Origin of the sequence: Moorena bouillonii PNG (genome assembly GCF_001942495.1) — a bacterium.
GTDB lineage: Bacteria > Cyanobacteriota > Cyanobacteriia > Cyanobacteriales > Coleofasciculaceae > Moorena > Moorena bouillonii.
Map to the genome: position 1 here is coordinate 53,189 of NZ_MKZS01000001.1, position 53,973 is coordinate 107,161.

The following is a 53,973-nucleotide window of genomic DNA, read 5'->3' on the forward strand; positions in this document are numbered from 1 at the left end:
ATTCCCGATTCCCGATTCCCGATTCCCGATTCCCGATTCCCGATTCCCAATTCCCGATTCCCGATTCCCGATTCCCGATTCCCTTTTCCCGATTCTCTAATTATGACATTCATATTAAATTCTCATAATGTTTTTGACTATCTAGCTGATCGTGGTTTATGCAATCCCTCCGAGCAAGCTCTCAGTAAAATTGAGCCACTGGAAGCCAAGAACTTTAACTTATTGCTGACCTTTCCAGATGGTAATAAGCTGCTCGTAAAGCAGGAGCGACATAACCAAGAAGGGAAAGCCGCTGGTGAGTTTTTGAATGAATGGCGAATTCAAGAATTCTTACAGAAATTTCCAGAACTTGCTAACCTCCGCTCTTTGATACCAGAGGTGTTGCATTTTGATGGTGAGAATTCCATTATGGTTTTCCGCTATCTCGATGACTATCGGGATTTAATGGATTTCTACGCCAAAGAAAATATCTTTCCTACAGAGGTTGCTGCCACCATCGGCACCCTCTTAGGAAAAATCCATCATCATACATTTAATCGTAAAGACTATCAAGATTTCTTCTGTACCGAAACCGATAATCAAACCACTGAGCAAGTGCCTAGATTAGTTAACAGTTTAGAACGAATTGGTCCGGAAATCTTTGGTTCGGTACCTGCTGACGGGCTGAAATTCTTTGCCCTTTATCAACGATACGATAGTTTAGGGCAAGCGATCGCACAACTAGGGAATGGTTTTGCCCCCTGCTGTCTGACCCACAATGACCTAAAGCTAAATAATATCCTTCTGCACCAAGATTGGGAGCATGAAAGTACCAGCATGGTCAGGCTAATTGATTGGGAGCGCTGTAGTTGGGGAGACCCGGCGTTTGATTTAGGAACACTGATCAGCAGCTATGTCCAAATCTGGCTGAGTAGCCTAGTTATCAGTAAATCTTTAAGTATTGAAGAATCCCTAGGTTTAGCCATGACCCCCTTGGAACAGCTCCAGCCTTCCATTGCTGCCCTAACCAAAGGGTATTTTGAAACCTTTCCAGAAATTTTAGAACACCGACCTGATTTCTTGCGGACAGTAGTGCAATTTACCGGTTTTGGTTTGATTCAACGAATTCGGGCGATGATTGAGTACCAAAAATCCTTTGGTAATGCCGGGATTGCCATGCTCCAGGTTGCCAAGACCTTGTTGTGTCGTCCAGAAAAATCCATGCCCACGATTTTTGGCCCTGCTATTGCTGAATTAATCCAACTCCGTCCTTCCGCTGTTTAAGACATAGCAATTCTCTATCCCATGAGCTACAAAGAGATCCCCCATTATCCCCCTTAATAAGGGGGACTTTGAGGTTGATAATCGTACCTCATAAATGCAATAAACGCTATAGCATTTCCAAATAGGTCATGAACAATCTTGCTGATTTCTCATAACATCAAAAACTCTTCATATCATGTCCGGATCATTAGTTATAAAAAACTTTATCCCTTCAAACCTTACTCCTTTACTTCTGCCTTCTGCCTTCTGCCTTCTGCCTTGCTTTTGCGCTTAGTATAACTATTCAACCGGACATGATATCAAAGGTCTTTCCTACTACTCCCTACTCCCTACTCCCTACTCCCTACTCCCGACTCCCTACTCCCTACTCCCTACTCCCTACTCCCTACTCCCTACCAAACCATGATCCAACTACTTGATTCTACAGCAATTCAACCATCCCCCATCACCAATCAGCAATTACTAGACGTTCTAGACGATATTGTTAACAAAGTAAAAATCCAATCAGACTTCTCGATTCACCATTCAGATTACAAACCGTTGGAAATTCCAGCCGAAGCTGTGGAACGTTTTCAACGGATGCCCGAGGATATGCAGCAAAAATATATCAGTCTGCAACTGCGGAGTTTTCTATATGGTATTTATTACAATGGCTCAATGCGAGATACTCTCGCACCGGAAGCAGATACTGAAGCTGCGCCAGTAGACCTGGAGAACAATACCATCCTGGGAGTAGATGTGGGATTTTATCAGCGACTGCACGACAGCAATAGTGGCAAAGGCTACTTTGACCCTGGTTGGTCTGTTCTCAGAGAAGAAAGTGATGGCACTTTGGCTGTGACTAAAGGAGGATTGAGGCTGCATATTGAACGGGAGCAGCATCTGCCAGCATCCCAGCAATCTGCCACGGTCGGGGATTCAGTAGCAATCCGTATGCCTAAGAATTTGGTGCAAAATGGCTTTTATATGGCCGTTGGCAATCTAGAAGCACATCGTCCGCAAACAGACCAGTCAGTGACTGTGCGAATTTACTTCAACTTGACTCCTGACGGTGCAGTTGCCGTAATGGGTAGCTTAACCCAACAGCTGAACGAAATCGAAATTCCGTTCCACTTTAAAGTTTTGTACAATCCCAAAGACTACGAACGGCACGATTCTGGGGTACTCTACTTTGATAAGTGTCACTATGACGCTGTTGAGGGAGTTTTAAAGACTGTTTATACAGAGCACCAATCCCATTTTCAGCCAGACGTGCCCCTATTTACCATGGAGCTAGCACCAGGTTTGGGGTTAGCAGAAGAACCAGACCAAAAATTTGCTGAACAGGAAAGCTTTGGCATGAATCGCTGTCAGATTGTGGCCAATGGGTTGTTAGACGCTTGGCATCAAGGGGATGATTCCACTGAAGCAAGGATGAAGGCTATCCTTGGGCAATTTTCTAGGCTAGGGATTGACTTGGAGCGTGTTTATCTCAATGCCAATTCTGAAGATATTTATCAGTGTTTAGATATCTAGCAATTATCATTACGAGTTAGGTACACATATTTTTTTCCACTCCCTGCTCCATGCTCCCTAAAAACTAGGACGAAAGTACCTTATCCAATTGAGAACTGGTAGAAAATAATTTTAGTCTTTTAGTCCAAGAAGAGTCTTGGGCTATTTTTTATGGTTTTTCTCAGAGGTTGTCTGAGAAGTCCCATTTGCTACATCCAAGCCCCCTAAATCCCCCAATTTTGGGGGACTTTTAGAAGCAAATTGACTCTTGTTCCCCCCAAAGTTGGGGGGCTAGGGGGGCAAAATTCAGTATCAAAAAACTTTTCAGATATCCTCTTAGGCAGCCAATCTATCTGTAGGCTGTCTAAGTCCTGTTCAAATCGGAAAGATTAATCAGGAAACTTGTCTTTCAAACCTTGATCAAACCCTTTATCAAACGTTTGTATATTAGATCTAAAGAAGCCAAAATCCAAAACTATTCTCCAAAATCCTTTCCTGTTGCCTGTTGCCTGTTGCCTGTTTGCTATTTCTCCAAAACTTTTACTTCTAGACAGAGGAGCTACAATCCGTAACACTTTCTCCAATAGCGAAGGAAAGAAACGCTGACACCATATAGCTAAATGACTTTGCCATCCCACTAAAATTTCCGATGAGTTCTTCTCCAGTTTGGCGACTAGTACCTTAGCGACTTTTTGGGGAGTCATCGGCAAGACCCAGCGAAACAAGTGTAATCCTCGCGCCATATCAGTATCTGTTAAGGATGGCAGTAAAGCCATTACCCGGATATTTTCTCGCGCTAACTCTCCCCGTAACGCTTGAGTAAAACCAACAATCCCAAATTTGGTAGCGGAATAGCTTGCCATCGTCGGTGCTGCCACCTTACCCATCAAACTAGAAACATTCACAATAGTGCCTTCTCGTCGTGCTGCCATGCGTCGCCCAATTAAACGAGTCATTGTGTACATACCCATTAAATTCGTGGCGATTTCTTCCTGCAAATTTTGCAGTTTGGATTCTAGAAAAGGAGCTTGATGAGCAACGCCAGCACAGTTAACTAACAAATCAATTGGTCCGTAACTTCGCCAAGCTCGTGCGATCGCAATATTGACTCCTACTATTTGGGTTAGATCTAAGACAAGCGTCACAACTAGTACCCCTTGTCGTTCAATCTCAGCCGCCACTTCTATTAAACGTTGGCGATTTCGCGCCACCAACAGTAAGCGTCTTATTCCTTGTTGGGCTAATTCCAGAGCGATCGCTCTGCCAATACCACGAGAGGCTCCGGTAACCAGAGCCGTTTTTCCCTGAATCTTCATGTGCTACAATACCTATAGTTGAAAACAAACAAGCATCGGATGCGTCGCTAAACCCACTCAGACTCAAATTAGTCGCAGTGAAGTTAGTGACACTGAAGCTATTGACAGTGAAATCTTGCTCCCACGCAAGGGTTATCCGTAGGCAGTTCAAAATTGGTAAAGACTACCTACAAATAATTGATGGCAACAGCCTTATCCCCGACCCTAGCTATCGGACTATTGGCTAAGGGAGTCAAAGCAGCGGCAATTTGCCATTCAATCTGGTGGATAACTGGTTAAGATATTTCTCCCCGGTTTGTTGCGGAAACTTGGTAAGAATCGGTGGTCGAAATATCCTTCAAATCATTTTGGCATCACTTAATTAATCCGTAGCCAGAATCGGTGTTGATGTAGAGCATGGTTGGTACCCTCCTTGAAATGAGTATTTACCAGTAACTAAGCCATAAGCCTACACTAACAACACTAACTCTCAACTGCAACATATATTAACATAAACCTATTGTTTTTTACATTTATATACGAAAAATTCATACATCAATTAGGATGAAGCATTTAGTCAATATTGTTTGAACCCCTTACCAAATCTAGGATTGAGTCGTTTACTTCCTAAATTTTGTTTTTTTGTTCAACAATAAAAAATATGAGAAAATTAACAAAGTGTTCAGGTAGATTGAAAAATTCCGCTCATCCTAGACCTGGCTAGTCGTGGCATGAGCGGGTGATTTTGTTCAAGTAGATTAAAAATTTCCGCTCATCCTAGACCTGGCTAGTCGTGGGATGAGCGGTTCATTTTTAAATGAGTATCAAATAACTAGTAAGTACACAAGTACAACAATTACACACAACTGTGAATGCTGATAGAGGGAAGAGTTGCCAAAATGAACTCACCCCCCACCGAGAATAGCATGACACAGTAACATGACACAGTAGCATTACACAGTAGCATTACACAGTCATGATGTCTTTTTCTTTAGCCGCGAACACTTCATCAACTTTTTTTGTGTATTTATTCGTCAACTTCTGAATCTCGTCCTGCAAATCCCGTGACTCATCCTCAGAGATTTCCTTATTTTTTTCCTCTTTTCGGACAGAGTCAACGGCATCACGACGGATATTGCGAATCGATACTCGACCTTCCTCCGCAAACTTACTTGCCATTTTGACAAATTCTTTACGGCGCTCGCTAGTCAGTGGAGGAATATTTAACCGCACTACTTCACCATTGTTGTTCGGAGGCAAATCCAGATCCGAAAGAGTAATGGCTTTCTCGATCTGGTTCAGCATACTTTTGTCGTAAGGTTGGATGGTGATTGTACTAGCGTCTGGCGTGTTGATATTAGCCAAAGATTTCAGGGGGGTTGGGGTACCATAGTACTCAACCATCACCCGATCCAATAGACTAGTACTGGCGCGACCAGTCCTAATGGTATTGAACGCCCGTTGAGTGGCCTCAACAGCTTTATGCATACTGGTTTCGACATCAGCTAATTGCACAGGAACCTCCCACTATTGTTCCAACAGTTTCTCCCATAACAGCGCGGTGAATATTACCCCGCACCCTTAGATCAAATACCATAATTGGGAGGTTATTCTCTTTACATAATGCGATCGCAGTACTATCCATCACCCGCAAATCCTGACTTAGGACATGGCTGTAAGTCAGGCTCTGATACCGTCGGGCCTTAGGATTCAGGTTAGGATCACAATCATAAATACCATCAACTTTAGTTGCCTTAAATATTACCTCAGCATCGATTTCTGCCGCTCGTAAAGCAGCGGTGGTGTCAGTGGTAAAGAAGGGATTACCACTACCTGCCCCAAAAATAACCACTCGTCCCTTTTCCAGGTGGCGAATGGCACGACGCCTGATATAGGGTTCTGCCACTTCCTGCATTTCGATTGCAGTTTGCACCCGTGTCGGGATATCGTTTCGTTCTAGAGCATCTTGCAAAGTCAAGGCATTCATCACTGTGGCAATCATACCGATATAATCAGCAGTTGCCCGATCCATCCCCCCCGCTGCAGCTTTGAGTCCGCGAAAGATATTGCCACCACCGACAACGATTGCCATTTGAACACCTTCATTCAAAACGGCAGCCACTTCAGCTGCGATTTCCTGAACCACTTCCGGTGAGATGCCGTAGCCCAAATTGCCCATCAAGGCTTCACCGCTCAATTTTAGTAAAACCCTTCGGTATTTTATCCCCATGCCACGACTCTTTGTTATGAAATTGTTATCCACATCAAGATAACAGTCAAATTTGTCATTCGTCATAGGTCATAGCTGATCCCTCATCGCTGATCGCTCATTTTTAATCCCAGCTTAAGGATTATCGCCACTGAATAGGACTACCAGTTACCTTAGTTGATTGTGGTGAAATCTCTTGCCCTGTTAAAAGAGACGCGATCGCACTGTTCAAGTAATGGGCTTGTACTGCGTCACCATCTTGGGGATTATCATCAATTGACCCATTATAGCATACAATTCCCTTATGGTCAATTAAAAATGCCTCAGTGGTTTTCTGGGCACCAAAGCTGTGAGCTACGTCTTGAGTTGGATCCCAAAGGTAAGGAAAGTTCAATTGCTGAGTTTGGCAGAACTGCTTCATTTCCTCAAAACTCTCTGCGGGGTACTGATAAACATCATTGGCATTAATGCCCACTAGGGTAAAACCTTGATGTTCAAACTGGTCTTGAATCTGTTTGAGTCTTGGGATGTAGCAATTGACATAGGGGCAGTTGTTGCCTAAGAAAATAACTCCCACTCCTGAGAAACGTTCTAAGTAACGGCAGAGATGGTGAACCTGCTCATCAGTTCCCGGCAATTCAAAATCCGGAGCATAACTGCCAATGGTGATGATGATGTTTTCTATAGTCATGGGTGATGGGTGATAGGTGATGGGTGATGGGTCAACCCCCTTTAGCATGGAAGCTTTGCTTAAGGGGAGATGATGCGATCGCTAATTAGCTCATAGACGAATTTAGCATCAAGGGGAAATTTCCCGACCCAATTCTAAATCAAGGGTATTCGACCTGCTCAGATGCTAAAAGAGCTTCTGGAGCATTTTGGCAACCTTCACCATAGGTTGTCGTGGCTGAATAGGCAATCCGTAAAATCACCACTCTTGCAGCTGACTATTTACCATAGTTACTAGGTTTTGTTACACAATGTAAAGGTAAATATGGCATAACTTGGGATTTTTTGAGCATGTCCTCCTCTTTCACAGCCCCAATCAGGGATCAGATTGAAACAAAAACCTGGATGTGGCAGGGCTTTTCGATTGGGTATAAAGCTTACGGTAATTCTGGACCAGCTGTGGTGATGGTGCATGGCTTTGGGGCATCTTCCGGACATTGGCGCAAGACCTTGCCAGTGTTGGGGGAAAACTGCCGATGTTATGCCATTGATTTGATTGGCTTTGGGGCTTCAGCTAAACCGACTCCTGGTATAGAGATAGACTATACCTTTGAAACCTGGGGGCAACAAATTGCGGATTTCTGTCAGGAGGTGGTTGGTGGTCCGGCATTTTTAGTCGGAAACTCTATTGGTTGTATTGCCCTAATGCAAACCGCTGTAGATAATCCAGAGCTAGCCAAAGGAGTCGCCCTGCTCAACTTTTCTCTACGACTACTCCATGAGCGTAAACGGGCTGAACTCCCTTGGTATCAGCGTCTTGGCGCACCAGTACTTCAACGATTCTTAAAAATTAAGTGGGTTGGCCAGTATTTTTTTAGTCAGCTGGCTAAGCCTAAAGTAGTGCGTAATATTCTGTTGCAAGCCTACTGCCGTCCAGAAGCCGTCACTGATGAACTGGTTGATCTGATCATGGCACCAGCGGCTGATCCCGGTGCAGCTGATGTGTTTATTGCCTTTACTAGCTATTCTCAAGGACCACTACCAGAAGACCTGATCCCAATTTTGCCTTGCCCTGCCATCATACTATGGGGCACCGAAGACCCCTGGGAACCCATTGACTTAGGACGAGAATTAGCGAAATTCCCGACGGTAGAAAAGTTTATTCCTTTAGAAGGTTTGGGCCATTGTCCCCAAGATGAAGCACCAGAGATAGTCAACCCGATTTTGCTCAATTGGATTGGGGAAAATCGGGTTTAAGGTTATTAAAGGGTTGAAGGTTAGTGGGTTGAAGGTTGAAGGTTAGTGGGTTGAAGGTTGAAGGTTAGTGGGTTGAAGGTTGAAGGTTAGTGGGTTGAAGGTTGAAAGTTTAAGGTTTAAGGTTGAAGGTTAGTGGGTTGAAGGTTGAAAGTTTAAGGTTTAAGGTTGAAGGTTAGTGGGTTGAAGGTTGAAAGTTTAAGGTTGAAGGTTAGTGGGTTGAAGGTTGAAAGTTTAAGGTTGAAGGTTTAAGGTTGAAGGTTTAAGGTTTAAGGTTTAAGGTTTAAGGTTTAAGGTTTAAGGTTACCCAGTTACAATCGCGATCGCAAATCCCCCAACACCTTCCCAACGCCACTAGTACTCTTAACCCAACACCTAACCCCTAAAACCATTACCGTAACATTCAACGGTCAACCCTTTAACAACCTTGGCCTTTGGCCACGCTACGCGAACAAACGTCAACCCTTTAACAACCTTGGCCTTTGGCCACGCTACGCGAACAACCGGTTAACCTTCAAGGGGTTAACCTTGGCCAAAAGGCCACGCTACGCGAACAACTTTCAACCTTGGCCAAAAGGCCACGCTACGCGAACAACTTTCAACCTTCAACCTGTTAACCTTCAACCCTTTAACAACCTTCAACCTGTTAACCTTCAACCGTCCTTGACTGCTACTAGCTCTAATCTATAGCGATAGAGAGCCACAGGTTTTTCCAAGGCTTTAAAGTAATCGGGGTCTTGTGGTGACAGATAAACTGCTGTGACTTGGTCAGCCTTAATAATCGGACTAGGTGATTTATGGAACTGATATGCTGTTGTGGTTTCTACTTCGTTGAAAAAAGGTCGGCGAGTACCGCGAAAAACTTGGTTGACAACTTCTGTGGCAATAAACTGATCGGGAGCTGGTATTTCAGAAGCGCGACCAGTAATCACTGAAACTAGTTGGCTCCCGGTGCGCAGAAGGGTAATCTGACGATTAGGGGTATTGGGGTCTACTTTGACAGCTCTAATTATGCGATCGCCTAGGTAAGCCCTAGCAATATTCAACCCATTGAACCCTCGGTCAGCAACCACGTCTTCAGCAACCACCTCTGAGGTAGGTTTTAATACTGATAGATTTTTTCTAGAACGTCTAGTTCTAAAGGGAATAAACCAATCCCCAAGTCCTGAGCTTGATTTCCCAACTTGTTGAAACCGCACCAGAAAACTAATGGGCTCCTTGAGATGACTGCGATTACCTTCAAATCCTGGTGTCACTATTTCTGGTGCTAGAGGTGCTATCTGCTCGATCAGGGTGCTGGTAACTTTCCAAGTCCCCTTGATCCAAGTGGGATATAGCAAATCCCCGGTCGCCGCTGTGACTGGCGGTTTGCTTTTCCAATCGGGAAACTGACCTAAACGCTGAGCTAACTCTCCTGCCTGAGCCTCACCACCAACCAGGAGCAAGGTTAACACCAGACATAATCCCAAAATTCTTCTCAAACCAAAATTCCTCTCACCTTAGACTGGTCAGCGATCTTGCCGGTAAGGCAGATCCCCCCATCTAATCAAGAATCAAAGCAACAGGGGAGTGCTGACCTTTACCATTTTAACTTTGGGTGTCTGCAGTATCGGTGTTTCCACTGAGATATCCTTTTAGATATCCTTTAGCCTAATCCAGCGCTAACTCTCAAGTAGAGTTCACTCTCGCGAGAACTGTCCAAAATCTCTAGAGTTCTTGATAATCGATGATTTCACTTAATTTTAATTTGCCTTAAACTATCTGGCTATATCACAAAGATTTCGTGAAGTTAATATAAATTAACGGGAACAAAGTTAATCAGTAATGTTCATATTGAACCTCCCCATCCGTCGCAGGAATTGGGATTCCCAGGTACAATCGTGCGCGACTGTTATCTCCGTGGGCGTAACTTTCCCTGGCCGTAGGCCACGCTACGCGAACGAACCGAAGGTAGCTGGGAGGGGTTAATCCCCAGTTTTTTGAGACCCCTGTTTTTGATGTTTACTGCACCATTGACATCAGCATCATCGTGATAGCCGCATTCAGTGCAGACAAACTTTTCTCCAGATCGATTTTCTGCACTGGTGTGATGGCATTTTGGACATTCTTGGGATGTATGCCTAGGGCTTACCTTGATTACTGGAATGCCTGACTTTGCAGCCACGACTTCGATTTTCTTGATCAATTCCCCCCAGGCAGCATCAGAGATTGAGCGGTTAAGTCCTCTTTTGGCTGATTGTCCATTACGTTCGCGAAGCGTCGGCTTTGCCGAATCGTATCCGCCATTTTCGTTGGGCTTGGGCTTACAGCGAGATTTCATGCCCTTAATGTTCAAATCTTCAAACACCAGGGCATCTGCACCATCAACTAATTTTTTGGCAGTTTCCCAGTGGTATACCGAGCGCCCATTTTCAATCCGTTCATGCAATGAACCCACTTTTTTGAATGACTTTTTACGATTTTTTGAGCCTTTTCGCTTACGACTTGCAGCTCTCTGTCTCAGTTTTAAACGTCTTGATTGGCGATTAAATTTACTGCTTTTGGCTGGATTTGCAATGATTTGACCATCAGAAATACTGACAAGCTTCCTGATCCCAAGATCACACCCTTTGACACGTCCTGGATCTATTTCGTCCCTAGTCTTGACAGGAGGCAATGGGACTGATTTATCTTCGATTTGAATGCTGACAAACCAGCCTCGTGACTTTCGACGGACAGTAACCGATTTCATCGTAAAACCATCCGGAATAGGACGGGAATTATAAAAGCCCATCCAGCCAATCCCAGGCAAGTAAATTCGATTACCGTCTAGTTTTACCTGACCTGGAGAGTATTTAAAACTCCGATAGCGAGAGCGTCTTTTAGGTTTTGGATACCTAGCCTCTCCTTTGAAAAACTTTGTAAAAGCAGTATCCAATTGCCTTAGCATTTGTTGTAAGACAGTTGAATGAATCTGCTTGTACCAGGGGCGCTGTTTTTTTAGCACAGGAAGAGTTTAACTTTGAATCTCGTACGCACTACGCCTAGGGTTTTTGGTATTTTTCCATGGATACCCAACAGAACTTGATTTGCTTACCGAACAAGTAAGTGGACACGCCTCTCCATGACTTCTTAGATCACAATAATTCCCCAGCTTTGGAGATTTGACTTGTTCATAGGAATCACTTCTATCTCTCAACAAGTAATTATATTGACTCAACAGCATGTCTAGCCATTTAATCATGATAGCTTCTTGCTGAGGACTAGGTTTGAGTTTATAGACGTATCCTAATTGCATGGTATCGACCTTTTTCCTGTGCTATCGCGGATTAAGCTTACAGAAATATACTTGACAAGTAGGTAACAGGATTAACGTATGAAAAAATCAGGAAGACCTTGTATTCATCATGAGCCAAAGTCAGCTCATACAGTTAGAACCACCAATGCCGCTTGGGACGGGTTAAAGCAAATGGCAGCTAAAGCGGGATTGAGTCTGTCAGAATATCTGGAAGCCTTCGGAAAAACTGGTGTACTACCTTAGCAATTTTGAGGGGAAAATTCATCCCCACCCGTCGCAGGGATGGGGTATTCTTTTCCCCTCAAGCTCCCCTAATCGATAAAAGAGTATATATAATACTAGTGTATATACTTAGATCTTAATAAAGGCTTCAAGATTTCAGTTAAGGTCACCAGCCTGATGTTTACCAAACCCTGACTCATAGTACTATTCCCCTCAGTATTGTGATTCAGTGTGATTCAGTGTGATTCAGTGTGATTCACTCCTAAGCAGCTGATACCCCAGGGTGCATCTGACCTCAGCTTAAAAACAGACGTATTAGGAAATTGCTAATCTCATCCTGTAGTTGACTAATGCATTTTGGAATTCAGGATAGCCGATTAAAAACGATATTACCCATGAGCCAAATCAAATTAGCTGTGAGTCAAATCAGCCAGTCCCTGGCAGCCGTATCTTTGTTGGTAGCCCATATTGGTGTCATGCCAACTCAAGCCCAGCCTATTCCAGCCGATGATGGCACTCAGACCCAAGTCACCCTCGATGGCAATCAATTTGACATTGATGGTGGCATTCGCTCTGGAGATAATCTCTTTCACAGCTTTCAGAAGTTTGGTCTAGACCAAGACCAAATTGCTAACTTCCTATCTCAACCGGGTATACAAAACATTCTGAGTCGGGTTACTGGTCGTAATGCTTCTGTGATCAACGGTCTAATAAAAGTCACAGGGGAGGGCAGCCCTAACCTGTTTTTAATGAACCCAGCGGGGATAATTTTTGGTGCTAATGCCCAGCTGGATGTACCTGCTTCATTCACCGCAACTACGGCGACTAGGATTGGCTTTGGTGATGACAATTGGTTTAATGCCTTTAGTGCCAATGACTACTCTACTTTAGTCGGTACACCCAGTGCCTTTGCGTTTGATACATCCGAGACACCGGGACTAATTTTTAATGAGGGTAAGCTAGAAGTCGCAGCAGGCAATAACCTCAGTTTAATCGGTGGTACTGTCATCAACACCAATCAACTGGAGCTTCCAGACGCAACAATTACTATAGCTGCTGTGCCTGGGGAACGTTTGGTAAAAATTAGCCAGGAAGGACTGTTGCTGAATTTGGAAGTTGAACCCCTACCCTCAGATCCTTCCACAGCAGAACAATCTTTTACACCGCTCTCTTTAGCTGAGCTATTAACCGGGGATGGTGTCAGTCATGCCACAGAATTCACGGATAATGGTGATAATAAAACCGTGACCTTGACTAGTTCTGGCATCACTATAGCGCCTGGGGATGTAACTGTTAAGGACCTAACAGCACAAAGGGCAATCCTGTCTGCCAACAATGATCTCACTCTCAAGGAAAGCCAGCTATCTACCACCGGGGACTTAAGCCTATTGGCCAAGAATACGGTGCTGATCAGGGACACACTAGAGAATTCCTTCCAAGCGGTAGCAGAAGGAAACCTCAAGATTCAGGGGGATGGGGGCATTGATATCCTAGCACTGAAGAATCCCAACACCCGCTTCGAGAGTGGTGGTGACCTGACATTGGTCAGCGATGGCAAGATCTCTACAGATGCTCACTTTGCCAGTGGCGGTAAATTCTCCATTGAGAATTTAGCTGGTCAACCAGGTAACTTTGTTAGCCTCCAAGACCCAATTATTACTGCTGACGGGGATGTTAGGTTTGGGGATTACACAGGGTCTTCTCTTAAAGTAGAATCCACAGGAAATATTGAAGGTGGGAATATCAAAATCACTGCACCAGATACTGGGCTACCAAATTTAGAATCAGAGTTAACAGATACTCAGCGAGAAAATTTATTAGAGTTAGTTTCCACTTCAGAGCGGAACGAATTAGATAGTGATACTTTAAACAAATTAGAGAATCAAACCTTAAAAACTACTCGTGCCGTGATTTTAAGGGCGGGTTTGAATAAAAATGAATTGAGCAATCAAGTGGCGGTAAATTCTGGAGATGCTTCATCTCAAGTTACGGACAATTCTAGAGATGCTTCATCAGGCAGTATCACCATTGGTAAGATCGATACCAGTAATCCTCCTAATGGTGGTGGTAATAATGCTCCTGGAATTCAAGGTGATGCTGGTCCTGTGATATTATCTGCTAAAGGTGACATTATTTTTCGCAATAGCAATAGTGATGGGACAAATAATAATATTATAAATAATAATTTAACCCAAATAAGAACCACAGAAACAAATGGTAATAATTCTGGTAATGTATTTTTGGAAACCAAAGAGGGCAGTATTAGGATAGAGGCAAAAAACCTCGATATCAATACTGAGGTTTCAAACGATGGGAATCCTGGGAAAGTAACGTTTCAGGTTCCAAATTTAGATAATATCGACTCTGGTAAGTTGGAACTCAGGACAAGAGCTCGAGGTAGTGCTGATGCTGGTGATGTAGAGTTTGTTAGTCAGCAAGAGAGCAGCCGAGAGCAGGAACAACAAATAAAAGATCAAATCCAGGGAGATTTGCGGGCTTTCGGTGAAGGGAGTATAGGTGATTTGATTTTTAGCCGTTTTCCCACAGATACTAATACAGAAGAGGAAACAAACCAACAAAACGAAACAAACCAACAAAACGAAACAGACCAGATCATAAAACCTATAGACGACACAGACCAGATCATAAAACCTATAGACGACACAGACCCAATCATAAAACCTATAGACGACACAGACCCAATCATAAAACCTATAGACGACACAGACCCAATCATAAAACCTATAGACAAAGACACTGGCAAAGGTTCTCGACCTGACCAGATCAAGCCTGACCCTGACCCTAGATTGGACGGAGGTAATGGAATTGTTAATGACAAAGCCTCTGACAGAAGTGAGTCCAACGATGGAAACACTGGTAACGAGACTTCCGTTTCCCCCTCTGACAAGACTATAAGTGACACGGCAGAGCCCTCTAGCTCAGACGCTAGTAGTTCAGACCCTGGTACTTCAGAACCTGGAACCCCTACTGCTTCATCTCAATCAAATTCCACAACTGAAGAAGTTTCACCTGAAACTGACCCAGTTTATTTAATTGAAGAAGCCTTCACCAAAGAATATGAGTCACACTTTCAGCGACCGTTTAAGGCCAAAATCAACACTCAGAATGATGTCCGCAATCGGACTCGGGAGCTTGAGAGGGAGACAGGGCTAAAGACTGCCGTTATTTACGTCAGTTTTGTCGAAAATTCCGGTACATTACCAGGCACTCGATGTCAAGCTCCCTCAATCCCTGTTTCCAAAATCGACCGACGGTTTGGTTACCGACTCTCTGAGGTTCCTCAAGCACCAGAGCGTTGCTTACCACAACCAAATGACCAGCTGGAACTGTTGGTGATCACAGCTGAAGGTAATCCAATTGTGCGGCAAATCAATGGTGCCAGTCGTGATCAAGTCCTAGCTGTGACCAATAGATTTCAGCGATCGCTTAGCAATGCCGACAGCTTGGATGCCAAAGACCACCATTACCCAGCTGAGCAACTTTATCGATGGATCATAGCGCCCTTGGAGAAGGAATTAAATAACCGCAAGATTCAGAGCCTAATATTTGCTATGGATGAGGGTTTGCGCTCCCTACCTATAGCAGCTATCTACGATGGGCAACAATATCTGGTTGAGAAATATGGTGTTAACTTGGTGCCTAGTCTGAGCTTAACCTATTCTCGTCATACAGATGTTAGACCCTTCCAGGTTCTGGCAATGGGAGCATCGAAATTTGCTTATCAACAACCTTTGCCTGGGGTAGAAGTAGAGTTAACCACCATCACTGAAAAACTGTGGAAAGGTCGCTCTTTTCTCAACGAAGCCTTTACTATGGACAATTTAAGGGCTCAACGAGAACAGCAGCAATATGGGATCATTCACCTAGCCACCCATGCAGAGTTCAACCCAGGAACTCCTAACGATTCCTACATTCAGATGTGGAACCACAAACTAAGGCTGTATGAAATGGAAAATTTGCTTTATGAGCCATCGGTAGAGTTATTGGTACTCAGTGCTTGCCGAACTGCTTTGGGCAATCGAGAAGCAGAGTTGGGTTTTGCTGGGTCAGCCTTTCAGGCAGGAGTTGACTCAACGTTGGCAACCCTTTGGTATGTCAGTGATCAAGGTGCTCTGGGGCTGACTACTGAGTTTTACCGTCAGTTGAAAAAGACATCGAGTAAAAGCGAAGCTTTACGACAGGCACAGTTAGCGATGATTCAAGGCAATGTGCGTATCGAGAATAATCAGTTATATGGCTCGGGCAAGAACATCTCGTTACCGCCAGAATTGTCAGGACCAGGAAAACAAAGCTTTTCTCATCCCTACTATTGGGCTGCTTTCACTCTGGTTGGAGATCCCTAGTTTATACCAATTCTTCACTTTTCATAATTTTGATAAGCAGTAACAATCCTCTGAACGAGGGCATTACGGACAACATCCTTATTGGTGAGTTCGCAGAAAGCAATGCCTTCTACAGATCTTAAAATTTTTAGGGTTACCGCTAATCCTGAGGGTTGGTTGCTAGATAAATCGGTCTGGGTGAGATCACCAGTCACTACCATCCGAGAACGTGAACCCAAACGAGTCAAAACCATCTTCATCTGGGCTGGTGTGGTATTCTGAGCTTCATCAATAATCACGAAGGCATTATTGAGGGTGCGACCTCGCATATACGCTAGGGGAGCCACTTCAATAATGCCCCGTTCCATTAAATTGGCAGTCTTCTCTGTATCAATCAGTTCATGGAGAGCATCATAGAGGGGGCGCAAATAGGGATTAATTTTCTGCTGCAAGTCTCCCGGTAAAAAGCCAAGTTTTTCACCAGCTTCTACCGCTGGTCGTGTCAGAATCAGCCGTTCATATTGATTATTTAGTAACGCCTGAGCGGCGATTACCACAGCTAGGAAAGTTTTGCCAGTACCTGCTGGTCCCACACAGAAGGTGAGGTCATGGCTTAGTACAGCTTTGATATACTGCCGTTGCCGGAAGGTTTTAGCTCGGATGACCTCACCCCGGCGAGTATGAGCCAGCACATCTTGATGTAAATCTTGTAATTCATCCTGTCGCTTAGTATCTAAGGCATGAATTGCAGTTTGGATGTCTACTCCTGTAATCCTTTTACCTTCGATCCAATAAATTTTAAGCGATCGCACTAGGGATGATACCCGCTCGACCTGTTTCTCGGTGCCAGAAATCAATAACTCTTGCCCTCGCAGCACCAGATGCGCACCGGTTTGCCGTGATAGGGTTTTCAGGTTTTCTTCCTGGTCTCCAACCAAGGCGATTGCACTTTCTGGGCTGGGTAGCTCAATTGTTTTGGATACTTCACTCAAGGTTTATCAACTACAGGCTTGCTGTCTCAACTATCGAAGTTAACTGGTAACTTAAAGTAACTTAATAGACAACTCAATCTACCAATCTTGACCAATCTTCAAGGTTTCCTGCCATTGGTAATGAGAGGTACAGCAGCCGGATGTTCTTCACCCCCTTTTCTCCATTGTCCTCTCATTACCCAAACCTTCAAAACTATTGCAATAGAGAACTTAGGAGGGAAATCTTGGAGTTACTCTAGGTCTGGCAACTCGGCGAGGTAAATTTCTTCTGACAATGGTTCTACGACTAGGGCCATTGTCTCGACGAGGGCTACTACCTGAGCCTGAGCCTTCATAGATATCCAAATAAACAGTTTGGCCAGCAGCTTGGGCTGCTGCTTTAATTACTGTCCGAATCGCTTGAATATTGCGACCACCCCGACCGAAAACTCGCCCTTTATCCTCTCCATTAAAAGCTAGTCGAATCCAGACACGCTCTTTCCCATTTGATTTCTCACAGTCTACGCTGAGGGAGTCTGGTGATTCCAAGAACGGCTCGATTAAAAATCTCACCAGTGCTGAATAATCTGGGTCATCATCTCTAACAGAAGCAGATAGGATTTCAGGTACGGATTTGTTCAAAAACATTAGCTTTTTGCAAGATATTACGCACGGTTTGTGTTGGCTGAGCTCCATTTTTGAGCCACTTCACTATTGCTGGTACATTCAGCCTCGTTTCATCATTTCTTGGATTATAGAATCCCAGTTCTTCTAGAGGACGCCCATCACGGCGTGCACTGCTGGGAATTGCCACTATTCGATAGCTTACTTCACGCTTTTTGCCGAATCGTTTTAATCTGATTTTGATCATTGTACCTAATTAATTCACCTGTTTGATTTTAAGCGATCTTTGGGGGTTTGAAAGTGAACAGGTTGAATTGTGAAGATTGTAACTGACTCAGCAGGCAAGCCGCTACCTGTTCACAATCTTCTCAGCTACCCTACTGCGCACGCCTCAGGGAACGGCCTAACCTTCAGGCTAACCTTCTTCTGTGTCACCTTTTACCGCGTTACCTTCTACCAGCTAACCTACCCTATGGGAACGCCAAAGGCGAACAACAGGCTAACCTACCCTACACCGAACGCCAAAGGCGAACAACAGGCTAACCTTCAGCGTAACCTTGGCCAAAAGGCCACGCTACGCGAACAACCTTCTAACCTTGGCCAAAAGGCCACGCTACGCGAACAACCTTCTAACCTTCAACTGGCTAACCTTGGCCAAAAGGCCACGCTACGCGAACAACTGGCTAACTTTCTACTATAATTGCCCAAATCCCTTCTTCTTCTTACCTTTTTTCTTTTTCTTGCCAGAGCCACTACCACGCCAACCAGGTAGATTACGAGGATTTCCACCACCCATACCACCGAACATACCACCTAAGCCCCCCATGGCTGGCATCTGACCTTGACCCATTTGCTGCATAAGCGATCGCATTCTGGTAAATTCACTCACCAGACCCCTGACGTCTTTTTCCGTATGACCAGAACCTTGGGCAATGCGGCGGCGGCGGCTCGGAGAGCTAGCTAATAAATCTGGGTTACGACGCTCCTCGGAGGTCATGGAGCTAATCATAGCTTCGGACTGCTTGAGCTTGGTTTCCCCTTGTTGAAGTTGAGAAGAACTGAGTTTGCCCATGCCTGGAACTAGTTTCATCAAGCCACCAAGGGATCCCATGTTCTTTAACAGGCGCATCTGCTTCAAGAAATCGCTGAAGTCAAATTTTGCTTCCAGCATTTTCTGTTGCATCTGTTCAGCATCAGCGATGTCAATCTCTTCCTGGGCTTTCTCAACCAAGGTCAGTACATCCCCCATACCCAGAATCCGGGATGCCATGCGGTCAGGATAAAATGGTTGTAGTGCCTCGACCTTTTCCCCAACCCCAACAAATTTAATCGGCTGACCTGAAATTTGCCTGACTGAAAGGGCAGCACCACCACGACTATCCCCATCAAGTTTGGAGAGAATTGCCCCAGTAATACCGATTTGCTCATGGAAGGTGCGGGTCAGGGTTGCTGCTTCCTGACCAGTCATGGCATCCACCACTAGTAGGGTATCGTGGGGTTGGACGGTTTCTTTGATGCGGGAGAGTTCTCCCATCATGTCTTGGTCGATTTGCAGTCGTCCCGCTGTATCGATAATTACCGTATCGATAGCCATTGCTTTTGCCCGTTCTACCCCTTGACGAGCAATGTCTACTGGGTCAGCTTCTGTACCTAACTCAAACACCGGTACATCAATTTGTTTACCGAGGGTTACCAATTGATCAATGGCTGCGGGTCGATACACGTCTGTAGCCACTAGCAGACAGCTACGTTCTTGCTTACGCAGATGTAAAGCGAGTTTTGCACTAGCCGTAGTTTTACCAGTACCTTGTAGACCAGCCATTAGCACAACGGTTGGTGGGGTGTCTGCTTGGGCTAGGGGAATATTGGTTTCCCCCATCACTTGCACCAGTTCGTCGTAGACTATTTTGATGAACTGCTGGTCAGGGCGAACACCTGATATGACTTCACTGCCTTGTGCTTTCGCTTCTACTCCAGCAACGAAATCTTTGACTACTTGTAGGTTGACGTCTGCTGATAAGAGGGCGCGACGCACTTCTTTTAGGGCGTCTTGGATGTTAGAACTAGAGATCTTGTCCTGACCCCGTAGTTTTTTCCAAGCATCTTCTAAGCGTTCGGCGAGAGCATCAAACATACGTCAATTGTCAATTGTGATGGTTTTGTTTTTATGGTTACTTTACTGAGTCGCCAGAGTTTTGATATACCACACCTCTTAGCTACACACCTTACTAGCATAGCGCTTTTGGGGATTGTAGTTCAATGTGTTGGTAAGCATTTAACCCTGGGCTATTCGTGACATTGATTCAAGGGTTTAAAATCAAGGGGTGACTTAAGAGCTACTGCGGAATTCGGTGAGCGTGAATCAACTTTCTGTGCAGAAGACCAGGGCTAGTTTTTCTCGATGCCAGCTACCACCACCCTTAAAACCGCCAGATGTATTGCGGGTAATTGTTCCAAGTGGAACCTTGCGTGAGGTTGATGCTTTCAATCGGGGGATTGAGATTTGGCGATCCCGTGGCTACCATGTCCAATTACCACAGAACTGGAATGCTAGGGAAGGTTACCTAGCTGGGACTGATAGTCAGCGACGCCAACAGTTGCTCGAAGCCTGTCTTGATCCCCAATGTCGGGGCATTCTCTGTGCTAGAGGAGGTTATGGTAGCGCTAGACTTCTGGAAGACTGGATATGGCCAGAAGAGTTGAAGGTTGGCAGGTTGAAGGTTGTTCGCGAAGCGTGGCCTGTAACCTCGACCAACCTGCAACCTTCAACAAACCAACCTGTAACCTCGACCAACCTGCAACCTTCAACAAACCAACCTGTAACCTCTGCTTTGAAGTGGTTGATTGGTTTTTCTGATATTACTGCTTTACTGTGGAGTCTTGGTCAGATTGGGGTTTCCGGTGTTCATGGTCCGTTACTGACTACTATTGCTGGTGAACCGGAATGGTCACTCAATCGGTTGTTTGATTGGGTGGAAGGACGACCCATAGCTCCCTTGAAAGGGGTTGGTTGGGGAGGTGGTAAAGTTTCTGGTGTGTTGCTACCGGCTAATCTTACAGTCGCTACTCATCTGCTGGGTACACCCCTACAACCTTCCTTATCAGGAGTTATTCTTGCTCTAGAAGATGTCACCGAGGCTCCCTACCGCATTGACAGGATGTTGACTCAGTGGCGCATGAGTGGTGCAATGGCCGGGGTGAAAGGTATTGCCTTAGGGCGGTTTAGCCGTTGTGCTCCTCCCAAGGATGTTCCTAGCTGGACTGTGGAGGAAGTGTTGCGCGATCGCATTTGGGATCTGGGTATACCAGTTGTCTCTGACTTGCCTTTCGGTCACGATGGGGTGAACGCTGCCCTTCCTGTCGGACAGCTGGTTGAACTAGATGCTGAGGCCGGGACCTTGAGTTGGGTTGGAGGTTAGCCGGTTAGCAGGTTAGCCGGTTAGCAGGTTGAAAGTTGGCAGGTTGAAAGTTGGCAGGTTGTTCGCTTAGCGTGGCCTTTTGGCCAAGGTTAGCCAGTTAGCCGGTTAGCCAGTTAGCCGGTTAGCCAGTTAGCCGGTTAGCAGGTTGAAGCTGGAAAGCTTGTTATTCCCTTTGTTCCCATCACCTTTTAACGTTCGCGTAGCGTGGCCTTTTGGCCAAGGCACCGTCTTAAAATGTAACTTATTATTAACACTTTTTTCATCTTCTCAAATCAGGAGAGTAAAGGGAATACCAGCATGATAAGCTGACAAATACACTTAAAAAAGTATAATAGGATAGATGCCATATGGCTGGGTCAACCCAGGTTCCTTATTTGTTGAGGGCGGCTCGTGGTGAGGAGTTAGAGCGCCCCCCTGTGTGGATGATGCGACAGGCAGGTCGTTATATGAAGGTTTATCGCGATTTACGGGATAAGTATCCGAGTTTTCGCGAGCGCTCCGAAAATCCAGACATCGCGATTGAGATTTCTCTACAACCCTGGAAAGCGTTTAAACCAGATGGAGTGATTTTGTTCTCTGATATTCTAACTCCATTGCCAGGGATTGGTATCGATTTTGATATTGTCGAAAGTAAAGGGCCAATCATTAACCAACCGATTCGTACCCAGGAACAAATTGACCAGCTACATCTGTTGGATTTAGAGAAATTTGGGTTTATCCGGAAAATTTTGAAGGCGCTACGGCAAGAAGTGGGCAATGACGCAGCAGTGCTGGGCTTTGTCGGTGCTCCCTGGACTTTGGGCGCTTATGCCATTGAGGGTAAAAGTTCTAAAAATTACTCCATCATTAAAGGGATGGCCTTCTCACAACCAGCTATGCTACACCAATTCTTGGGTAAGCTAGCTGATGCGATCGCTATTTATGTCCGTTACCAAATCAATAGCGGTGCTCAGGTTATACAAATGTTTGACTCTTGGGCAGGTGAACTGAGTCCCCAAGACTACGAAACCTTTGCCTTACCCTATCAGCAGCGAGTAGTACAGCAGGTTAAAGCAACTCACCCAGATACTCCCTTCATTCTCTATATCAGTGGTAGCGCTGGAGTGCTTGAACGCATGGGACAATCGGGGGTTGATATGGTCAGCGTAGACTGGACCGTAGACATGGCAGAAGCTAGAAAAAGATTGGGTCCTGATATGAAAGTTCAGGGCAATATCGACCCAGGAGTGCTCTTTGGGTCACAAGCTTTTATTCGCGATCGCATTGTCGATACTATTCGCAAAGCTGGCCACGAAGGTCATATCTTAAATCTTGGTCATGGTGTTTTACCCGGCACTCCAGAAGATAATGTTAGATTCTTCTTTGAAACTGCCAAACAGGCAGATCAATTAATGGCTGTTCATGCATAATAGTCGATAAAACAATAGAGAGTAGAGAATCGACAACCAGATTCTGTGCCATTTTCTCCCTCTAGCAGTCATAGGTTCGGGGAGCGCTAGTCCTCCCTAGGGTATCCTTCGGTCAGAGTTGGACCGGGCTTTCAAGGTGCAGACGTTTACTTGTCCACGTAGCCCCTCCAATAAATGGAATCCTCGCTTCAGTCTCATCCCCTTGAAGGGGATGAGATTAACAACCTTATACAACTATCTTGAGAGTGCAGATACTTGATTAGACGACTAAGGATAGAATCCTTCAAGATGCATCACCACAACAATAAAGGAAGTGTTCTTCACTCGATCAAAACCTTCTTGTACCCCTAGAAGTAGTTGACCTAGTTGTTTGTTTGTGTTAGGTCAGGATCGGGAGTACATAATTAAATCTAAAATTCAAAATCCCATGACCTCTAAGCGGATTTTTATCACTGGTGCTAGTGGCTGCATTGGTCACTACATCACTGAAGCCTTAAGTCTCGACACTGACCATGAGTTGTATTTGTTAGTCAGAAACCCTGACAAATTAAAGTTTGACGACTTGAAGTTTGGCGACAAGGGGCGTGCTGGCATTACCATCCTAAAAGGTGACCTGCGCCAGATTGAAGACTTTGGTGGCTTGCTCAAGACCATGGATGCAGCAATTCTGGCAGCAACCGCTTGGGGAGGGCAACAGGAAACATTTGATATTAACGTTGTCAAAACTATCGAGTTAATCAACTTGCTTGACCCTACTGTTTGTGAGCAAGTAATTTATTTCTCTACTGCTAGCGTATTGGATAGGAATAATCAATTACTGAAAGAAGCTGGTGAACTTGGAACAGAATATATCTATTCCAAATACACTTGTCTGAAGCGCTTATCCCAATTAGCGATCGCTCCTAAGATTACTACCCTCTTTCCTACCTTGGTACTGGGGGGAGATGAAACTAAACCCTACTCCCATCTGTCATCGGGACTCCCAGATATTGTCAAATGGATTAACTTGATTCGTTGGTTTAGAGCTGATGGCAGTTTCCACTTCATCCACGCCCAAGATATTGCTCAGGTCGTGCGATACCTGATTGATCATCATCCCTATCAAGGATTGAGTGCAGAAGCAGAGTGGATGTCTAGCGGTAGATTGGTTTTGGGTTGTCAGCCGTTGAGTGTCAACCAAGCCGTAGAAGAAGTTTGTAGGTATCTTGGTATTCAAATTTATTTTCGCCTACCATTGTTTATCTGGCTTGCCAATATCTTTATTGTGCTGTTCCGGATTCAGATGGATCCTTGGAGTCGGTTTTCCTTGAATTACAGACATTTTATTTATCACAACCCCGTTAATCCAAGCACCTTTGGTTTACCGACTTACTGTCCTACACTTACTGACGTTCTGAAAGTTAGTGGCATTAGCAGAGAGTAGATTTTTAAAATCGTGACACTTTAAACTAGAAACAGGACTCCTAGTTAACTTGTCTTTAATTTTTGAATTGCTGGAATCTAAATTATGCTTAATTCTAACATAAAGCGTTTCTCATAGCTACGAGAAACGCTATAGATATCTCAGGTAATAGATAATCTGGAATTGCTCTGGGGGTAATACAAGCACCCCAAAATACTGACCAGCTTTAACTTTACCAGCTCTAACTTTACACCAGCTTTAGGTTTAAGGTCACTATGCTCCACAACTATACATAGAGAATCATGAGCATATTTTCAATTACTCATACCAAGTTGCGGACAAACGTACAACTTTCTCTTCCCCAAATCTCTCCATCTCTCCATCTCCCCATCTCCCCATCTCCCCATCCTTACAAGGGTAGGTTTTTTACAAAGGGGCGAGTAGGTACTTTGATTGTCTTGATGCAGTCGCTCATGGGGGAAACCACGGCAGTCGCTCATGGGGGGAACCCCCAAGACCGCGCTGCCTTCCCAAGACCGCGCTGCATCGCTACGTAGAAATTCCTCAAAATATGTATCAAAATACACACTAGTTTCCGGGATAATTCTCCCCATTTCCCGCTTTTCCCGATTCCCGATTCCCGATTCCCGATTCCCGATTCCCGACTCCCGACCCAAATGTAAAAAACCTACCCCTGTGAGATCTCCCCATCTCCCTATCTCCCTATCTCCCTATCCAAGCAATCTACTATCTTTGAATCTAACTGGGTATCAGAACTCAATTACTGAGAACTAACTCCCTGATTATTCCCTCCAAGTTGGATAAAAATCAGGTTAATAAATTGCATAACTGAATTGGCTAAAACCAATCTAAATAAGGATTATAGCCGACCGGTCATTTTTCAGTAAATTGGTAATTATTGATTAGTGCTTTGTAGTTTATTGACGATTAACGATTAGTTATTACCCATTACCAAACACAAGCTATTCAAGGCTTTTCAGCACATTTTAATCATCCAACGAAAGCTTTTTATAAATTCTTTACTTGCTGGAAATTCAGTTCACAAAGTCTTTAAATAATCAATACGTATAATTACGCTGACTTTATAATTAATAGCGATTTTTTCGCTTATTCTTAATCTAGAAATGCAATTCTTAAGCTGTCAGATGACGCCCTAAGCGCATGCTAAGCTTACCAGCTAGCTGTAAGCGATTGCCTGAGCTTAATACTTACCTAGAAATAGGGATTTTTTTCCGGATCAAAAATGATATTAATAAAAAAAATAACCATTCTTTATAATCATTTTCCGGATTTTGTGTTGGCACCAATAAATATCTGTGATCACTGTTGAATGCAACAATGACAACACTAGTATCAGAACAATTATTGTGCCTTTAATTTCCCAAATTGAACTGCAAATTTAGGCAGTTCAAAAAAAACTTCGCTGGCTGAAATTTATTCCACAACACCCAGAAAATTATGAAAATGAACAAAACCATTGCTAAAAAATTATTACTGTTCGCTACAGTAACCAGTTCCGTTCTCGCTGCTGCACCAAGTTTGGCTGCTACTTTCGCTTTGTCTAAAGGATCCTTCGACTTCAGAAACTTTAGTACTGATCCTCTAGAAGTCGTTACCCTGGCTGAAGCCGACACTTTTGTGATTTCAAGTGGGGGTGATGTGATTGCTGAGGCGAACGCGGAGTCAAGTTTTAACCCTGATTCACCCAATCCACTAAAACGAGCTCGTAATAAATCTTTGAGTACCGCTGAGGGTGAAGGAAGCAACTACCGTGGTGTGGCGGAAAGTTTTGCTGAACTTATCGGTTACAACTTTTTTGTCGATGCAGGGGAAACCTTTTCTTTCGATTTCAATGGTTTTCTCGATCTAATCACCAAGATCGACAATCCACCTGCTGAAAGTGCAAGTGCCGAGGGCACCGTAGTTTTCGAGTTATACTATAGCAATGACTTGAGTACTCCCATCGACTTCTTCGATCTCTATGGTAACTTAGAGACTCTAGGAGATGATGATTTCCTTGAGTCTGCTCACAGTGAAAATGTGTTTGCTGATAACGACTTTACTAAGTTGTTTGGAGGAAAAAACGAAATTGCTCTGGCTGATATTCAGGGTTATTATGAGCGCACTTTCGAGACAGCCACTTATTTGACCTTAGTCGAAGCTAAAACAAATAAGGTAACCGTTAAAGCTCCTGAATCGTCAAACTTGCTAGGCTTACTTTTCTTAGGTTTACTGAGCATTGGATACCGAGTCAAAACTAAAACTTTGACTGATAAGTCAAAACTATTAAGGGATTAATTATACTATTAAGTATAATTAATCTCGGTTAATCACATATCAATTATTCCCTGGATTGTTGCTAATTAGGAATTAGTAATCGGTAATGGAGAATCGTAAACTACCAATTACTAATCCTCCAAGTATTAATTACCAGCTCAGTAATATGATAATTAGTCAACGGGATTTGATATAATTAGTGATTAGTTAGCAAAAATACCGCTAGTGGGAGCATTTTGCTCCCTTATTTTTTCTCTGATCTCGCTCTCTTCTTTTTTGTCGTAGAAGATGCAACGCTAGAGCTGGAACTTCTACTATAACTCCTGCCCGACTCTCTGGTCACAGTAACCTCTTGACTAGTGTTTGCTTGCTCACCAGATGCAAATGTCCTACTTTCGGCTTGGACTACTATATTTCCATCTGGTGAAACTATCCATTTTCTGATTATCCGGGAGCGAATCATAATTTAATGCCTCCATGGCTTTGTTGATTGAGATTTACCTACTTTAAAGGGTAAGCATTCAGCTGATAGCACCTCAAGTAGCGGATTAGCTTACTTACCCATTACCCATTACCCTCAATCATGCCACTACTGACCCAACGCCTCAACAGTTTGACTCTCAACATTATCAAGCATAGTGTCACTATGAAGCATATAGTTTAGTTCACGATTGAGCCAATCCTGAAACAGTCTATCCAATATCTCGTCGTACCTTTCCGGTGTTAACTCAGCAGGGATAAACCTTTCTACCATCAAGATATGATAACCCTGAGGAGTTTTGACCGGATTGACTACTTGTCCAATAGGTACACCAAAAACAATCGCTGCTATATCTGAACGTAAATTCCAACGGTAAAGCTTTCCTTCAAAACCGCACTTCTGTCGGCGTTCCTCATCAATGTCGTAGATATGAGCTGCTTGATAAAAGCTAATTTCTTTTTCTTCAATTTGATAGAATAGTTCTTGGGCAAGTTTCTCGTTAGCTACAATAATTTGATAGAGCAAGATTTGGTCAAAATCTAGTCGGTTTTGACCAAAAAACTTTTCTACGTCTTTATCAAATAGACACTTGGATAACTTTTTAGCTAGCAATTGCTGGCGAATTCCGGCTTCCCAGTCATCAGAAGTAATCATATTATCCGCTAGCCAAGCTAGGGTGTCTGAAGCCTTCTCCAACCGATTTTCGTGACGGAATTTATCGGCTTCCGCCTGAATTTCTTCGGCGGTGAGAGTTAAGTTTCTTTCCGCAGCAGCTCGATTAATAACTTTTTGATACAAAATTTTTTCAGAGACCTCTTTGAGCTGGATTTCTCGTTTCAGAAACTCAGTAATTTCTTGTGGTTCAAGGGATGCTCTAGAAAGAATAGTCATGGTTAGGTTTTCCTAGCTCAGATTTTAGCTGATGGGGTAATCGGGCAATATATGAGTTAACAGATGTAAGGGATGGGGTGATTCCGACTACTTATCAATTTTATGCTAAAATTGGATCAGATACTGTGATGAAATCAGCATCAGTTAGGGTGCTTGCACTCTGTCCATCCACGGTTCCTTGGACTACAGCTAGAATATCGTTATTGAATTTCACCAAAGTGGCATCAACAATGCCATTACCATCGCTATCAAATACGTCTAAGACAATATCGTCTACTGAGACTTCGACTGTCAGACCAATCTTATCTCCTTCAAATTTATTGAAGTCAGTGATTTGATCAGCTAATCCTGGATCAGTGATCGGGTTAGTTTCTTGGGTTAGAACAAATGTATCACCACCATTCCAGCCTGTGAGGCTATCTAGCCCTATGCCACCAACCAGGAAGTCTTCCCCATCGCCACCATCTAAGCTATCATTGCCTGCTCCACCCAGTAAAATATCATTGCCATCCTTGCCATTAATACTATCGTTACCTTGGTTTCCTTTCAGGAGGTCATCCCCTGCCTCTCCGGAAATCTGATCATTGCCTTGCAGTCCCTGAATTTGGTCGTTGCTGTTGTCACCGACTAGTTCGTCATCCCCTTCAGTACCAATGATAGTGTTGTCGTAGGTCGTGATGAAATCAGTACTGGTTAGAGTAGTCTCACCCTGAGCATTAACTGTTCCTTGGACTAGTGCTAGGATACCGTTGTCAGGAGAGGATGCTAGCTTTACTAAAGTCCCATCAGCTGTGCTATCACCATTGCTATCAAATACCTCTAGTAGGATGTCCTCCCCAGATAGTCCCCCAGTTAAACCAATCTTGTCACCCTCAGCAGCATTGAAATCAGTGATTACATCAGCTAGAGAGGGGTCAGTGATAGGACTAGTTGTTTCCAATCCCAGCACAAATGTATCGCTACCGTTGCCCCCTGTGACTGTATCCGTACCAAAGCCACCAATCAGGACATCATCCCCATCTCCCCCAGTTAGTTCATCATTGCCTTGAGTACCCCGCACTGTGCTATTGCCATTAATAGTAGTGATGCTCATCACGTTGGAGCCTACACCTGCCCTCACACCACTGATTAAGCGATCGCTACTGCTTGAACTCCAGCGATTAGTCCATGAACTGCTATTTGTTTGTGAGTCGTTAGTTACTATCCTACTACGATCGTTACCATTGATAGTGAGGCTATTGTTTCTGATGGTTCTAGAAGAATAGTTTGAAGAATTGTTTGTAGTCGCAGTTGAACTAGTAATTACACTACGGTTCTCTGGGATGCTGTCTGTGATGCTATCTGTGATGCTGTCTGGGATGCTGTCTGTGATGCTATCTGTGATGCTATCTGTGATGCTCTGTGTAATGCTCTGTGTACTGGGCTTTGTGAACCTCTCTTTGAGCCTCTCTGCAATTCGGCTCACACGAGGAAATATATAGGTTCTTGTTCTGATTAAAGTTCTGTTTAAATAAAACATGGTTCTGAATCGACTAGAAGCCTTGTGTTACCCCTAAGCTGCACCTGTTGAACCTGGTTTGTGGAGTGTTAAGTGTGGAGTGTGGAGTGTTGGCCGTTAACTGCTCTATAGACGAACGGACACGTCTTACTCCTACGAACCGTCAACCGTTAACTGTCAGCAAAAATCGCTCAATTCAAAAACTATGCCAATTAAATGGTGATTAGCTTAAGCCTTTAACCTGTCTCTAGAATGCTGCTCCACTCATAGGATAATTGATTGGTAATTGATTGGTAATTGATTGGTAATTGGTAATTAAATATCCATGAGTTTAGGAAATTTATGCTCAACCTAAAAAAGGAATGAAAATCTTTTCCCCTTCATTCCTAATTCGATTCCCTCCTCATTATCAAGCTAGGGGCTAGGTGGTAGGCGATAGGAACTTTAGTTACCATCGCCCATCCCCTAGTCTCCCTTACCTATTACCGAAAATTACCGAAAATCCTTATTGATTTATCGCCGGATTTACCAAAATCGATATTATATAGATAGACCGAAAAATAAAGATAAACTGTCAGACTTAGCCCGGAAAGTTCCTTTCCTAGTCCTAGCCTCAGCCTCAGCACTGGCCTTAGCGATACTCTTCGTAGAAAACCTGCTATTTATTACTCTTGCATCAGTATCAGTCACTGCTGAGGTTTGATCGCCATCAGCGAATGCATCAGCCTCTGCTAATGCCACGTCAGCTCTAGCAAGTGTTCTAGTATTTGCTATAGCAATTCGACCGCCTATAATCCAGTTTTCCTGAGCATATTCCAGAGCAAAATCTAGGTTATTAATAATCATTAATTACCCTCTACCTGTATAGCTGTGCCTATTAGATTGATGATAAGGATGGATAAGCCTCACATTCTTATTTTAATAAAAAGGGTGTTCCTATCCCAAAGTCCTTAATTTTAAACGATATTTTAAACTCCCTGGGCATGAGTAGTTTTTGTTAACTGATAATTTCCAGTCAACTCACTCTACGTAAACCTTTCTGTTCCAGGTTCTCCGTTCCCTTTTCTTTGTATCCACCCAGTTAATTGGAATTGTTTCCAAATTTCGCATTTATACTGGCCTTAACTAAGGGGGAAGCATTGGTCACTAAATCTAGAGATGTATTTTTCCTAGATAGAAATGCTTCCCCCCAGCGTTCTAATCAGGTACTACGATTAGTCCCTACTCAAATTAGTTGGTAAAACCCACAGAAAGAGAAGTTGCCTGAGATCTGAACGAAGTGACTTTAATATCAGTAATGGTTTCAGCATTAGTATCAGCACCAAAGACATCAGCGGTAGCTTCAGCAACAGCCGCGTTACCCTTAGCATTCACAGCAGAGACAAAGAACTCTTTGACATCTACCCTTTTTCTGATATTAATGTTCTTATTATCGAAGAAGGATACAAAACGACGACCGCGACGAAAACCACCAACAATATTGGTTTCTTCGTTAACAACTTCGATGTGATTTAGGTCAGAAATAATCATGGTTGGTCTGCTCTTTTGTTAGTTTTATATTACTCAACAACTTGGTTGTTGTTAGTTTTATTCTACCGCTCTTTATTCAATTTGTCTCACTTGTCAAGCCAATTTGGCGGAAACTTGAATTAAATTAGTTAGGTAGCTAACAACAACTTTGGCTTTGTTGTTGTTACTTTTATCCTACCGCTCTTACTTGACTTTGTCTCACTTGTCACGCCAATTTGGCGGAAACTTTAGCTCGACACTTGATTCAGTTTGGTAGGTAGCTAACAACAAGTTTGGCTTTGTTGTTGTTATTTTCATCCTACCGCTCTTACTTGACTTTGTCTCACTTGTCACGCCAATTTGGCGGAAACTTTAGCTCGACACTTGATTCAGTTTGGTAGGTAGCTAACAACAACTTGGGTTTTTGTTGTTGTTACTTTTATCCTACCGCTCTTACTTGACTTTGTCTCACTTGTTACGCCAATTTGGCGGAAAAGTTTTAGGGATAGTTTAACGTTACAAATTGTTATGAAAAATCCCCAAGTTATTTCTCAATAACTTGGGAGTATTAATGGAATTTATGCAGTATCAAAAAATTAAGAAAAACAAAATAAATTCAGGGATTGGGGGACTGTCAGCATTGAGCTATCCGCCCCTAACCTCAATGGTGAGATTACCACTCCCTATAAACACCTTACATTCCTATTAGTTGAGTAGAATTTTTGCAATTTGTTGTTAAACCACTGTTCTTGAGAGCCCCCTTGCACTAGTTGGCTTCTCTTGTCAAGGGGCTTTGCATAATCGAGATCTTTAATGTTCCTTAAGCACTTAGGAGCATCTTCCCTATCCTGCTTGAGGCTGTCGGTTGTAGCTTGATTGAGTGAGTCCATTTTCTCGTTATCCCGTCGCAATCGGCAGTAGGTTCGCGACGGGATGTATTCTAAGGGGTTAAGACCCAAATAACGCAGCATCAAAACACAAGCCCAGGAATACTTGCGATCGCGAATTGCTTCTTCAATCAAACTAATCTTTTCAGGATCTAGGGTTTTGCCCAGTGGACGATTAGAACGACGAAGCATGGAGTAACTCATGATTATTTCTCTGTGATCTGAAGGTCAACAAATTGGATTTGCAGGATTTACGCTTGAACTCTACCTGTAGTTTGAATCGTGAGTGATTCTGATTGGTCAATTAAGCGAAAAGTTATAGTACTGATATAACCATCTGATTTGAGTTGTAAAACCTCCGCAGATGGTGTGCTCAGGCGATCCGGTGATGAAGAATCTCACAACCTGTTGTTTTTTACCAATCAATTACGATTGATAGATCAGGATTCTCTTCTTCTAAATCTCCATCAATCATCGCCATTTTGGACAACACCAGATTATTCCCCCCTTCTAGGGCGTGTCATCAATTAAGCCAGATGATGGCAGCAGCGAGGTGGATCGCACCATTTGAAATTGCGAGCTGTTTTATCGTACCGTGTCGCAATTGCCCTGTATTGCTTGAGTTTTTGGAAGAGATTTTCGTGATTGTTGCCGCCACTTGTACATGTCTTTATCGTATTCCCGTGCGTTGAGTGCGGTTGCTTTTGGGAGGAATGACAGCCTTGCAATTGGCCTCTTTGAGGCGCTAAGCGCACACGTTGTTCTGCATCATAGGCTTTATCAGCAAGTAGCGCACCAATCTCATCAATGGAATCCAACAAGACGTCAGCGCCTTGTAAATCGTGGGCAAGGCCTGGAGTTAGATGAAATCCTGTGGGATTGCCCAAGGCATCGCTTGTAGCATGAATCTTGGTTGATAGTGCCCCAATGCTTAGGCCTATGGCTTGGGTAATGCAGGTATCATCAGGTTTTTTTTTCGCACCAGCGCACTCGTTGATGGGCACGCACAATGGTTGCATCAATGGCGGCATATTCGTTGTCAGCCTCTTCGGCTAAAACATCGAAAACCTTCTTCCAAACGCCTTTTTCAGACCAACGGGTATGCCGGGTATGAATGACGCGAAAATCCCCAAAACGCTCCGGTAAATCCCGCCAGGGAATTCCGGCACGATAGCGATATAAAACGGCTTCAACAAATAATCGATTGTCAATGGCCGTAGCACCAGGGTCGCCCTCTTTACCAGGTAAGAGGTGCTCGAGCCTTTCCCACTGGTCATCTCGCCAGCCATAACGTTTCATAATCATTTATGCCCACCTATTGTGATTGCAGGATTTACACGAATATCCTATCAAGCTACTTCTGTCAAACATTTTGATTGATGACACGCCCTAGCTAGTTGACTGACAAATCTCAAACACTTCAAATACTCTCAGTAAATAATATTATGAACAGAGCTTTATGAAAATTTTGATCAGATTTCGTGAAAATTTTGATCAGATTTTGTGAAATAACTGTGAAATCCTGTATCCACAGGGAATTCAAACAGCTTTTCCATGACTGTGCTCAATCCTACCTCTGACCATAAATTTCCTTCACTCGGCATTGCCCACGACTTGTCAGTCAATCCATTTCCCTCCCTTGTACTCCTCTTCCCTGACTGGTTGTGCCACCAGGGTTAATCGACCTGAATTTAGAACCACCCCCATTACCCTACAGGCAGTAGTATGTCGATGGCTAAATAGCGTTAGTCCTGCTATAGATTGACACCACCTTTTTGCAGCTGTCGGATCGGATCTAACAAAAAATCCACAATCCGACGGCGGCGGATAATGATGTCAGCTTTGGCTGTCTGACCAGCTTTGAATCGGATCATTTGATCGTCCTCTTTAACGTAGTCACGGTTTAGGGAAACTTCTACCTCATAAACTGAACCAAGTTGTTGATCAGTTTTGGCATCAGCAGAAAGGGAAGTGACTTTCCCTTTGATGATGCCGTATTCCTGATAGGGATAGGCATCAAGCTTGATTTGCACCGGCATTCCTTGTTTGATAAAGCCTGCCTCCTGATTAGGTAAACTGGCTGATAACACCAGGGGCGCATCTTGGGGCGCTACTTCGGCAATGGTTTGACCGGATTGAAAGACTTCACCAATATTGGCAACGTTGAGGGAGGAAACTACTCCATCTACCGGTGCATAGAGAAACTTTTGTTTGAGCCTGGCTTTCGCACTAGTTAGCAGATTGCGGTTTTCAGCAATTTTGGCATTTAGTTGAGTCAGTTCGATCTCCAACTGCTGAAGTTTCTGCTTGGTCTCGAGCTGAGTCCGATGGACTTCTGCTTGCTTCTGAGTTAGACCTGCTTGAAGTCGTTGGATTTCTGCTAAGGTCTGGTTGAGATCGCTCTGAGTGAGGGTGATGGCGCTATTGCGATCGCGTATACTCTGCTGGGCTTGATAAATCTGGTCTTGGTTACTGGCTGCTTCTTGCAGTTGGGTTTGGGTAATCACCCGCTGACTCGCTCGTAGGCTATGTTCTGCTTGAAATACTTGTTCTTTTGAGATTGCCCCTGATGCTAACAGGGGTTTGAGATTATCGAGGCGTTCCTTAAGGGCAAAGGCATCATCCTGTCGTTGCTGGAGCAGTGCTTGGGTAGTAGCCTTGAGCTGTTTTAGCCGTTCTAGTCTGTCCTGACTGGCGACTTTTGCCTGCTGATGTTGGATCAGTTGTTCTCGTAAGGCAGTTACTTTAGTCTGTGCCTGATCGATAGCTGCCTGTTGTCCGTCAATGTCCGCTTTGGCAATTTGCTGACGGGTTTGGGCTTCTTGGCTAATGTTTTCAATCAGCCCTTGCATCTGAATTAATTTGATTTGGTCAGCATTGATCAGTTGCTCCAAACGCTCTACTTCCGTAGCACCAAGTTTTGTATCTAGTTCCACCAAGACTTGCCCAGCGGTAACCGATTCCCCTTCTTTGACCGCAATCTTGGCCACTTTGCCAGATTCAATCGGGTGAATTTTATACACTTCTCCTTTTGGCACTAACTTGCCTGTGGCTTTACCCACTTCGTCAATTTGCCCAAAGGTTGCCCAAACCCCACAAACCATACAGAAGGCGAATCCGCCCAAAAGCAGTCTCTGGGGCAGTACCGATGGTGGCTGATCCAGTAAATTTTGTAGGGCTGTTGACCAGTTTTCAGTGTTGGTAGCTCCTAGTGATGATGTTGCTGTGACCGGATTTGGGACATGATTAGGTGATGCTCGGACTAGTGGTGCTGATACCGCTGTCCCTCCATAGATCGATCTAATCTCAGCTGAGGTTAGATTAGGGTGAGGGGTTTCTCCCTTAGGGAGTCCCTCTCTAGACGGGGTAGATGCTTCTGGTTTGTTCATGATAGTTCACCGATAATCACTGGTAGTGTTGTGTGTATTGATTTGAACTGAGAACACGAACGTTCGCGAAAGTCAATCTTGAACACAGTGGGGGATATACTTAATCACCCCGAGAGCGATTTTTTACGAAAAACATTTACAAACTTTGATAAATGCCAGGCTTAAAGATCTAGCTGCTGCTGGGCTAGGTGGTAGTACAGACCTTTCTCAGCCATGAGTTCGGAGTGGGTACCGCGCTCTGCGATCAGACCTTGGTCGAGGACGAGTATACAGTCGGCATTGCGCACCGTAGAAAGACGGTGGGCAATGATGAAGGTAGTGCGATCGCGACTAATGCGAGCTAAATTTTGTTGAAAACGTCGCTCTGATTCCGTATCTAGGGAGCTAGTCGCTTCATCGAGAATCAGAATCTTGGGGTTACCCAGCAAGGCTCGGGCGATCGCAATCCGTTGCCGTTGTCCCCCAGACAGGTTAGACCCTCGCTCCCCAACCTTGGTGTTGTATCCCAGGGGCAGGTTTTGAATAAACACATGAGCTTCGGCCAATTTGGCCACTTCTACCCCTTGTTCGAGACTATACTCAGGTTTGTATAAAGTGATGTTGTCTAAGATTGTCCCTGAAAACAAAAAGCATTCTTGGGGTACTACACCTAATTGAGAGCGCAAAGACTGGGGAGAAACATGTCGGATGTCGTGGCTATCAATCAAAATACGGCCTGTAGTTGGCTGATAGAGTCCTTGGAGCAGCCTTACCAAGGTACTTTTGCCCGAGCCACTGCGTCCAACAATGGCTATGGTCTTTCCAGGGGCAACCTCGAAGGAAATGTTCTGAAGGATGTATTGTTCATCATCCTCACTGTAGCGAAAGCTGATATTGTCAAACTGAACATGCCCCGCGATCGCAGGCAATGGCATCAGGGGTTTTTGGGTATTCTCTTCTGGCTGGGTGGTCAAGACATCATCGAGCCGTTCCACGGATACCAATATTTCTTGGAACTCATCCCAAAGTCCCACCAAAGACAAAATCGGGCTAATCACCCGACCAATGAGCATATTAAATGCCACAAACTGACCAATCGTGAGCTGTTCCTGAATTACCAGACTTGCTCCCAACCATAGTAAAGCCGTGCCGCTGAGGTTATTAATCAAGCCACTCACTGACCCTAAGCCGTTGGCCAAGTTCTGTCCTTTGAATTCCATATTCAACTGACCCGTGAGGCGGTCTTCCCAGCGCCAGCGCACCTCTTGTTCAGAGGCTGCTGCTTTGACAGTTGCTACCCCCGATATCATTTCTACTAACAGGGAGTTTTGTGCCGCCGCTTCTTTAAAGATTTCCCTGGACACTTGCCGTAGAAATGGACTGGCAACTATGGTCAAAATCGCAATCGGTACAATCGTTGCCAGCACCAGCAAGGTTAGGTGCCAGTTGTAGTAGAGCATCAACCCCACATAGACAAACATCATTACCACATCCAGCCAAGTGGCAATGGCTTGCTGAGTGAGGAACGCCTGAATTTTCCCAGTTTCCTGGACTCTGGTTAGGATGTCTCCCACCTGGCGGGATTCAAAAAACTTCAGGGGTAGTGTGAGTGTATATTTAATAAAGCCACTGACAAAGGTAAGACTGAGTCGATTGGAAAAGTAATCGAGCAAGTAGCGTCTGGTGACACTCAAGCCCATGCTCCAAAGTCCAAAGATGACTAGACCAATGGCAAAGACATTGAGGGTAACAAAACTTTTGTTAACCACCACCCGATCCAAAATGATTTGGGTAAACAGGGGGGTAATCAGACCAAACACCTGGAGCAGTAGGGAAGCTAGGATAATTTGCAACAGGACTATGCGATGGGGCCATAGCAATCCCCAAAAGCGATTCAGAGAAATCTTTTGATTGGGAGTCGCTGCTAGCTGGGGAGTGGGATTCAAAAGCAGTGCATATCCTGTCCAACCCTCTAGAAATTGTTGTCGAGAAAGCGATCGCTTTCCTACAGCTGGATCGGCAACAAGTACCTTCTCCCCTTTGACCCAATAGACAACTATATAATGATCACCTTGCCAGTGAGCAATCCAGGGGTTACTCCGATCCGCTAGGCGAGCTAAAGAAGCTCTGACTGGAGTAGCTTGAAATCCCAAGGTTTCTGATGCTCTGGCTAACCCTTTCAAGGATGACCCAGCACGCCCCACCCCAGCCAGATTCCGTAGGGAATTCAAACTAAATCGTTTGCCCCAGTAGCGTCCAATCATTGCCAAGCAAGCAGCGCCACAATCGGAAGACGATTGCTGTTCAATTAAGGGATAGCGTTGCCACAACCCCTGAAGAAAATGCCGCTTCGTCGGTACGGGAAATGGGATCAGTTCAGACTCAGCCTGGGTCGAGTTACTTTCTGTTTCAGCATTTCCATTGGTAGGGAGGTTGGATGGAATTAGCGGTACTCTGTGACCGGACTGAGTACGGACTTGGTGAAGTATGGTGCTAGTGGCGTCTGATTTCTGGTGTCCATTTTCAGAGCTTTGACCCGTCTGTGGACTCAACCTTGCCAGCACTGGTGCCAGGAGTTGGGCAGTTTCCCAATGTTCCTTTGGTAGATGGGTTACCCATAAATCGCTTTGGGCAATCCAATCTTCCGGCACTGGCTGAGGATAGCCCCAACTTTCGCCCCTTGCAATGGTTAGTGGGCAATTCTCTTGAACTGGGCCCCTTTCAATCTGACCACTACGTAGCCAGTAACGACCGAGTTGGCCAGATTCAACTAAGGACTCCCCAGCGGAAATCCTTGTCTCTACTAGGTAGGGCAACAATTGCTGTAGGCTGATGCTGTCAAGCGATCGCAATTCTGTCAAGGTCTTGAAGAAAATCAAGCGTTGCCGGTGCTGAGCTTGTTGCCGTAGGTGTTCGAGCCATTCCGGTAGCTGTTCTAACCAAGGTTGCAGTTCAGCTAAGGAGATCCGAGCAATCTGTCCTGAACTCGCTGCGATCGCTTGGTAAGGATAAGATAGGTTACACAACAGTTCCTCAGCCCCAAAGGTTGCCCCCTCTTCAAGAACCTGTACGGATACGTCCCGCTGTTTTTCTTTATCAAAGCTTAGCAGTCGCACCCGCCCGCCACAGACGACGTAAAAATACTTATTTGGTTCATTTTGAACAGAATCTTGGCTTAAATCCCGTCTAGGATAGGGTATAATTTCATCACCTAGATCAAAGTTATGAATTTGGAAGGATTGACTAAATTCAGGTAATAGTGTATTTACTAGTGTCTTATCCAACCAGTTCGCGATTAGGTGTTCAATAACCTCGGAAGATTTATGGGTCGGGTATTGGCCAAGGGAATCTGGTGGTTGCCCTAATTTTTCTAAACCGACCGTTTTCTGATGCATTAGCTAGAACCCCTTCGTTAGTGAGTTTTGCTATATCTTGACTAGCGCCATGGTTAGCTTGAGTCTTTGACCCCATTTGATTGGCACAAGTCCTGATTGTTCAAACAGTACTCTGGGTAGGTCACATCGACTCTGATCTCCCTTTTTCCCTAGTGATAGTGCCAGTAGTGTTCCCTGGGGTTGACTTAGGAGTTGACTTAGGAGTACTGTGGCATCCAACAAGTGTTTGCCGTTTGATGCCACCTAAGCAATCCCAGCTAATCCAGGTAATAAGTAATAATTCAATGGTCACCCTTGAACCGGGAGGCTGATCGCCCTTTTTTAGGTAACTTTATGAAAAGCTTGTGAAATTAATTATGAGTTTTTTTTCCTGAAAACTCAATATCTTTACATATTTCTTAATTTACATATTTGCTTTTCTACATATTCCTTAGCAGTGAACCCATGGACAATCTCCGGAATCATCCTATGTGAAGTAAATTGACGCTGTCAAGTTGTTTTTACGATAAATTCACGGTTTTCACCAAAACTTCAATAAAATTTAATAAAATATTATTGAAGTTAACCAGCCAGATAGAGTTGTCAAGTTTTCATAACATTTTCACTAAACTAATTATTCATATAATCTGTTTAGTAATTATCAATAGTTCCACAAGTACTTTACAGAATCTTCATCTAATCTTATTAGAAACTTTAAACAAAATTCACAAGAACAGCTATGTCTCAGCTCCTAGAGAAGCTTTGTGATCCGTAATAATATAATCAGATTTGTCAATTACCCTAGGGGTAATACCCCTCACAGATTTTCCAGCTTAAAAAGCATCATACTTCCTATCTGGTCGTAATATCATCGATCCTTAAATACTAATCATTAAAACTGATCGGGAGAGGGGGAGAAGTAAGGCTCACAGGGGTAGGTTTTTAACAAAGAGGTGAGGTGTGGGGTGTGGGTTGACCGGGTGTGGGGTGTGGGGGATAAGAAAGCGATGCAGCTTCGGAACAGGGGAGGCAGCGCTTATTCGTTGTTTTCCTTTTCCTCTCCTTGTGATCCGCCCCCGACCGGTCGGGGGTTGGGGGTGGGGCAGGACCCAAATGTAAAAAACCTACCCTTGTGAGCTCCCGACTCCCGACTCCCGATTCCCGACTCCCGACTCCCATTAACCCAATAATTTGTACCTCACCCAATTGATAACTGCTATCTCTTCATTGAAATCCCAGTGCTAAAGCTCCCTGGTAAAATATCAAGCTAGCTACCCAAGCCAACCCTAAGGAAAACACTAAAGAAAATAGGGTAAATTTCCAGGATTTTGCCTCATTAAATAGGGTAACAATGGTAGTTAAACAGGGAGTGTAGATTAAGCAAAAGATACAAAAACTATATCCTTGGATAAAGGTTACTGTATCAGTTATCTGCTGACTAACAGCAACGGAGTTAAGTCCATAAATTACCGCTAAAGAGCCAATCACAATTTCTTTAGCAATGAAACCAAAAATTAGGGCTAGGGTTAAATGGGGATTAATACCAATGGGATTCATGACCGGACTTAAAAATTGTCCAATTTGCCCGCCAATGGTATCCAATCCTGTGGCTCCTGGCGGTAAATTCGTGATGAACCAAACGGCAACACAGCCAAAGGTAATAAACCCAGATGCTCGTTGCAAAAATTCTTTGACTTCTCCCCAGCCTCTTAGTAAGACTTGTTTGAGGGTGGGAATTCGGTAAGGGGGTAATTCTATAATAAAGGGTTCCTCGTTTTTAAAGACTCCTTGGAAAAGAGCAGCAGTGACAATGGCGGCGACAAAACTAAGTAGGTATAAAGAAAATAATACTAACGCTCCGTTACCATGGGGAAATACAGCGGCAATGATAAAGACAAATACCTGGAGTCTGGCAGCACACAAAGCAAAAGGAATGACTAGCATAGTTAGCAGTCGCAAGGCTTGCGATCGCATAACTCTAGTGCCCATTAATGCGGGCACATTACAGCCGAATCCCATCATTTGCATCACAAAACTGCGACCATCTAACCCCAACCGTTCCATAAAGATATCCATTAAATAGGCAGAACGGGATAGGTAGCCACTATCTTCTAGAATTGCCATTAAGATAAAGAACAGCACAATTAATGGAACAAAGGAAGCAACGGTAGCTAAACCGTTCCAAATCCCATTAATCAAAAAGTCTTGAATCACTGTGGGTAAGGGTTGGATAACAGGCTCAATTATGGCACCTTGAATCCAGCCAGTAATCTCATCCATCAGGTCTTGAGAGGGTAGTCCCACAGTCCAAACTACCCAAAATACCAGGAACATTCCTAAGAAGAACAAAGGTAAACCCAATATCGGATGCAGCAGGAACTGATCAATCCTGGCAGTTAAATTGACTGCCATCTCAGAGGGCATTTCTACCGCACCATTGAGGAGTGAATCTATCTCTTTAGTGGAGATAGAGCTATGGTCTGATATACTATTTTTTAGATTATCTATTAGATTATCTCTATTAATCGATTCTTCTTGTGCGTTTAAAGTTTTAGAAATTTCTAGGTATGCCCTCATATAGCCGTCTCCATACTTGGCACTAATGAGGAACACGGGGATATCAAAATTATCGGATAATTTTTCGGTGTTGATTTTAACTCCATATTGCTTAGCTTCATCAGCCATATTCAGCATCACCACTGCAGGTAAACCTAGGGCTTTTACCTGCAAAACCAAGCGAATTTGACGGTCAATTTGGGAAGCATTGAGAACAATAATAAATAGATCAACAGCAAAATTTTCTAAAAAGGTTTGAACAATTTTCTCATCATCAGAAAATCCCTTGAGGTCATAAATTCCTGGTAAATCTACGAATTCCGTAGGTTCGCCATTGAGTTGCACATTAGCTTGTAGTAAATCTACAGTAATGCCGGGCCAATTGCCAACATGAGCATTGGTACCTGTGATCCGGTTAAAGAAGGTTGATTTTCCCGTGTTGGGCATCCCTAGCAAGGCAACTCGCTTAACCCCTTTGGATTCTTCAATGACGGCGGTGCTGGTATTGTGGCAAGAGGTCATAATGTTACTGGCAGATATTTGTTTAAACTCTGCAGGCTATCGGGGGGCCTTGAACAGTAACGATTATATAGCATTTGTATTTGAATTGTGAACATACTCCCGCTTTGGAAAGGCAAGAGGCAAGAGGCAAGAGGCAAGAGTTAATAAAGTAGCGATGCAGTCGCCTCACGCGGTTTTACCCCACTCGCTATTGCATCAAGACATAGAAGGATTTTGGGTAATGAAAAAAACGGTAATTATTTTTTCTATTAGAAATGCTAGATAGCAATATTTCCGATTACTATAGCAATAAGCGCTGGGGTATTTACAAATAATGGTAAGGGATAAATTGCTACAAGCGTTGTAAAACTTGGCTTTTCTATTGCCTGTTGCCTGTTGCCTGTTGCCTGTTGCCTGTTGCCTATTGCCTCTTGCCTATTGCCTATTGCCTCTTGCCAGTCCGTAGCGCTATGGCTATGAAAGCGATCGCTAAAGTATCGCTGATACAAATTGCAGCTAACCATCACGTGATTGTCTGACCAATTCACCAGCCCCATACTGTAGAGCTTAAATGCCTGTACCTGTTCCAAGGCTACTGGAACTTTTGCCCTAACCACTGCTTCAAAGGCTACGGCTAAATCAGGATGTTGTTGTAGAGTCCACCAGTGTCGCTGTAAGTGTTCGCTGTAAATTCCCTGATCTGAAGTCGCCCTTTGCACTAGTTCTTCTGGGGTCAAATCCTGTCGCGCTAGATAATATAACCCTAGACGCAGCAAATAGGGATGACCAGCTACTAACCACATCAGCTGGGCTAGATCTCCGATGGAGAGATGGAGTCCATGACGCTGGGCTAAATCCTGAACCTGCTCCCAACTAAATGAAGACAACTGAATCGGCAATCCTACGGTAAAAGGGGATTGATGGATAGTTAGGGGTAGATAAACCTCTGTGGAGTTAACCAGCACTAGCCGAAGTTTTTGCCAGATCTTGCTATCTTTGGCTTCTTCATACCAAGAGCGTAGCAGAGGTAAAAAGTCTTGAGCAATTTTGGGATACTTTAAAATCTCATTAACTTCATCTAATGCCAAAACAATAGGACTATCTATTTGTTCGAGCAGATAGTCTTGGAAATAGGTGGTGCAGCTAACTTTACTACCGAAATCCTCATGCCAATAATCATCCAGCATAGGTTTTAGGTTCAGCTTGCGGGTGACATTGTAGGCTAGCCAGCGCAAAAATTTATCTAGGTTAGTGAGAATTTCGACATCCACTCGTTGAAGGTTCAAACGCACAGTTTGGTAACCCTGAGTTTCTGCATGAGCGAGAATCCTGACCATCAGGGATGTTTTCCCCATCTGTCTGGGTGCTTTAATATGAATAAAGGCTCCTGGTTTAACAATCTCTTCGTAACACCTAAATTCATAGGGGACTCGCTCGACATAAAATCGGGAAGCTAAAGGAACTCTTCCTTTTGGTAATTCCAACTGCTGCGATTGAGGATTGAGGATTTGGGATTTGGGATGGTTCCCATCAGGAACATTTGAGATCTCTTCGCTAGCTGTAGATTGCACCTTCCCTTTGTAGTAAGGCTCTAGTCCCTGTCTCAATACCCCAAGCAGCTCCTGAGTATGACTCGATTCTTGATTGATCTGTCGTCTTTCGAGTACACTACGAAAGTTGGTTTTACTAACTTTTTCCCCTAGTGCCTCTGAGAAAAGTTTCCATAATTTAGGGGCAACGGTCTGCTTGATATAACTTGCTGAATAGCCTAACTCTTGAGCGATCTGGTCATAGGTTTTGCGTTGCCCTTGCCAGGATTTTTGCAAAACTGCTCTTTGAATATCACTCAGATATTGCCCTGTGTTGGAAAACACTAATTGTTCCGCAAATCCTAATCCTTCCTGAATATCGATCAGGTATTGTAAGTTAAAAATGGCCATTTACTTTGCACCCTAGATGATTCTTGGCTGCTAACCTGAGTGTGATATAACCATAGAAAACTGCTAGAATACCCGGTCAGTAATCAAAATTATGGGTACAAGCAAACCAAACGATGATTGCCCTTTTGCTGAAATCCTAATTGCTTCGTTCTTTGGCTTCGCCTACTTCGTTATTCAAAATGATTAATGTCTCGATGGGGTAGGAGCTAGTCAAGAGTTCGGTGTGTTATATCAAATTCCGTTAGCCTACATTTTTAGTAAGGCTTACGAAAGTTTGCGATCGCGTTTGCAGAAGGTATGGCTTAGGTATAGATTCTGTACACTATATAGCAGTTCTCAATACCTAATTGAGAACTGCTATAGTTTAATAATTTGTTGAGATTGCTAATTTCTTTAGGACTTACGCAAATCCCTCAATTTAACGCTACCTGTAGGGTATGCAAAACCTTGCCCACCCTACCCATGGAGTCTGTGCGTAAGTCCTGTTCTTGAGAAGGGGAGCTTAGGCTTGCTGTTTCTTCCTGCGCTTGAGGGTTGCACCAGCACCGAATGCACCCACTGTCAGCAGACCTAGCACTGAAACGGGTTCAGGAACAGATGTACTGTCTAGATCTGTAGTTTCTACGTTTAATGTAAATTGTCCCACCATGTCCCAGTAATCATTTGAACCTATACTCCGCTCACTAACAAGGTCTTTCTGTTGAACATCTGATGCTTGATAGATATAGTCAGTCAGTGTCACGGTTGTTAAACCATCAATAAAGGACAGAGTTCCTGAGCCTGGTACAATACTGCCATCCAGTCCCCGAGTTGAACCACTACTATTGGGTAAAAAGTCTGGATTAGAGTCAGCGGAGCGGGCTAAGGCTCCAAATACTGAAATCCCTGGATTGGAGGTTTCTCCATTAAAAAACAAATTCAAACCGTAATGACTTTGATTATTAAGAGAGCTTCTCCCATCACCATAAATTGTAAATGTATGGATACCTTTTGTTAGTTCAAAGTCGATGTTGCGAGTACTTGGGTCATTAATGAATTCACCGTCTTCACCATCGCTGGTAACGAACAAGTCCCAATAGCTATCACCAGCACGGCTATTCCAAACAGCTGTACCCGTACTTCCTGAACCATTACTGGAAAATTCAATCAGTTCAGTTAAGCTTGTTGCTTGTGCGCTGCTGGTAGTTCCTAAGGTGACTAAGGTGAGGCTGGTGGTAGCAACTGTTAATTTAGTGAGTAATTTTTTAGTCATTATATTTTTAGCAGTATTTTTATCAGGCTAAGGGGTAAGAGAGGCTAGTCGTAACGGGGATTGTTTGGCCACATTGAACTGGATTGCTTATTTTCAGTATGCAAATCCATATCAAAAAAAAAAATATCTAAAAGTTCGTATAACTTCTTAAGTTGCTTAAATTGGGTAAAGCTCAATGAATTACCAACTTTTTAAGTAACGATTTGACGAATTATAAACAAAATTAAAGTTTGCAATCGCGTTAGCTAAAGGTATGATTTATGTGTAGGTTTTGTATAATATTCCTTGAAGCCAAGCTAAACTGAATGGCAGGCTCCAATTGCCCTGAGATTAAGCTTGATAGCTTGATAGCTTTAATAGCAAGATGAAGCGAACGCGCCCCGCGTGGCCTACGGCCAATCGCTCTACTCCGACTCGACAAGGGTAGGCCATGATCGTTGCCAGGGTTTGCTGCTGTAGCACCATGGGATGGGACCTAGGAGCCGCTACTTGAGGTGCATCTTGAGGTGAATCAAACCAAGGCCAAGGTTGCAGAATTTAGGTAAGTATCCGAAAATCCCATTCTCGATCGTGTAGTCTCTAGGAGAATAATCTGGGATCAAGTTCTGCTAATTGGCAGTGTTGGATGGTCAGCACCCCCCTGTTGCCTAGACGGGGCGACCTGACTCAACTGCTATGTTTTCCATAACCCTGATGCTAGGTTAGGTAATTATGGCGGAAAAAGTTGAGGTAATAATTATGCTTATACCCTTATCGATGACTTTAATGATCGCCTCAGTAGCCATATACCTTTGCGTTAAGACTACTGAGGAAATCGTCAAAGTGGCTGCAGCTATAACAGCCTTACTCTGTCTGTTTGTCAGCCTATTTTTTGTTCCTTGGCCAATCAAACTACTGATTTTGATAGTTCCCTTTATTATTGAAAAACTCCAGCGGGTAGCCTCTCCCTAGGGATTAGGAATGATCGCTTTAGGCTTTAAGTAATAGAATCATTAACCATTAACTAATTAACTATTAACCATTAACCCAACACCATTAACCTAACCCCTAACAGGATTCACCTAGCTCTTACCATTACCATTACCATTGCCAGTGGTTGCCAGCACCCGATCAGCTAGCTTACCTGGCACTTCCTGGAGATGGTCATAGGTCCAGTTAAAGAAACCGATCCCTAGAGTAAGCGATCGCAATTCCATGATCAAGTTCTGCATTTCTGCCTGGGGGATATAGCCAGAAACACAATCCCATCCTGTCCAATCAGAACAGGTCTGATAGCCCAGGATTTGACCCCGATGACCGGTGATCAATTGCAGCACCTTAGAGGTGAATTCCTGAGGTGCATAGACCCCAACAGACATAATTGGCTCAAGTAACATTGGCTCACAATTGGGCATACCACCGGTCATAGCTAGCCGTGCTGCTTGTTTAAATGCCTGTTCCGAACTATCTACCGAGTGGTAAGAGCCATTGGTGAGAGTAACAGCCACATCTACCACTGGGAAACCTAAGGGTCCGTGGGACAAGTACTCTTTTACTCCGATCTCCACACCAGGGATATATTGCTTTGGCACCACCCCACCGACAATGGTTTCCGAGAAGTTAAACCCTTCACCCCGAGACAAGGGTTGGATATCAAGGTAGACATCACCATATTGCCCATGACCACCACTTTGGTGCTTGTAGCGCCCATGAGAGGTAGTGGATTTGCGGATACTTTCTTTGTAAGGCACTCGGGGTAAGTGAGTGGTCATCGGTAAGTTGTATTTGCGGCTCATCCGGTCTAGAGCAACCTGAAGATGAATATCTCCCTGTCCCCATAGGATGATTTCGTGAGTGTCTCCATGTTGTTCCCACACCAGAGATGGGTCTTCTTCCAGCAGCTTGGTTAAGGCACCACTCAACTTAACCTCATCTTTGCGCTTCTGAGGAGTAATGGCTAACGCATAGACTGGTTTGCTTGCCTCAGCTATTGGTAATTTCATCTCTGGATTACCCGTATCCGTGGTCAGGGTGTCACCAGTTTTAATACCCTCTAAGCGTCCCAGGGCAATGATCTCACCAGCAGATACTTGGGTAACTGACTGAGTTTGGTGACCAAACATACGGTATAAGCCTCCGGCGCGGACACCATTAAAGACCATGCCATCGGTTAGTTTACCTTGCCAGACTCGCACTAGGGAGAGTTTTCCACCTTGGGGAGTGTAATAGGTTTTGAGTACCTGTGCCACCGTGGTTGATTCATCACCAGCAATGTCCCGACGCTCAGCGGTGCTTTCTGGGGTTGGTGCTTCTCGCAGTAGGGCATCGATCAAGGGGCGAACACCATAATCTTGCTGAGCAACACCCATAAATACCGGTACAATCAAGTCGGCCCCCAATTCCATCTTCAGGTCTTGGACAATTTCTTCTTGGGGTGGCTCAATTTCTTCTAGTAGTTCTTCGAGGAGGTGGTCGTCAAAATCTGCTAAGGTTTCTAGTAATTCTGTGCGTGCTTGCTGTTCTGCCTCTTTCAATGACTCTGGCAGTGGAATCGGATCAGCTGGGGCATCAGGATGGTAAAGATAGGCTTGCTCGGTGACTAAATCAATAAATCCGGTGAGGTGTTCTCCCTTACCAATGGGGTATTGGTGCAGTACTAAGGGGCGAGTGGAAACTGAATTGAGGGCATCAAAGACGGACCGTAAGGAGTTACCATTAGCATCATCGGTCAACTCAAACCGATCCATTTTGTTAATAAAGACTAAGTGGGGGATTTCCCAGTCGTCGAGAAATTTCAATAAGGGTGCTAAGGTCAGGACGCGATCGCTTACTGGTTCACAAACCACGACAGCCGCATCCACACCAACTAAGGCGTTGTAGGTTTCTTGAGCAAATTCAATGGAACCGGGACAGTCTATAAAATTGAAGCAGATATCTTGATACTCGGTGCTGGCGGCAGTTACCTCCACACTCATTTGGCGTTGCCTGGCCTCGGTGGCATTATCACCGACGGTGTTGCCTTCCTTTACTGTGCCTTTGCGAGAAATCGTACCAGTAACGGACAACAAACTTTCGAGTAGAGTGGTTTTCCCACTGAGATACGGACCAACAATTGCCACATTACGGGTGGCTTTACACACTTTGCCGTTCATAATTTACCCCCAAATTATTTCAATTGGACTTATGCATTGAAGCGGAGCATTAAGGGGATGATCGGGTAGGGAGGTGAGTTTGTTAAAACATGCCATGTCAACGCTTCTCTTACCTAATCATTTTACCTAATTATCTCCTGACTACTGATTTATGCATAAGTTTTGTTGAGATGGGATCAACGTTATATGGTTGTGAGATTAGCTTAATTTGGTCTGATCTAGATCGAACTTGCAATGTCTTGTAATGTAAACTACTAAAACTGTTAAGTAAGATAACTCTAGGTCACTAATTTTCAAAAAATATGAATACACGTAACAACTATAAAAAAAAATGTTTCAAAAATCTTAAGCGAAATTTGTTCCCACTCAACTTAATGTTTGTTAACAGAAAAGTCACTGCCAGAGGCTATTTCTGCCTAGGAGTGAGTTCGCTGTTGGTGCTGACACAGCCACTAGTTTCCCATGCTCTAGGGGTTAACCCAGATAATCTCAATGATTCACCCGAGAGACTGAGTAGACATCATCCCCTTACTCGCCCTTTCGGTTACAGTACTAGACTAATCGCTCAGTCTCAGTATCTACCAGCACTCAAACCAACTCAACCCGCAGCCCTTGAGCAACTTAATCAAGGACTGGCATTAATTCAACAGAGTAAGGTACTTGAAGCGATCGTGGCGTTCGAAAAGGCAGCCCAACTGAATCCCAAGCTAGCACCAGCACACTACAACTTGGGTCTAGCATTGCGGCAGGTTGGTAAATTGCAGGCGTCAGCCGATGCCTTTTATCGGGCAACCCAGACCGATCCAGAATTTGCTCTAGCCTTTGCTAATTTAGGGGCTGCCCTGTTGGAAGGAAAGAATTTGTCTCAGGCACGGGAATATCTAGAAAGATCTCTGGAACTTGACCCATTACTCGGTGTTGCTCACTATAACATGGGTCTAGTTATGTCCCAGTTGCGAACACCCCAACAAGCGATCGCATCATTTAAACAAGCAATGCAATTTAGCCGTAATGCTCCCGAACCGGCATATCATTTGGGACTGATTTATAAGCAACAGGGCAAGCTAGAGGAAGCAAAAAAGGCGTTTGAGCAAGCGATCAAAATCAATCCTAAATACCCCGAAGCCCACTACAATATCGGGGGAATTTTATTTACTCAGAGAGATTTGGATGGTGCTCTGGCAGCCTTCCAGCAAGCAGCGGTAGCTAACTCGAATTACGCTAATGCCTATTATGCTGCTGGTGTAGTATTTCTGCGCCAAAACCGATTTAGTGATGCTCTGCAAGTCTTGCAGTATGCTAGAGACCTTTACAATAGCCAAGGTAATCCCCAGTGGGGACGTAGGGCTGAGCAATTGATGGAGCAAGCCCGTAATTCTCGTTTTTAGTGGGGTGTGTACCATCAGCACTGGTTAGGTTTGACGACTCCCCACAGATAGATCTGGAGCGTTGCACCTGTAGGGAGATGATTTATGGAGATGGGGAAGATGGGTAAGAATCCACCCATTCTCCTGCTGATTTTTATCACGTTTCAATTATAATTTATTGAACCGATTTTTTAGTATTTATTGAAACGGTTTTTTATTAGTGTTTTTTATGGCGGGCTTTACCGAATATTTTTAATTATTAAAAATATCTTTAATTAAAATTAAACAACTATTTTTTTATAGTAAAATTATCCCAAAAATTGGAATTATTATTTCCTGAATTTATTATTAGTGGTATTTTAATTATTTTCATAAAAATTTGATAGATATTGTTTTAGTGTTTAAAAACAAATCAAAAACTATTATATCACATTTTAAGTTGACTTATAGGGCTACAAAACTTAAAAAGCTTAAAATTGATTTTCCTTTATATGGAAAACTTTAGGTATTTTCCCGGCTAATACTAGTATAGCTTGAATTTTTTGCAGATTATTAAAAGTGTAGTAACGTTGCGAGACCTTGAGTTGAGTGGATAAGACTGGGTAGGGACGGTTAGCCTAATTTAGACATTATCAAAACCCGATTCCTACTACCCACTGCTCTCTCCTTCAATTACGGTTAAGACTACAGCATAGTATAACTCATAAAATTTAGCCACACTGAATATAAAAAACCCCTGATGGGCGGTTGGGTGCCCCAGGGGGATGCAGCAAAAGGTTAAAACTACCATATACAAGAGTAATCGGAAATCACAGTAAACCGGATCCGCAAAATCTCGGAAATCTCTGAGCCACTCGCAATAAATGGCCTACGAATAATTACGTAGTTGCCTTATCCATGGTTACTATAGGTTTATTGTTTACTAATATTCACAGCCATCTGACAAACCAGTAACTTGGGTCGAACTAGGGAACTGGCTCCTATTCCACACCTAGTTCAGGGAATCTCAACGGAATTGAGTTGCCTTGAGCGCAAATCCGACTCGAAGGGCGTGTTGCATGTGCTTTACCCTTTGGGGTTTTCCAGCGTTTTGATCCTGGCGATACAACTTGTCTAAGCCAAGAATGAACAGAGTGAGTATGATTAATGTAGTGGCCAAATTGCGAGCAAATACTAAATCAAACATGACTATATCCTGAATGTATGAATCCCTGAGCGTTCTGAGCCCCATTGCCCATGATTAAAAATTGTGAAGTGCCGATGTTTAATTTAGGGTTGACGCTCAGGTGTACAGTGTTGGTTGTTGTCTAAGAATTGAGGCCAATCGCTAAAATTGGTGAAATCTGGTGAAATCTCGGAAATCTCGTCACTTACTAGTAGCTTCCTTTGTCCCGTGGCTGAATCTTCCCATGAATAGCAGTAGAGTGGGCATCCTGCCCGCCCGAAAATCTATTGAAACTGGCAAGATGCCAGTTCTACGCAAGATGCCAGTTCTACGCAAGATGCCAGTTCCACCAAGATGCCCATTCCACCTCACTCTTAAAATCATTCCATTATTAAGCAATGCTTTCTTTGTCGCTGGTGCTATCTTGGGCTGTACCCACCAAGTTATACCGACGGCACCAGCGCTACAAGCTAAACCAGTTATTAGCAAATCTGTTACTGATCTAATTCAGATTCAACCCTTACCGATTGCGACCAAGTATAGGAATCAGTGGACTCCTGAATTAGAATCAGAATTCTGGGTGCGAGCCAACCAGGCCATTCAGTACTACGGTGGTAAAGGTTATGGCAACAACTACGGGGAAAATGAGAAGCGGTCTTATCCCTATGCCATGTTTGATTTTATTGTTGGCAATCGGGAGAAAGCCCTAGAGTTTCTGCAATCAGAAGATGCCCAAGCTCAAGATAACCAACACACTGAGGGTATTGACTACTATTACGCTTTCACCCTCAAGGGACAAATCCGAAAATACTTCTTCTTTGGGCAATTTCTCGACCCGACCTACAAACAGCGAATGTTTGACGGTGCCAAAATCTGGACAGAAACAGACCCCAATGGACGTCCTCACCCCATTTATGGTAAGGGAAAAGGTGGTGATGGTTGGGGACCCGATGTGCGAGGAAGTTGGGTGGATGGACGCAACACGGACAATCTCCGGGCAATGCGAGAAATTGCCGTTTATCTGATGGCAGAGGAAACCGGAAATGAAGAGACTAGGCGTCTGTATAAAAAGAAAATTCAGCGCTATGTCTGGGCGCTATACAACATTGGTATGGGAGAGTGGGACTCAGAGACTTACCATGGTCACACCTTTGCGGCTTACCTAAATCTCTACGACTTTGCGAAGGAGCCGGAGGTGAAACAACTGGCCAAAGCGGCTCTAGATTGGATGTCAGCGGCGGCAGCAGTGAAATATTATCGAGGTGGTTTTGGCGGACCGACTAAGCGGGATTACGGCAAAAGTAATGTGGTCTACGGAGCCAGTGCTGCCCGTCTGTTCTGGCTTTATTTTGGCGATGTTACCTTAGTCAATCCTAAGCCAGAACGGGATGTGATTCACGTAATTACTAGCGCCTATCGACCTCCCCAGGCGGTGGTAAAGTTAGCTCGTAAGCAGTTTCAGAAGCCTGTGGAAATCCTGGCGAGTAAACCAGTCTACGAAAATTGGAAACCTGGAGGTGAGGATAAACCAGGATATTGGGAAACCACCTTTTTTGGTCATACCTATCAGTTGGGGAGTTTGGCGGGTGAATTCCCCGATGGTGATGTCGGACCGTTCAAGCTAATGGCATACAATCAACAGCGGGGTGTGGATTTTTTTGTTGCTAATACTGGTGGTGATTGGGTGAAGCCAGGAAAAAATCAGGGAGACCAAGTTGGGCAATACCGTAACCTAGTTCTTTGGTTAAGACCAGCAAAGGATAGACCATTCTTTTTCCAATTGCCTAAGACGGCTCAAGCAGAAATAGAAGACGGTATTTGGTTCTTTAAACTGGAAAAAACCTGGTTAGCGATTCGCTCGATTAATTTGGATGCCTATACTGAGGTGGCTATACCCAACCAGAAATTTGCCCAGCTCTATAGTCAAGAAAAAACTCTGAAGGCAACAACCCTAGGCAATAGCTATGCTGGCTTTGCTCTAGAAGTAGGAGAAGAGGAATCTCATGGTAACTATGAGGATTTCAAACAGGCAGTTAAGAAAAAAAGTCAGTTAGATTTACAGGAAATTTCCATCGGTAAAGTGCAGTGGATTGGTAGCACTGGTGAGAGTCTTGAACTGACCCACAATCCTAAAAATGACTTGCCAAGTCTGACGCGAAATGGTAAAGACCATGACTGGTCAAAACACATTGACCTGTACAAAGCAGTTAATGGGAATGTACCGATTTCTCTAGGTTGGAAAACAGGTAATCTCCGGGTTGAAGCAGGGGATTTGGTGTTTCAACATTGATTGATAAGTGTTGATTTATCATCGCTAAATATTCCCTAAGAGGATGTCTGAAACCAATAGTCAGAAATGCAATGGTAATACAAGTCATTTTGTTAACGAATAAAGTTTATTACAAGCTTCATTATTATGGAGTTTATACTAACTGGAGTTGAGTCTAAACTCCAGTTGAAATCGGTCTAATTTGTTCAAGTCAACAAGTATTCTACAAATATTACACAGTTATACTACAATAATAGTAAGCTATCAGCTAACTAAAACTACTCAAACTAATTAGAGGGTATTGGCAGGAAATCGTAACCGCTGGAAGTGTTCTGCTTGGGAAGAATTTTTACCAGTTGGACTGAGCCATTGCGATCGCCTGAACGCAAAAACCGAATTGAACCAGATACTCCAGGCGCTACAAAATCTGAGGCTGAGAGGGCTTCTTGAACACCAGCACGAGTAGGATTACGTTTCAGGGCTTCTATCAAAGCCTGGGTTCCATCATAAGCCATGGCTGTGCGCCAGTTAACCTCGGCATTCCAAAGGGCTTTGGATTTACGGACAAAGTCTGACTGAGGGTTGCTATCAATATCCCAAAAAACAGCTACCACCATTTCAACAGCGTTTTCTGCACCTTTCTCTAAGGTCTTGGGAGAATACATTACATCTCCTCCCAACAGACTTAGACGTTTACCATTGACCTTAACAACCTCCAAAGCTTGATTTAGAACTGCTGGGTTAGGAGCTAAAAATAGCACCTGTGCTCCCCGCTCAATCGCTTGTTGTACAGGTGTAGCAGGATTAAAATCTGGATTGGAGATGTCAATCTCATCAACAACTTGTCCTCCTCCTAGGGAAACCGCTGTGACAAATTCAGTTCTGAGAGATTTGCTGTAGTCACTCTTAGAATTATAGAAAACCGCTGCATTCTGCTTTTTCAACTGGGTGTTCATGTAGTTAGCTAAGGCTCTGGCTGAAAACGCATCATTTGGCACTGAGCGGAACACATAGGGGCTAAAGTTTGACAACTTTACGGAAGTACTAACAGCAGAAATAGCTGCTAGTTTACCGGAATTATATACTTCTCCTGCGGCTAAGGTGACACTGCTAGCGGAATGACCAATTACACCTAATATTTCTGGATTGTTGACCAACGCTGAAGCAATTTGTTTAGCAGTATCGGGATTTTGATCATCACTCGTAATAGCTACTTTGAGGGGGACGCCATTAATTCCCCCAGTTTTATTGATTTCATCTTGAGCTTGAGCAACGCCACGCAAAATTGCTAATGTACCATCGGGGTCAGTAGCAATCGGTCCAGCGACAGCAATAGTATAGGATTTCTGATTACCAATACGAGCATTATTGAGATAAATTAGAGTTTCAGGAGCGTTGGGGTATTTCCGAATTGCTACTTCAAAGTTACTCATGGCTTTGTCATAATCACCAGCAGCCATGGCTTGCATACCCTGTTGTTTGGCAGCTTGGAATTGCAGATTTGGAGTGCCTACCTCTTCTGTTTTAACTAGGGGCTTTTCCCCAAGGCTAATTCGAGCTTGAATATTACTCTGATCAGGCTGGTTGACTGACAAAAAGTAGAAGTCAATTGCCCCAAGAGTTTGCCAGGAGTAG

Annotated in this window: 45 protein-coding genes; 17 read left to right on the forward strand and 28 right to left on the reverse strand. The window is 44.0% G+C overall.

What is annotated here, in order from left to right; all coding sequences use genetic code 11:
• Positions 1-102 precede the first annotated feature (102 nt).
• From BJP37_RS00220 to BJP37_RS00225, 3 genes are all read left to right on the forward strand, one after another.
• Positions 103-1,263: a phosphotransferase gene (locus BJP37_RS00220; RefSeq protein ID WP_075905610.1), complete on the forward strand. Its 1,161-nt coding sequence runs from the start codon at positions 103-105 to the stop codon at positions 1,261-1,263.
• A 293-nt stretch (positions 1,264-1,556) separates the two neighbouring features.
• Entirely contained in the window at positions 1,557-1,682 is a 126-nt protein-coding gene (locus tag BJP37_RS43135; protein ID WP_269086922.1) for a hypothetical protein, read from the forward strand.
• Complete coding sequence (locus BJP37_RS00225) at positions 1,666-2,778, forward strand: T3SS effector HopA1 family protein (protein WP_075895564.1); 1,113 nt, start codon at positions 1,666-1,668, stop codon at positions 2,776-2,778. The genes BJP37_RS43135 and BJP37_RS00225 overlap by 17 nt, the downstream gene beginning before the upstream one ends.
• 368 nt (positions 2,779-3,146) lie before the next feature.
• Here BJP37_RS00225 and BJP37_RS00230 read toward each other — a convergent pair whose 3' ends face one another.
• The 4 genes from BJP37_RS00230 to BJP37_RS00245 all read right to left on the reverse strand — a co-directional run bounded on the left by BJP37_RS00230 (position 3,147) and on the right by BJP37_RS00245 (position 6,952).
• On the reverse strand, positions 3,147-4,073 hold the full coding sequence (locus BJP37_RS00230; protein ID WP_081431017.1) for an SDR family NAD(P)-dependent oxidoreductase: 927 nt from the start codon (positions 4,071-4,073) through the stop codon (positions 3,147-3,149).
• A 945-nt stretch (positions 4,074-5,018) separates the two neighbouring features.
• Complete coding sequence (gene frr, locus BJP37_RS00235; RefSeq protein WP_075895566.1) at positions 5,019-5,567, reverse strand: ribosome recycling factor; 549 nt, start codon at positions 5,565-5,567, stop codon at positions 5,019-5,021.
• Positions 5,554-6,282, reverse strand: a complete 729-nt coding sequence (pyrH, locus tag BJP37_RS00240; RefSeq protein ID WP_075905612.1) for a UMP kinase — start codon at positions 6,280-6,282, stop codon at positions 5,554-5,556. The genes frr and pyrH overlap by 14 nt, the downstream gene beginning before the upstream one ends.
• A 121-nt stretch (positions 6,283-6,403) precedes the next feature.
• Positions 6,404-6,952 carry a thioredoxin family protein gene (locus BJP37_RS00245; protein WP_075905614.1) on the reverse strand — a complete coding sequence of 183 codons (549 nt, stop codon included), beginning with the start codon at positions 6,950-6,952 and terminating at the stop codon, positions 6,404-6,406.
• Positions 6,953-7,281: 329 nt separating this feature from the next.
• Between BJP37_RS00245 and BJP37_RS00250 the strand changes: the two genes are divergently transcribed.
• Together BJP37_RS00250 and BJP37_RS43140 are read left to right on the forward strand one after the other, a co-directional pair.
• Entirely contained in the window at positions 7,282-8,187 is a 906-nt protein-coding gene (locus tag BJP37_RS00250; RefSeq protein WP_075895568.1) for an alpha/beta fold hydrolase, read from the forward strand.
• Positions 8,188-8,666: 479 nt separating this feature from the next.
• Positions 8,667-8,801, forward strand: coding sequence for a hypothetical protein (locus tag BJP37_RS43140; RefSeq protein ID WP_269086923.1), 135 nt, complete (start codon positions 8,667-8,669; stop codon positions 8,799-8,801).
• Between the two features lie 36 nt (positions 8,802-8,837).
• Here BJP37_RS43140 and BJP37_RS00255 read toward each other — a convergent pair whose 3' ends face one another.
• From BJP37_RS00255 to BJP37_RS44475, 3 genes are all read right to left on the reverse strand, one after another.
• Positions 8,838-9,665, reverse strand: coding sequence for a DUF6816 family protein (locus BJP37_RS00255; protein ID WP_075895570.1), 828 nt, complete (start codon positions 9,663-9,665; stop codon positions 8,838-8,840).
• Positions 9,666-10,075: 410 nt separating this feature from the next.
• Complete coding sequence (locus BJP37_RS40615) at positions 10,076-11,170, reverse strand: RNA-guided endonuclease InsQ/TnpB family protein (RefSeq protein WP_075895572.1); 1,095 nt, start codon at positions 11,168-11,170, stop codon at positions 10,076-10,078.
• Between the two features lie 9 nt (positions 11,171-11,179).
• Complete coding sequence (locus tag BJP37_RS44475; RefSeq protein ID WP_075895574.1) at positions 11,180-11,461, reverse strand: helix-turn-helix domain-containing protein; 282 nt, start codon at positions 11,459-11,461, stop codon at positions 11,180-11,182.
• 78 nt (positions 11,462-11,539) lie between these two features.
• Here BJP37_RS44475 and BJP37_RS40620 point away from each other — a divergent pair, with 78 nt between their 5' ends.
• Positions 11,540-11,704 carry a hypothetical protein gene (locus BJP37_RS40620; RefSeq protein WP_198953930.1) on the forward strand — a complete coding sequence of 55 codons (165 nt, stop codon included), beginning with the start codon at positions 11,540-11,542 and terminating at the stop codon, positions 11,702-11,704.
• Positions 11,705-12,078: 374 nt separating this feature from the next.
• Positions 12,079-16,047, forward strand: a complete 3,969-nt coding sequence (locus tag BJP37_RS00270; protein ID WP_158069333.1) for a CHAT domain-containing protein — start codon at positions 12,079-12,081, stop codon at positions 16,045-16,047.
• A gap of 14 nt (positions 16,048-16,061) precedes the next feature.
• Here BJP37_RS00270 and BJP37_RS00275 read toward each other — a convergent pair whose 3' ends face one another.
• The 3 genes from BJP37_RS00275 to rpsP form a co-directional block, all read right to left on the reverse strand.
• A complete protein-coding gene (locus tag BJP37_RS00275) occupies positions 16,062-17,018 on the reverse strand; it encodes a PhoH family protein (RefSeq protein WP_075895578.1) in 957 nt (318 codons plus the stop codon).
• Between the two features lie 210 nt (positions 17,019-17,228).
• Positions 17,229-17,645 (reverse strand): KH domain-containing protein, encoded by a 417-nt coding sequence (locus tag BJP37_RS00280; RefSeq protein ID WP_075895580.1) that lies wholly within the window; start codon positions 17,643-17,645, stop codon positions 17,229-17,231.
• Complete coding sequence (gene rpsP / locus BJP37_RS00285; RefSeq protein ID WP_071102122.1) at positions 17,620-17,868, reverse strand: 30S ribosomal protein S16; 249 nt, start codon at positions 17,866-17,868, stop codon at positions 17,620-17,622. Before rpsP ends, BJP37_RS00280 begins: the two co-directional genes overlap by 26 nt.
• 69 nt (positions 17,869-17,937) lie before the next feature.
• On the opposite strand from rpsP, the gene BJP37_RS35215 reads away from it, so the two are divergent.
• Positions 17,938-18,321: a hypothetical protein gene (locus BJP37_RS35215; protein WP_143727396.1), complete on the forward strand. Its 384-nt coding sequence runs from the start codon at positions 17,938-17,940 to the stop codon at positions 18,319-18,321.
• Here the strand turns inward: BJP37_RS35215 and ffh are convergent.
• Entirely contained in the window at positions 18,316-19,755 is a 1,440-nt protein-coding gene (gene ffh, locus BJP37_RS00295) for a signal recognition particle protein (protein WP_075895584.1), read from the reverse strand. The two genes, BJP37_RS35215 and ffh, sit on opposite strands and share 6 nt — an antisense overlap.
• A gap of 223 nt (positions 19,756-19,978) precedes the next feature.
• Between ffh and BJP37_RS00300 the strand changes: the two genes are divergently transcribed.
• The 3 genes from BJP37_RS00300 to BJP37_RS00310 all read left to right on the forward strand — a co-directional run bounded on the left by BJP37_RS00300 (position 19,979) and on the right by BJP37_RS00310 (position 23,872).
• On the forward strand, positions 19,979-21,040 hold the full coding sequence (locus BJP37_RS00300) for a S66 peptidase family protein (protein ID WP_229415138.1): 1,062 nt from the start codon (positions 19,979-19,981) through the stop codon (positions 21,038-21,040).
• Positions 21,041-21,387: 347 nt separating this feature from the next.
• The gene (gene hemE / locus BJP37_RS00305; protein ID WP_075895586.1) at positions 21,388-22,449 is read left to right on the forward strand and encodes a uroporphyrinogen decarboxylase; all 1,062 of its coding nucleotides are present in this window, start codon (positions 21,388-21,390) and stop codon (positions 22,447-22,449) included.
• A gap of 427 nt (positions 22,450-22,876) precedes the next feature.
• Positions 22,877-23,872 carry an NAD-dependent epimerase/dehydratase family protein gene (locus tag BJP37_RS00310; protein WP_075905618.1) on the forward strand — a complete coding sequence of 332 codons (996 nt, stop codon included), beginning with the start codon at positions 22,877-22,879 and terminating at the stop codon, positions 23,870-23,872.
• Positions 23,873-24,165: 293 nt separating this feature from the next.
• Here the strand turns inward: BJP37_RS00310 and BJP37_RS35220 are convergent, their stop codons facing one another.
• Entirely contained in the window at positions 24,166-24,351 is a 186-nt protein-coding gene (locus BJP37_RS35220) for a hypothetical protein (protein ID WP_143727398.1), read from the reverse strand.
• Between BJP37_RS35220 and BJP37_RS35225 the strand changes: the two genes are divergently transcribed.
• Both BJP37_RS35225 and BJP37_RS00320 read left to right on the forward strand, forming a co-directional pair.
• Entirely contained in the window at positions 24,350-24,646 is a 297-nt protein-coding gene (locus BJP37_RS35225; protein WP_143727399.1) for a hypothetical protein, read from the forward strand. The two genes, BJP37_RS35220 and BJP37_RS35225, sit on opposite strands and share 2 nt — an antisense overlap.
• A 684-nt stretch (positions 24,647-25,330) precedes the next feature.
• The gene (locus tag BJP37_RS00320; RefSeq protein ID WP_143727400.1) at positions 25,331-26,170 is read left to right on the forward strand and encodes a hypothetical protein; all 840 of its coding nucleotides are present in this window, start codon (positions 25,331-25,333) and stop codon (positions 26,168-26,170) included.
• 568 nt (positions 26,171-26,738) lie between these two features.
• Here BJP37_RS00320 and BJP37_RS00330 read toward each other — a convergent pair.
• The 10 genes from BJP37_RS00330 to BJP37_RS00370 form a co-directional block, all read right to left on the reverse strand.
• A complete protein-coding gene (locus BJP37_RS00330) occupies positions 26,739-27,521 on the reverse strand; it encodes a peptidylprolyl isomerase (RefSeq protein WP_075895594.1) in 783 nt (260 codons plus the stop codon).
• 100 nt (positions 27,522-27,621) lie between these two features.
• Positions 27,622-29,040: a calcium-binding protein gene (locus BJP37_RS00335; protein ID WP_081431018.1), complete on the reverse strand. Its 1,419-nt coding sequence runs from the start codon at positions 29,038-29,040 to the stop codon at positions 27,622-27,624.
• Positions 29,041-29,559: 519 nt separating this feature from the next.
• Complete coding sequence (locus BJP37_RS00340) at positions 29,560-29,865, reverse strand: hypothetical protein (protein WP_075895597.1); 306 nt, start codon at positions 29,863-29,865, stop codon at positions 29,560-29,562.
• 384 nt (positions 29,866-30,249) lie between these two features.
• Complete coding sequence (locus BJP37_RS00345; RefSeq protein ID WP_075895599.1) at positions 30,250-30,549, reverse strand: hypothetical protein; 300 nt, start codon at positions 30,547-30,549, stop codon at positions 30,250-30,252.
• 662 nt (positions 30,550-31,211) lie between these two features.
• Positions 31,212-31,619: a HetP family heterocyst commitment protein gene (locus BJP37_RS00350; protein ID WP_075895601.1), complete on the reverse strand. Its 408-nt coding sequence runs from the start codon at positions 31,617-31,619 to the stop codon at positions 31,212-31,214.
• A gap of 323 nt (positions 31,620-31,942) precedes the next feature.
• Positions 31,943-32,419 carry a transposase gene (locus BJP37_RS44820; RefSeq protein WP_075895603.1) on the reverse strand — a complete coding sequence of 159 codons (477 nt, stop codon included), beginning with the start codon at positions 32,417-32,419 and terminating at the stop codon, positions 31,943-31,945.
• Positions 32,379-32,720, reverse strand: coding sequence for an IS5 family transposase (locus BJP37_RS44825; protein ID WP_438941497.1), 342 nt, complete (start codon positions 32,718-32,720; stop codon positions 32,379-32,381). Before BJP37_RS44825 ends, BJP37_RS44820 begins: the two co-directional genes overlap by 41 nt.
• Positions 32,721-32,887: 167 nt before the next feature.
• Positions 32,888-33,040: a hypothetical protein gene (locus BJP37_RS38125; RefSeq protein ID WP_158069335.1), complete on the reverse strand. Its 153-nt coding sequence runs from the start codon at positions 33,038-33,040 to the stop codon at positions 32,888-32,890.
• A gap of 129 nt (positions 33,041-33,169) precedes the next feature.
• A complete protein-coding gene (locus BJP37_RS00365; RefSeq protein WP_075895605.1) occupies positions 33,170-34,804 on the reverse strand; it encodes a beta-barrel domain-containing protein in 1,635 nt (544 codons plus the stop codon).
• A gap of 161 nt (positions 34,805-34,965) precedes the next feature.
• Positions 34,966-38,178 (reverse strand): ABC transporter transmembrane domain-containing protein, encoded by a 3,213-nt coding sequence (locus tag BJP37_RS00370; RefSeq protein WP_075895607.1) that lies wholly within the window; start codon positions 38,176-38,178, stop codon positions 34,966-34,968.
• An 80-nt stretch (positions 38,179-38,258) separates the two neighbouring features.
• Here BJP37_RS00370 and BJP37_RS35230 point away from each other — a divergent pair, with 80 nt between their 5' ends.
• A complete protein-coding gene (locus BJP37_RS35230; RefSeq protein WP_143727401.1) occupies positions 38,259-38,489 on the forward strand; it encodes a hypothetical protein in 231 nt (76 codons plus the stop codon).
• Positions 38,490-39,381: 892 nt separating this feature from the next.
• Here BJP37_RS35230 and feoB read toward each other — a convergent pair.
• The 3 genes from feoB to BJP37_RS35235 all read right to left on the reverse strand — a co-directional run bounded on the left by feoB (position 39,382) and on the right by BJP37_RS35235 (position 44,406).
• Positions 39,382-41,235, reverse strand: coding sequence for a ferrous iron transport protein B (feoB, locus tag BJP37_RS00380; protein WP_075895611.1), 1,854 nt, complete (start codon positions 41,233-41,235; stop codon positions 39,382-39,384).
• Positions 41,236-41,492: 257 nt separating this feature from the next.
• Entirely contained in the window at positions 41,493-43,154 is a 1,662-nt protein-coding gene (locus tag BJP37_RS00385; RefSeq protein ID WP_075895613.1) for an AAA-like domain-containing protein, read from the reverse strand.
• A gap of 502 nt (positions 43,155-43,656) precedes the next feature.
• Positions 43,657-44,406, reverse strand: a complete 750-nt coding sequence (locus BJP37_RS35235) for a PEP-CTERM sorting domain-containing protein (protein ID WP_075895615.1) — start codon at positions 44,404-44,406, stop codon at positions 43,657-43,659.
• 738 nt (positions 44,407-45,144) lie between these two features.
• Between BJP37_RS35235 and BJP37_RS00395 the strand changes: the two genes are divergently transcribed.
• Positions 45,145-45,357 carry a hypothetical protein gene (locus tag BJP37_RS00395; protein WP_070396589.1) on the forward strand — a complete coding sequence of 71 codons (213 nt, stop codon included), beginning with the start codon at positions 45,145-45,147 and terminating at the stop codon, positions 45,355-45,357.
• A 110-nt stretch (positions 45,358-45,467) separates the two neighbouring features.
• Here BJP37_RS00395 and BJP37_RS00400 read toward each other — a convergent pair whose 3' ends face one another.
• Entirely contained in the window at positions 45,468-47,537 is a 2,070-nt protein-coding gene (locus BJP37_RS00400; RefSeq protein WP_075895617.1) for an elongation factor G, read from the reverse strand.
• A gap of 374 nt (positions 47,538-47,911) precedes the next feature.
• Here BJP37_RS00400 and BJP37_RS00405 point away from each other — a divergent pair, with 374 nt between their 5' ends.
• On the forward strand, positions 47,912-48,925 hold the full coding sequence (locus BJP37_RS00405) for a tetratricopeptide repeat protein (RefSeq protein WP_075905622.1): 1,014 nt from the start codon (positions 47,912-47,914) through the stop codon (positions 48,923-48,925).
• Positions 48,926-49,910: 985 nt separating this feature from the next.
• On the opposite strand, the gene BJP37_RS00410 is transcribed toward BJP37_RS00405, so the two are convergent.
• Complete coding sequence (locus BJP37_RS00410; protein ID WP_143727402.1) at positions 49,911-50,090, reverse strand: hypothetical protein; 180 nt, start codon at positions 50,088-50,090, stop codon at positions 49,911-49,913.
• A 280-nt stretch (positions 50,091-50,370) separates the two neighbouring features.
• On the opposite strand from BJP37_RS00410, the gene BJP37_RS00415 reads away from it, so the two are divergent.
• A complete protein-coding gene (locus BJP37_RS00415; RefSeq protein ID WP_143727403.1) occupies positions 50,371-52,359 on the forward strand; it encodes a hypothetical protein in 1,989 nt (662 codons plus the stop codon).
• A gap of 266 nt (positions 52,360-52,625) precedes the next feature.
• Here the strand turns inward: BJP37_RS00415 and BJP37_RS00420 are convergent.
• On the reverse strand, positions 52,626-53,973 hold a 1,348-nt coding region (locus tag BJP37_RS00420; RefSeq protein ID WP_075895621.1), incomplete at its 5' end, for an ABC transporter substrate-binding protein.

Coding starts and splice junctions, on each gene's coding strand:
- BJP37_RS00220 (WP_075905610.1), top strand. CDS start 103: ATGACATTCATATTAAATTCTCATAATGTTTTTGACTATCTAGCTGAT.
- BJP37_RS43135 (WP_269086922.1), top strand. CDS start 1,557: ATGATATCAAAGGTCTTTCCTACTACTCCCTACTCCCTACTCCCTACT.
- BJP37_RS00225 (WP_075895564.1), top strand. CDS start 1,666: ATGATCCAACTACTTGATTCTACAGCAATTCAACCATCCCCCATCACC.
- BJP37_RS00230 (WP_081431017.1), bottom strand. CDS start 4,073: ATGAAGATTCAGGGAAAAACGGCTCTGGTTACCGGAGCCTCTCGTGGT.
- pyrH (WP_075905612.1), bottom strand. CDS start 6,282: ATGGGGATAAAATACCGAAGGGTTTTACTAAAATTGAGCGGTGAAGCC.
- BJP37_RS00245 (WP_075905614.1), bottom strand. CDS start 6,952: ATGACTATAGAAAACATCATCATCACCATTGGCAGTTATGCTCCGGAT.
- BJP37_RS00250 (WP_075895568.1), top strand. CDS start 7,282: ATGTCCTCCTCTTTCACAGCCCCAATCAGGGATCAGATTGAAACAAAA.
- BJP37_RS44475 (WP_075895574.1), bottom strand. CDS start 11,461: ATGCAATTAGGATACGTCTATAAACTCAAACCTAGTCCTCAGCAAGAA.
- BJP37_RS40620 (WP_198953930.1), top strand. CDS start 11,540: ATGAAAAAATCAGGAAGACCTTGTATTCATCATGAGCCAAAGTCAGCT.
- BJP37_RS00270 (WP_158069333.1), top strand. CDS start 12,079: ATGAGCCAAATCAAATTAGCTGTGAGTCAAATCAGCCAGTCCCTGGCA.
- BJP37_RS00280 (WP_075895580.1), bottom strand. CDS start 17,645: ATGTTTTTGAACAAATCCGTACCTGAAATCCTATCTGCTTCTGTTAGA.
- rpsP (WP_071102122.1), bottom strand. CDS start 17,868: ATGATCAAAATCAGATTAAAACGATTCGGCAAAAAGCGTGAAGTAAGC.
- ffh (WP_075895584.1), bottom strand. CDS start 19,755: ATGTTTGATGCTCTCGCCGAACGCTTAGAAGATGCTTGGAAAAAACTA.
- hemE (WP_075895586.1), top strand. CDS start 21,388: ATGGCTGGGTCAACCCAGGTTCCTTATTTGTTGAGGGCGGCTCGTGGT.
- BJP37_RS00310 (WP_075905618.1), top strand. CDS start 22,877: ATGACCTCTAAGCGGATTTTTATCACTGGTGCTAGTGGCTGCATTGGT.
- BJP37_RS35225 (WP_143727399.1), top strand. CDS start 24,350: ATGGGGGGAACCCCCAAGACCGCGCTGCCTTCCCAAGACCGCGCTGCA.
- BJP37_RS35220 (WP_143727398.1), bottom strand. CDS start 24,351: ATGAGCGACTGCCGTGGTTTCCCCCATGAGCGACTGCATCAAGACAAT.
- BJP37_RS00320 (WP_143727400.1), top strand. CDS start 25,331: ATGAAAATGAACAAAACCATTGCTAAAAAATTATTACTGTTCGCTACA.
- BJP37_RS00330 (WP_075895594.1), bottom strand. CDS start 27,521: ATGACTATTCTTTCTAGAGCATCCCTTGAACCACAAGAAATTACTGAG.
- BJP37_RS00335 (WP_081431018.1), bottom strand. CDS start 29,040: ATGTTTTATTTAAACAGAACTTTAATCAGAACAAGAACCTATATATTT.
- BJP37_RS00340 (WP_075895597.1), bottom strand. CDS start 29,865: ATGATTATTAATAACCTAGATTTTGCTCTGGAATATGCTCAGGAAAAC.
- BJP37_RS00345 (WP_075895599.1), bottom strand. CDS start 30,549: ATGATTATTTCTGACCTAAATCACATCGAAGTTGTTAACGAAGAAACC.
- BJP37_RS00350 (WP_075895601.1), bottom strand. CDS start 31,619: ATGAGTTACTCCATGCTTCGTCGTTCTAATCGTCCACTGGGCAAAACC.
- BJP37_RS44825 (WP_438941497.1), bottom strand. CDS start 32,720: ATGATTATGAAACGTTATGGCTGGCGAGATGACCAGTGGGAAAGGCTC.
- BJP37_RS00365 (WP_075895605.1), bottom strand. CDS start 34,804: ATGAACAAACCAGAAGCATCTACCCCGTCTAGAGAGGGACTCCCTAAG.
- BJP37_RS00370 (WP_075895607.1), bottom strand. CDS start 38,178: ATGCATCAGAAAACGGTCGGTTTAGAAAAATTAGGGCAACCACCAGAT.
- feoB (WP_075895611.1), bottom strand. CDS start 41,235: ATGACCTCTTGCCACAATACCAGCACCGCCGTCATTGAAGAATCCAAA.
- BJP37_RS00385 (WP_075895613.1), bottom strand. CDS start 43,154: ATGGCCATTTTTAACTTACAATACCTGATCGATATTCAGGAAGGATTA.
- BJP37_RS35235 (WP_075895615.1), bottom strand. CDS start 44,406: ATGACTAAAAAATTACTCACTAAATTAACAGTTGCTACCACCAGCCTC.
- BJP37_RS00395 (WP_070396589.1), top strand. CDS start 45,145: ATGCTTATACCCTTATCGATGACTTTAATGATCGCCTCAGTAGCCATA.
- BJP37_RS00400 (WP_075895617.1), bottom strand. CDS start 47,537: ATGAACGGCAAAGTGTGTAAAGCCACCCGTAATGTGGCAATTGTTGGT.
- BJP37_RS00405 (WP_075905622.1), top strand. CDS start 47,912: ATGTTTGTTAACAGAAAAGTCACTGCCAGAGGCTATTTCTGCCTAGGA.
- BJP37_RS00410 (WP_143727402.1), bottom strand. CDS start 50,090: ATGTTTGATTTAGTATTTGCTCGCAATTTGGCCACTACATTAATCATA.
- BJP37_RS00415 (WP_143727403.1), top strand. CDS start 50,371: ATGCCAGTTCTACGCAAGATGCCAGTTCTACGCAAGATGCCAGTTCCA.